The 55139-nt window shown below is 71.6% G+C and carries 61 protein-coding genes (2 of these 61 cut by a window edge); 36 read left to right on the top strand and 25 right to left on the bottom strand.

Features of this window, described 5'->3' with window-relative positions; translation table 11 throughout:
* A protein-coding gene (locus tag EXE59_RS12730) for an NAD(P)/FAD-dependent oxidoreductase (protein WP_135839232.1) crosses the window boundary here: on the top strand, nucleotides 1–223 show its final stretch. Its footprint begins 1130 nt before the window's first position; only the last 223 of its 1353 coding nucleotides appear in the window; the start codon falls outside the window, past its left edge; its stop codon occupies nucleotides 221–223.
* A gap of 56 nt (nucleotides 224–279) precedes the next feature.
* A complete protein-coding gene (locus EXE59_RS23790) occupies nucleotides 280–417 on the top strand; it encodes a hypothetical protein (RefSeq protein WP_168218502.1) in 138 nt (45 codons plus the stop codon).
* A 205-nt stretch (nucleotides 418–622) separates the two neighbouring features.
* On the opposite strand, the gene EXE59_RS12735 is transcribed toward EXE59_RS23790, so the two are convergent.
* Together EXE59_RS12735 and EXE59_RS12740 are read right to left on the bottom strand one after the other, a co-directional pair.
* On the bottom strand, nucleotides 623–1972 hold the full coding sequence (locus EXE59_RS12735; protein ID WP_135839233.1) for an ATP-binding protein: 1350 nt from the start codon (nucleotides 1970–1972) through the stop codon (nucleotides 623–625).
* The gene (locus EXE59_RS12740) at nucleotides 1969–2646 is read right to left on the bottom strand and encodes a response regulator transcription factor (RefSeq protein WP_135839234.1); all 678 of its coding nucleotides are present in this window, start codon (nucleotides 2644–2646) and stop codon (nucleotides 1969–1971) included. Before EXE59_RS12740 ends, EXE59_RS12735 begins: the two co-directional genes overlap by 4 nt.
* A gap of 78 nt (nucleotides 2647–2724) precedes the next feature.
* Here EXE59_RS12740 and EXE59_RS12745 point away from each other — a divergent pair, with 78 nt between their 5' ends.
* The 3 genes from EXE59_RS12745 (at nucleotide 2725) to EXE59_RS23795 (ending at nucleotide 4539) form a co-directional block, all read left to right on the top strand.
* Nucleotides 2725–3084 (top strand): PepSY domain-containing protein, encoded by a 360-nt coding sequence (locus tag EXE59_RS12745; RefSeq protein WP_135839235.1) that lies wholly within the window; start codon nucleotides 2725–2727, stop codon nucleotides 3082–3084.
* A 15-nt stretch (nucleotides 3085–3099) separates the two neighbouring features.
* Nucleotides 3100–3927 carry a hypothetical protein gene (locus EXE59_RS12750; RefSeq protein WP_135839236.1) on the top strand — a complete coding sequence of 276 codons (828 nt, stop codon included), beginning with the start codon at nucleotides 3100–3102 and terminating at the stop codon, nucleotides 3925–3927.
* 471 nt (nucleotides 3928–4398) lie between these two features.
* The gene (locus EXE59_RS23795; RefSeq protein ID WP_168218503.1) at nucleotides 4399–4539 is read left to right on the top strand and encodes an SRPBCC family protein; all 141 of its coding nucleotides are present in this window, start codon (nucleotides 4399–4401) and stop codon (nucleotides 4537–4539) included.
* Nucleotides 4540–4720: 181 nt separating this feature from the next.
* Here the strand turns inward: EXE59_RS23795 and EXE59_RS12755 are convergent, their stop codons facing one another.
* On the bottom strand, nucleotides 4721–5083 hold the full coding sequence (locus tag EXE59_RS12755) for a DUF1801 domain-containing protein (RefSeq protein ID WP_168218504.1): 363 nt from the start codon (nucleotides 5081–5083) through the stop codon (nucleotides 4721–4723).
* Between EXE59_RS12755 and EXE59_RS24840 the strand changes: the two genes are divergently transcribed.
* The 5 genes from EXE59_RS24840 (at nucleotide 5072) to EXE59_RS12775 (ending at nucleotide 9817) form a co-directional block, all read left to right on the top strand.
* On the top strand, nucleotides 5072–5206 hold the full coding sequence (locus EXE59_RS24840) for a hypothetical protein (protein ID WP_281280311.1): 135 nt from the start codon (nucleotides 5072–5074) through the stop codon (nucleotides 5204–5206). The genes EXE59_RS12755 and EXE59_RS24840 overlap by 12 nt on opposite strands.
* Nucleotides 5207–5252: 46 nt before the next feature.
* Complete coding sequence (locus EXE59_RS12760) at nucleotides 5253–6140, top strand: LLM class F420-dependent oxidoreductase (protein ID WP_135839238.1); 888 nt, start codon at nucleotides 5253–5255, stop codon at nucleotides 6138–6140.
* Between the two features lie 171 nt (nucleotides 6141–6311).
* Nucleotides 6312–7793 (top strand): sensor histidine kinase, encoded by a 1482-nt coding sequence (locus tag EXE59_RS12765; RefSeq protein WP_135839239.1) that lies wholly within the window; start codon nucleotides 6312–6314, stop codon nucleotides 7791–7793.
* A gap of 169 nt (nucleotides 7794–7962) precedes the next feature.
* Nucleotides 7963–9342, top strand: coding sequence for an L-serine ammonia-lyase (locus EXE59_RS12770; RefSeq protein WP_135839240.1), 1380 nt, complete (start codon nucleotides 7963–7965; stop codon nucleotides 9340–9342).
* A gap of 37 nt (nucleotides 9343–9379) precedes the next feature.
* The gene (locus EXE59_RS12775) at nucleotides 9380–9817 is read left to right on the top strand and encodes an SRPBCC family protein (protein ID WP_135839241.1); all 438 of its coding nucleotides are present in this window, start codon (nucleotides 9380–9382) and stop codon (nucleotides 9815–9817) included.
* 31 nt (nucleotides 9818–9848) lie between these two features.
* Here the strand turns inward: EXE59_RS12775 and EXE59_RS12780 are convergent, their stop codons facing one another.
* Together EXE59_RS12780 and EXE59_RS12785 are read right to left on the bottom strand one after the other, a co-directional pair.
* Nucleotides 9849–10091 (bottom strand): hypothetical protein, encoded by a 243-nt coding sequence (locus tag EXE59_RS12780; protein ID WP_135839242.1) that lies wholly within the window; start codon nucleotides 10089–10091, stop codon nucleotides 9849–9851.
* Between the two features lie 27 nt (nucleotides 10092–10118).
* A complete protein-coding gene (locus EXE59_RS12785; protein WP_135839243.1) occupies nucleotides 10119–10919 on the bottom strand; it encodes an IclR family transcriptional regulator in 801 nt (266 codons plus the stop codon).
* A 268-nt stretch (nucleotides 10920–11187) separates the two neighbouring features.
* Between EXE59_RS12785 and EXE59_RS12790 the strand changes: the two genes are divergently transcribed.
* Entirely contained in the window at nucleotides 11188–12093 is a 906-nt protein-coding gene (locus EXE59_RS12790) for a helix-turn-helix domain-containing protein (RefSeq protein ID WP_135839244.1), read from the top strand.
* 8 nt (nucleotides 12094–12101) lie between these two features.
* Here EXE59_RS12790 and EXE59_RS12795 read toward each other — a convergent pair whose 3' ends face one another.
* Nucleotides 12102–12443 (bottom strand): DUF2200 domain-containing protein, encoded by a 342-nt coding sequence (locus tag EXE59_RS12795; protein WP_135839245.1) that lies wholly within the window; start codon nucleotides 12441–12443, stop codon nucleotides 12102–12104.
* A gap of 23 nt (nucleotides 12444–12466) precedes the next feature.
* Nucleotides 12467–12997, bottom strand: a complete 531-nt coding sequence (locus tag EXE59_RS23800) for a hypothetical protein (protein WP_168218505.1) — start codon at nucleotides 12995–12997, stop codon at nucleotides 12467–12469.
* 66 nt (nucleotides 12998–13063) lie between these two features.
* On the opposite strand from EXE59_RS23800, the gene EXE59_RS12810 reads away from it, so the two are divergent.
* From EXE59_RS12810 to EXE59_RS12820, 3 genes are all read left to right on the top strand, one after another.
* The gene (locus EXE59_RS12810; protein ID WP_246056768.1) at nucleotides 13064–13438 is read left to right on the top strand and encodes a DUF4383 domain-containing protein; all 375 of its coding nucleotides are present in this window, start codon (nucleotides 13064–13066) and stop codon (nucleotides 13436–13438) included.
* Between the two features lie 72 nt (nucleotides 13439–13510).
* Entirely contained in the window at nucleotides 13511–14644 is a 1134-nt protein-coding gene (locus EXE59_RS12815; RefSeq protein WP_135839248.1) for a fatty acid desaturase family protein, read from the top strand.
* A 120-nt stretch (nucleotides 14645–14764) separates the two neighbouring features.
* Nucleotides 14765–15004, top strand: a complete 240-nt coding sequence (locus EXE59_RS12820) for a hypothetical protein (RefSeq protein WP_135839249.1) — start codon at nucleotides 14765–14767, stop codon at nucleotides 15002–15004.
* Between the two features lie 19 nt (nucleotides 15005–15023).
* Here the strand turns inward: EXE59_RS12820 and EXE59_RS12825 are convergent, their stop codons facing one another.
* From EXE59_RS12825 to EXE59_RS12840, 4 genes are all read right to left on the bottom strand, one after another.
* A complete protein-coding gene (locus tag EXE59_RS12825; protein WP_135839250.1) occupies nucleotides 15024–15662 on the bottom strand; it encodes a DUF305 domain-containing protein in 639 nt (212 codons plus the stop codon).
* A 76-nt stretch (nucleotides 15663–15738) separates the two neighbouring features.
* Nucleotides 15739–16191 (bottom strand): hypothetical protein, encoded by a 453-nt coding sequence (locus EXE59_RS12830; protein WP_135839251.1) that lies wholly within the window; start codon nucleotides 16189–16191, stop codon nucleotides 15739–15741.
* A gap of 80 nt (nucleotides 16192–16271) precedes the next feature.
* A complete protein-coding gene (locus tag EXE59_RS12835; protein WP_135839252.1) occupies nucleotides 16272–17501 on the bottom strand; it encodes an MFS transporter in 1230 nt (409 codons plus the stop codon).
* 131 nt (nucleotides 17502–17632) lie between these two features.
* Complete coding sequence (locus EXE59_RS12840; RefSeq protein WP_246056770.1) at nucleotides 17633–18571, bottom strand: LysR family transcriptional regulator; 939 nt, start codon at nucleotides 18569–18571, stop codon at nucleotides 17633–17635.
* 130 nt (nucleotides 18572–18701) lie between these two features.
* Between EXE59_RS12840 and EXE59_RS12845 the strand changes: the two genes are divergently transcribed.
* The 12 genes from EXE59_RS12845 (at nucleotide 18702) to EXE59_RS12900 (ending at nucleotide 31436) form a co-directional block, all read left to right on the top strand.
* Nucleotides 18702–19832, top strand: a complete 1131-nt coding sequence (locus tag EXE59_RS12845; RefSeq protein ID WP_135839254.1) for an FAD-dependent monooxygenase — start codon at nucleotides 18702–18704, stop codon at nucleotides 19830–19832.
* Between the two features lie 28 nt (nucleotides 19833–19860).
* A complete protein-coding gene (locus EXE59_RS12850) occupies nucleotides 19861–20838 on the top strand; it encodes a VOC family protein (RefSeq protein WP_135839255.1) in 978 nt (325 codons plus the stop codon).
* A 7-nt stretch (nucleotides 20839–20845) separates the two neighbouring features.
* Nucleotides 20846–21829 (top strand): fumarylacetoacetate hydrolase family protein, encoded by a 984-nt coding sequence (locus EXE59_RS12855; protein ID WP_135839256.1) that lies wholly within the window; start codon nucleotides 20846–20848, stop codon nucleotides 21827–21829.
* A complete protein-coding gene (locus tag EXE59_RS12860) occupies nucleotides 21826–22581 on the top strand; it encodes an SDR family NAD(P)-dependent oxidoreductase (RefSeq protein ID WP_135839257.1) in 756 nt (251 codons plus the stop codon). Before EXE59_RS12855 ends, EXE59_RS12860 begins: the two co-directional genes overlap by 4 nt.
* A 28-nt stretch (nucleotides 22582–22609) precedes the next feature.
* Nucleotides 22610–23791 (top strand): alpha/beta hydrolase family protein, encoded by a 1182-nt coding sequence (locus tag EXE59_RS12865; RefSeq protein WP_135839258.1) that lies wholly within the window; start codon nucleotides 22610–22612, stop codon nucleotides 23789–23791.
* Nucleotides 23788–24765 carry a cyclase family protein gene (locus EXE59_RS12870; RefSeq protein ID WP_135839259.1) on the top strand — a complete coding sequence of 326 codons (978 nt, stop codon included), beginning with the start codon at nucleotides 23788–23790 and terminating at the stop codon, nucleotides 24763–24765. The genes EXE59_RS12865 and EXE59_RS12870 overlap by 4 nt, the downstream gene beginning before the upstream one ends.
* A 122-nt stretch (nucleotides 24766–24887) precedes the next feature.
* Nucleotides 24888–25232 carry a hypothetical protein gene (locus tag EXE59_RS12875; protein ID WP_135839260.1) on the top strand — a complete coding sequence of 115 codons (345 nt, stop codon included), beginning with the start codon at nucleotides 24888–24890 and terminating at the stop codon, nucleotides 25230–25232.
* A gap of 81 nt (nucleotides 25233–25313) precedes the next feature.
* On the top strand, nucleotides 25314–26375 hold the full coding sequence (locus EXE59_RS12880; RefSeq protein ID WP_135839261.1) for an AraC family transcriptional regulator: 1062 nt from the start codon (nucleotides 25314–25316) through the stop codon (nucleotides 26373–26375).
* 121 nt (nucleotides 26376–26496) lie between these two features.
* A complete protein-coding gene (locus tag EXE59_RS12885) occupies nucleotides 26497–27891 on the top strand; it encodes a flavin-containing monooxygenase (protein WP_210428982.1) in 1395 nt (464 codons plus the stop codon).
* Nucleotides 27888–28766: an SDR family NAD(P)-dependent oxidoreductase gene (locus tag EXE59_RS12890; RefSeq protein ID WP_135839262.1), complete on the top strand. Its 879-nt coding sequence runs from the start codon at nucleotides 27888–27890 to the stop codon at nucleotides 28764–28766. The genes EXE59_RS12885 and EXE59_RS12890 overlap by 4 nt, the downstream gene beginning before the upstream one ends.
* A 4-nt stretch (nucleotides 28767–28770) precedes the next feature.
* Nucleotides 28771–30225 (top strand): aldehyde dehydrogenase family protein, encoded by a 1455-nt coding sequence (locus EXE59_RS12895; protein WP_135841285.1) that lies wholly within the window; start codon nucleotides 28771–28773, stop codon nucleotides 30223–30225.
* A gap of 29 nt (nucleotides 30226–30254) precedes the next feature.
* Nucleotides 30255–31436 (top strand): MFS transporter, encoded by a 1182-nt coding sequence (locus tag EXE59_RS12900; RefSeq protein WP_425464538.1) that lies wholly within the window; start codon nucleotides 30255–30257, stop codon nucleotides 31434–31436.
* 358 nt (nucleotides 31437–31794) lie between these two features.
* Here the strand turns inward: EXE59_RS12900 and EXE59_RS12905 are convergent, their stop codons facing one another.
* The 10 genes from EXE59_RS12905 to EXE59_RS12950 are packed head-to-tail and all read right to left on the bottom strand — an operon-like array spanning nucleotide 31795 to nucleotide 42352.
* The gene (locus EXE59_RS12905; protein WP_135839264.1) at nucleotides 31795–32709 is read right to left on the bottom strand and encodes an alpha/beta hydrolase fold domain-containing protein; all 915 of its coding nucleotides are present in this window, start codon (nucleotides 32707–32709) and stop codon (nucleotides 31795–31797) included.
* Nucleotides 32710–32721: 12 nt separating this feature from the next.
* Entirely contained in the window at nucleotides 32722–33729 is a 1008-nt protein-coding gene (locus EXE59_RS12910) for a PDR/VanB family oxidoreductase (protein ID WP_135839265.1), read from the bottom strand.
* Nucleotides 33726–34856, bottom strand: a complete 1131-nt coding sequence (locus EXE59_RS12915) for an aromatic ring-hydroxylating dioxygenase subunit alpha (protein ID WP_135839266.1) — start codon at nucleotides 34854–34856, stop codon at nucleotides 33726–33728. The genes EXE59_RS12910 and EXE59_RS12915 overlap by 4 nt, the downstream gene beginning before the upstream one ends.
* A gap of 4 nt (nucleotides 34857–34860) precedes the next feature.
* Entirely contained in the window at nucleotides 34861–35844 is a 984-nt protein-coding gene (locus tag EXE59_RS12920; protein WP_210428984.1) for an alpha/beta hydrolase, read from the bottom strand.
* Between the two features lie 4 nt (nucleotides 35845–35848).
* Nucleotides 35849–36307 carry a MaoC family dehydratase gene (locus tag EXE59_RS12925; protein ID WP_135839267.1) on the bottom strand — a complete coding sequence of 153 codons (459 nt, stop codon included), beginning with the start codon at nucleotides 36305–36307 and terminating at the stop codon, nucleotides 35849–35851.
* 50 nt (nucleotides 36308–36357) lie between these two features.
* A complete protein-coding gene (locus EXE59_RS12930) occupies nucleotides 36358–37890 on the bottom strand; it encodes an acyl-CoA synthetase (RefSeq protein ID WP_210428985.1) in 1533 nt (510 codons plus the stop codon).
* Nucleotides 37887–38786, bottom strand: a complete 900-nt coding sequence (locus EXE59_RS12935) for an amidohydrolase family protein (protein WP_281280312.1) — start codon at nucleotides 38784–38786, stop codon at nucleotides 37887–37889. The genes EXE59_RS12930 and EXE59_RS12935 overlap by 4 nt, the downstream gene beginning before the upstream one ends.
* Before the next feature lie 8 nt (nucleotides 38787–38794).
* Nucleotides 38795–39718, bottom strand: a complete 924-nt coding sequence (locus EXE59_RS12940; RefSeq protein WP_135839268.1) for an SDR family oxidoreductase — start codon at nucleotides 39716–39718, stop codon at nucleotides 38795–38797.
* A gap of 46 nt (nucleotides 39719–39764) precedes the next feature.
* A complete protein-coding gene (locus EXE59_RS12945) occupies nucleotides 39765–40874 on the bottom strand; it encodes an NAD(P)-dependent alcohol dehydrogenase (protein ID WP_135839269.1) in 1110 nt (369 codons plus the stop codon).
* A complete protein-coding gene (locus EXE59_RS12950; protein ID WP_135839270.1) occupies nucleotides 40871–42352 on the bottom strand; it encodes an aldehyde dehydrogenase family protein in 1482 nt (493 codons plus the stop codon). Before EXE59_RS12950 ends, EXE59_RS12945 begins: the two co-directional genes overlap by 4 nt.
* Nucleotides 42353–42609: 257 nt before the next feature.
* Here EXE59_RS12950 and EXE59_RS12955 point away from each other — a divergent pair, with 257 nt between their 5' ends.
* The 7 genes from EXE59_RS12955 to EXE59_RS12985 all read left to right on the top strand — a co-directional run bounded on the left by EXE59_RS12955 (nucleotide 42610) and on the right by EXE59_RS12985 (nucleotide 48262).
* On the top strand, nucleotides 42610–43812 hold the full coding sequence (locus tag EXE59_RS12955) for an ABC transporter substrate-binding protein (RefSeq protein WP_135839271.1): 1203 nt from the start codon (nucleotides 42610–42612) through the stop codon (nucleotides 43810–43812).
* A gap of 116 nt (nucleotides 43813–43928) precedes the next feature.
* Complete coding sequence (locus EXE59_RS12960) at nucleotides 43929–44702, top strand: ABC transporter ATP-binding protein (RefSeq protein ID WP_135839272.1); 774 nt, start codon at nucleotides 43929–43931, stop codon at nucleotides 44700–44702.
* Nucleotides 44686–45369, top strand: coding sequence for an ABC transporter ATP-binding protein (locus EXE59_RS12965; protein ID WP_135839273.1), 684 nt, complete (start codon nucleotides 44686–44688; stop codon nucleotides 45367–45369). The genes EXE59_RS12960 and EXE59_RS12965 overlap by 17 nt, the downstream gene beginning before the upstream one ends.
* The gene (locus EXE59_RS12970; protein WP_135839274.1) at nucleotides 45366–46220 is read left to right on the top strand and encodes a branched-chain amino acid ABC transporter permease; all 855 of its coding nucleotides are present in this window, start codon (nucleotides 45366–45368) and stop codon (nucleotides 46218–46220) included. The genes EXE59_RS12965 and EXE59_RS12970 overlap by 4 nt, the downstream gene beginning before the upstream one ends.
* The gene (locus tag EXE59_RS12975) at nucleotides 46220–47233 is read left to right on the top strand and encodes a branched-chain amino acid ABC transporter permease (protein WP_210428986.1); all 1014 of its coding nucleotides are present in this window, start codon (nucleotides 46220–46222) and stop codon (nucleotides 47231–47233) included. Before EXE59_RS12970 ends, EXE59_RS12975 begins: the two co-directional genes overlap by 1 nt.
* The gene (locus EXE59_RS12980) at nucleotides 47230–47703 is read left to right on the top strand and encodes a MarR family winged helix-turn-helix transcriptional regulator (RefSeq protein WP_135839275.1); all 474 of its coding nucleotides are present in this window, start codon (nucleotides 47230–47232) and stop codon (nucleotides 47701–47703) included. The genes EXE59_RS12975 and EXE59_RS12980 overlap by 4 nt, the downstream gene beginning before the upstream one ends.
* Nucleotides 47704–47794: 91 nt before the next feature.
* Nucleotides 47795–48262 (top strand): MarR family winged helix-turn-helix transcriptional regulator, encoded by a 468-nt coding sequence (locus EXE59_RS12985; RefSeq protein WP_135839276.1) that lies wholly within the window; start codon nucleotides 47795–47797, stop codon nucleotides 48260–48262.
* Here the strand turns inward: EXE59_RS12985 and EXE59_RS12990 are convergent.
* Nucleotides 48259–48870: a GNAT family N-acetyltransferase gene (locus tag EXE59_RS12990; protein WP_135839277.1), complete on the bottom strand. Its 612-nt coding sequence runs from the start codon at nucleotides 48868–48870 to the stop codon at nucleotides 48259–48261. The two genes, EXE59_RS12985 and EXE59_RS12990, sit on opposite strands and share 4 nt — an antisense overlap.
* On the opposite strand from EXE59_RS12990, the gene EXE59_RS12995 reads away from it, so the two are divergent.
* Nucleotides 48869–49546, top strand: coding sequence for an aspartate/glutamate racemase family protein (locus tag EXE59_RS12995; RefSeq protein ID WP_135839278.1), 678 nt, complete (start codon nucleotides 48869–48871; stop codon nucleotides 49544–49546). The two genes, EXE59_RS12990 and EXE59_RS12995, sit on opposite strands and share 2 nt — an antisense overlap.
* A gap of 15 nt (nucleotides 49547–49561) precedes the next feature.
* Here the strand turns inward: EXE59_RS12995 and EXE59_RS13000 are convergent, their stop codons facing one another.
* The gene (locus tag EXE59_RS13000; protein ID WP_168218506.1) at nucleotides 49562–51268 is read right to left on the bottom strand and encodes an NAD(P)/FAD-dependent oxidoreductase; all 1707 of its coding nucleotides are present in this window, start codon (nucleotides 51266–51268) and stop codon (nucleotides 49562–49564) included.
* A gap of 99 nt (nucleotides 51269–51367) precedes the next feature.
* Between EXE59_RS13000 and EXE59_RS13005 the strand changes: the two genes are divergently transcribed.
* Complete coding sequence (locus EXE59_RS13005) at nucleotides 51368–52801, top strand: tetratricopeptide repeat protein (protein ID WP_135839280.1); 1434 nt, start codon at nucleotides 51368–51370, stop codon at nucleotides 52799–52801.
* 124 nt (nucleotides 52802–52925) lie between these two features.
* Here EXE59_RS13005 and EXE59_RS13010 read toward each other — a convergent pair whose 3' ends face one another.
* Nucleotides 52926–53966: a 1-aminocyclopropane-1-carboxylate deaminase gene (locus EXE59_RS13010; protein WP_135839281.1), complete on the bottom strand. Its 1041-nt coding sequence runs from the start codon at nucleotides 53964–53966 to the stop codon at nucleotides 52926–52928.
* On the bottom strand, nucleotides 53963–54703 hold the full coding sequence (locus tag EXE59_RS13015; RefSeq protein WP_135839282.1) for a GntR family transcriptional regulator: 741 nt from the start codon (nucleotides 54701–54703) through the stop codon (nucleotides 53963–53965). Before EXE59_RS13015 ends, EXE59_RS13010 begins: the two co-directional genes overlap by 4 nt.
* Nucleotides 54704–54854: 151 nt before the next feature.
* Between EXE59_RS13015 and EXE59_RS13020 the strand changes: the two genes are divergently transcribed.
* Nucleotides 54855–55139 carry the 5' end (the start) of an LLM class flavin-dependent oxidoreductase gene (locus EXE59_RS13020; RefSeq protein ID WP_135839283.1) on the top strand. The gene runs 738 nt beyond the window's last position, so the window shows 285 of its 1023 coding nt (coding positions 1–285); its start codon is at nucleotides 54855–54857; its stop codon lies beyond the right edge, outside the window.

A 55139-nucleotide genomic window follows, 5' to 3' on the forward strand; every position in this document is an offset into this window, starting at 1 on the left:
CCAGGCGCCGTACGTCGGGACGCTGATCGCCGACGCCATCGTCGACGGCGAGCGCCACGAAGACCTGCAGACCTTGTGGCAGGAGAAGCCCAGTTTCCCGCGACCAGTCATGATGAGCCGGTCCGGGCTCCGCACGATCTGGGCCTACGACCGGCTGCTCGACATGGTCAACGGCAGCCGCCGCAACGCCCGGCGCGGTGCTGTGCTGACATCCGACCGCTGATCACTTCCGAGCGAATCCGGCGCTGCGGTGTCTCGCCCGTGTGGGTCGATCCGGTCATGAGCAACGGGTGGCAGATGCCGTGGCAGGTGCCGAGCGCCGTGATCCTGCTCGGCTTCGCCTCCGCGATGCGCCCTCCGAGCTGGCCGCGCTCACCCTGGCCGACGTCGAGCACACGCCGGTCGGCGTGCTGCTGACACCCCATCACTGCCCACTCGCTGCGAGCCGGCCACCCCACCAGCGCAGCCCACGCCGGTGTCGCCCTCCGGATCGCCACGCAAACCCGCGACAAACGCCTGACGACTCTCATCGACCGCTACGTCCGCCCCGCCCATGCACTGGAGTACACCTCCAGCCGCGACCTCGGTCTCTGACCGAATGCCTGGGTGGGGCTCCCGGCTCTCAATCTCCTGGTGAGGCGAGTGCCACCCGGACACGAGTGCCTTCCTCGGCACGTCGTACGTCGACTGTGCCGCCGTGTGCGCGGACGATCTCCCTGACGATGGTCAGCCCGAGGCCGTCGCCGTCCGCCGGGGAGGTGTCGTGTGCTGCGAACCCGGCGCCCTGGTCGGTGACGGTCAGTTCGGCGCCGCCACGGGTGGCGCGGATCTCGATTGCGATGTCGCCGGAGCCGTGGCGCAGCGCGTTGTCGATGAGATTCGACAGCGCTCGGTCCAGGCGCGTGACGTCACCCTGGATCTGCACTGGTCGTGGCGCGGTCACGTGGATGCCGCGGCCTCCGGCGGCCGCCTGGAACCGGTTGGCGACGCGGGTGGCCAGGGCGACGAGATCGACGGGTCCGGCCTGGATCGGCAAGCGGCCATCCTCGGCGCTGGCGCGATCCAGGAGCTCCTCGGCCAGGGCGATTAGGCGGCGCACTTCGTCATGGATGGAGTGCAGTGCCCGTGTCAGCTCTTCGGGCGTCCGCTGCTGCGCCAACGCCAGCTCGACCTCGGTGAGCATCAGGGCGAGCGGCGTGCGCAGGTCGTGACTGGCCTCGGCCACGAACGTGCGTTCGCGTTGCAGGCCGTCGTCGAGACGTTCGAGCATGGCGTTGAGGGTGAGAGCAAGACGACGCAGCTCGTCGTCCGCCGCAGGAACCGGGAGCCGCTCGCCAGCGCTGCGCGCGGAAATCGTGGCCGCGCGAGCTCGCATCCGTTCCATCGGGCGCAGCCCGGCCCCCGCGACCAGATAGCCGAGTCCACCCGCCACGGCCAGCGCGAGTGGACCGGCGATCAGCAGCTGGTTGCGCAGCGCGGCCAGAGCCTCGTCCACGTCCTCCCGCGACGCCCCGACCACCAGGATGCCCTCGTCGGTGGGCCGGACCAGCAGCACCAACGTCTCGCGTTCCTGCTCTCGCTCCCCCACCGCTGCGGCGTCGTCATCGAACACGGTCACCGTGACCTCGCGCCACATTGCCCCGGTCGTCCCGGCGGCGGGGATTTCCGCGTGCCCAAGTAGTGGGTCCGCGACGAGGCTCGACGACGCGCTGACGTTGGCATGAGTCGTGAGCAGCTGGGCATGGACCTCCCCGCCGAGGGTCTGGACGGCCTCCAAACGGCGCGGGCCCTGCACTGCTTCAAGTCGGTCGGCCTCGGCGGTGACCGTGTCCCGGAGCCGGTCGTCGAGCGCGTTGCTCACGCGCACCTGGACGAAGAGGCCAAGCACCGTGAGCGCCACGCCAGTCGCGGCCAAGAAAGCGAGCACTACCCGGGTTCGCAGCGGCCAGTGGGCGGGGTGCCAGCGATTCATGGCGTCTCCGCCGTGAGTCGGTAGCCCATGCCTCGCACGGTGTGCAGGGTGTCCCTACCGAAGGGTCGGTCGATCTTCGCGCGCAGATAGCGCACGTAGACGTCGACGACGTTGGAGGCGACGTCGTGGTTGTCGCCCCAGGCCAGGTCGAGCAGCTGCTCCCGGGTGAGGACCTGGTCGGGCCGGCGCATGAGGGTCTCCAGGAGCGTGAACTCCCGGGTCGAGAGCGACACCTCGGTGGCTCCCCGCCAGACCCGCCGCCCCGCCGGGTCCAAACGCAGGTCGCCGACCTCGAGCTCGGTCGGTCTCGGCACCGGGCCACGTCGGGCGAGGGCGCGCATGCGGGCCAGCAGCTCCTGGAAGGCGAATGGCTTGGACAGGTAGTCGTCGGCACCGCTGTCCAGGCCGGCGATGCGATCCGCGACTGACGTTCGGGCGGTCAGCATCAGGACCGGGGTCCACACCCGTTCGGCACGCAGCCGACGGCAGACCGCGAACCCGTCATGGTCGGGCAGCATGACGTCCAACAAGATCACGTCGTACTCACCGCGGCGCGCCGACCTGAGCGTCTCCGCCCCGGTTCCGACGACGTCGACCACGTCGCCGCGCTCGGTGAGGCCACGGGCCACCAGCGCGGCGAGCTTCTCCTCGTCCTCGACCAGTAGCACTCGCACACCCTCATGCTAGGGAGGCTGATGAGTGTTGGATGAGAGGCTCATGGACACCTCATCTGGCCGACGTAGCGTGGCGGAATGAACCCGAAGCTGATCCGCAAGCGCATCGCCCTGATCGCCGCGAGCGCGGCCGTGGTCGCCGCGGGCACCGTGGGCGCCGCCGCAGCGGTGTCCGGTGACGACGACGCCCACGACCGCCCGATCCCTGCCTCAGAACTCGAGAAGGCCGAGAAGGCGGCACTCGCCGAGACCGGCGAGGGCACCGTCACCGAGACCGAGATCGACGACGAGGAGAGCAAGTACGAGGTCGAGGTCACCCTCGACGACGGCAGCCAGATCGACGTGCAGCTCGACGAGGAGTTCCAGGTCGTCGGCACCGAAGACGAGGGCACCGAAGACGAGGGCACCGACGACGAGTCCGGCGCGGACGACGACTGACGGGAGGTGATCTCGGTGCGCGCCGTGGCCGTCCTGGCCGTCACCTGTTGCCTTGCCGTGCTCGGCGGCTGTGGCAACGGGGACCAGACGGCGGAGCCGACCGATGAGCCATCCACGCAGCCCACGAGTGCCACGCCTGAGACGGCGCTGCCGCAGTCGGACGAACCGGTTGAGCTCGACCCCGCCGACTTCACCGCTGATGTGGCCAACCCGTGGTTCCCGCTCGAACCGGGAACCCGCTGGACCTACCGAGAGACCACTGAGGACGGCGAGGTCGTCGAGGTGGTCGTCACCGCCACCTCGGTGACCCGCAAGATCGCCAACGGCGTCACCGCCCGCGTGGTTCGTGACACCGTCACCCTCGACGGGAAGGTCATCGAGGACACCCTGGACTGGTACGCCCAGGACAAGGCCGGCACCGTCTGGTACCTCGGCGAGGACACTGCCGAGTTCGAGAACGGCAAGATCACCACCCGCGAGGGATCGTTCGAGGCCGGTGTCGACGGCGCCCAGGCCGGAGTGATCATGCCTGCCTCGCCCGAGGTGGGCATGACCTACCGGCAGGAGTACTACGAAGGCGAGGCCGAGGACAACGGAGAGGTCCTCGCGCTCGGTCAGCAGGCCAGCGTGCCTGCCGGACGGTACGACGGACTGCTGAAGACCGCCGACACCACTCCGCTCGAACCCGACGTGTTGGAGCACAAGTACTACGCCGAGGGTCTCGGGTTGGTCCTCACCATCGACAAGGAGGCGGGTGGCCGCGAGGAGCTGCTGTCCGTCACCGACATCCCTCTCGCCCAGGCGCGCCGCGCCGGGCAGGCGCTGCTCGGGCAGAACTACTGAACGAGCCGCTGGGGTCGCGCCGTTAGGTGGTGGTGGGACGCAAGTCCGCAGATGGGACCGTTGGCCATCTAGTACAGATTCGTGGACAGCTTCCCGGCCGTCCTACACGTCCACTCCTGCTACGGCGCAGAACGACGACGGGCAGGCCGCGCCACGCTCCGAGAACAAGGCTGCGGGCACCGTCGCGATCTACGCCGCCGGCGGCACCACCGCTACCTGCGCTGGTGCACGGATCGTCACCTGCCGGCCCGCCGCCTGCGGCTCCGAGTCGGGCCTGATTGCCACCCCCGGCTGGACCCGTACCGACGTGCTCGTACGTTGCACCCGCGCTCGCGCGTCGGCTCGCCCACATCTACGAGATCGCGCTGCACACGCCAGGCCAGCGGTTGGTGACGCGCACCCAGGAGGGCCCGTTCCCGATGATGGAGACGATGTACACCTGGGCCGAGCAGTCACCAAACCTCGACCCGGATGACGCTGCGCAACGCCGGCGAACCTGCCGGGTTCTCCACCGTGGCCGCGCCGGTCGTGTCGATGGCGATGCGGCGTGAGAACCGCAAGGACCTGGCCAACCTCGACGCGATCCTCGAACGGGCCCAGCCCTCGCCCTGACGTCGACCGCCACTGTGCGCACTCGTTCCGCGGTGAGTTGGCCCGCTGGGTACGGACAGGCCCCTGGGTCTTTGGCCCTGCCGCCACGATCGGCTGACGTCAGGACCGGCGAACCGTGTGACATCTGGGCCGCCGAACCAGGGGATGGGCAGGCACGCCTGAGGGTGGTCGGCCTGGTTCGTCAGTCGGAGCGTTGCTCGATCCAGGCTCGGACCAGTCCGTGGATCGCGGGAGTCTTCTCGATGAGGTCCTCGTGATCGAACACCTTGAGTGATCGTGAGGTGGCCCCGTCACCGTCGAGGATCCCCGATGGGTCGGGCAACGCGGCCCCCGTGTGGAACATCAGCGAAACGTGCTTCTTGGCCTTGGGGAAGAACGACGCGATGTTGCCCCGATAGGTGAAGGTGGGCGCCTGCCACTTGATGCACTCACCCACACGAGGGTCCGCCGCCAGCATGACGTCGCGGACGGAGAGCACCAGCTCTTTCTGGGGGTTGTCGTAGCGGTCGAACCACGCATCGACGTCTGGGTCGTGCTGCACCATACGGCCAGCCTCATGCTGCGCCGGGCTCTGCACAAGAGCCGCGTCAAGATGGTGTTGCCGGTCTGGCTGCGAATCATGAATTCGCCCGGCACCGGCCATTTCAACTTCAAGGTCGTCCGCTGACCATGGTCGCAAGCGCGGCGCCACCCCTTGACCTGGAGGAGCAACCATGAAGCTCGGCGTGCACCTGGTGAACTTCAGCCTCCCCGGCGGCCCGGAGACGATCGGACCCACCCTTGCCGCGACCGGGAGGGCGGCTGAGGAGGCCGGGGTGGACAACCTCTCGTTCATGGACCACTACCTCCAGCTCGCGTTCCTCTCGGCCGCCGAGGACCCGATGCTGGAGGGCTACACCGCGCTCGGCTTCCTGGCGGGGCACACGACATCGGTGGAGCTCCAGCTGCTGATGACGGGTGTGACGTACCGCCACCCGGGCCTGCTCGCCAAGATCGTGTCGACCCTCGACGTGCTCTCGGGCGGGCGGGCCGCGCTGGGCATCGGAGCGGCCTGGTACGAGCGGGAGCACCGTGCCCTGGGCGTGCCGTTCCCACCGCTCGCCGAGCGCTTCGAGCGGCTCGAGGAGACCCTCCAGGTGGTGCGCCAGATGTGGAGCGACGACAACGGCCCCTTCCGCGGGAAGCACTACCAGCTGGCCGAGACGCTCAACTCGCCGCAGCCGCTGCAGCAGCCGCGCCCGCCGATCATGGTCGGCGGAGGTGGTGAGAGGAAGACGCTCCGACTCGTCGCGAAGTACGCCGACGCCTGCAACGTGTTCGCCGGGGCGGGGGCCGGACCCGACGAGGTCGCGCACAAGCTCGCCGTGCTGCGGGACTGGTGCGAGCGGGAGGGCCGGGCGTACGACGACATCCGGAAGACCGTGCTCTACAACGGTCAGGTCGGGAAGGAGCCTGCCGGCGCCGCCACGTTCGTCGACGAGATGCGCGCCCTCGCCGACGTCGGCGTCGACGAGGTGCACGTGATGCCCTTGCGTGGCGACCCGGTCGCCTTGGTCAGGTCCATGGGGGACCACGTCGTACCCGCTCTCTCCCGGCTCTGACCCGACCTCCACCTCTCACGGACAGCGCCCCGTGTCTGGCCGTCCGGTGCGTCGTCGGGGCTTGCCGACCTGCAGCGATTTTGCCGAGCATTCCTGACTTGTCCGGACGCCGACCCTCGCCTCTCGTACCGTGATTTCCGGGGATGCGACCGGAAGGGGGTGGTCGAGGTGGTGACATCGCAGTTCCGCGAGCCTGACTACGACGACCTCTGGCGTGTCACGATGGAGCACTCGCCGGTCGGCATGGCGATCGTGTCCATCAGCGGCAACGTCGTCACGGCCAACGCCGCGCTCTGCGAGATGCTCAGGTACGGCGCGGAGGTGCTGTCGCGGATGAACGTCCGGGACCTGACCCACCCCGACGACCTCGCAGCCGATCTGAGGCTCGTCGCCCAGTGCCTGGCCGGCCACACCAGCTCCTATCGCGTCACCCGGCGATACGTGCGTGCGGACGGCAGCACGCTCGTGGCCGAGGTCTCGGTCGCCCTCATGCGAGCGCCGAGCGGCAGGCCGGTCCGCTTCGTGCTGCAGCTCCTCGACCTGACCGACCGGCAGACCTTCGTCGAGCGCCTCGGCGCAGCTCAGGCCGTCGTCGAGTCGCAGCAGCGCAAGGCGGACGCTGTCTTCGGCACCGTCGCCGTGGGCCTGCTGCTGCTCGATGCCGACGGCTCCTACGCGGGGTACAACTCCCGACACCAGGACTTCATGGACCTCGCCTACCCCGACGGGCATGTCGGCCGCGTGGGACAGACGGGGCACCTGTACGACTCCGACCAGTCACGGGCCCTCACCGCCGAGGAGATGCCGACGGTCCGCGCGGTTGCGGGGGAGGAGTTCGACGACGTCCTGATCTGGGTCGGGGCCGACCCGCGCACCCGCCGCGCACTGTCGGTCTCCGCGCGGTCGATCCGCGACGGCAGCGGGGTCCTCACCGGTGCCGCGATGGCCTTCCAGGACGTCACCGAGCTGATGAGCGCCATCCGGGCCAAGGACGAGTTCGTAGGAACCGTGTCGCACGAGCTGCGCACGCCGTTGACGTCAGCGATGGCCCACCTCGAGCTCATCAGCGAGTCCTCCGAGGTCAGCCCACGCCTGCACCAGCAGGTCACGGCAGTACGCCGCAACGTGACGCGGCTCTCGCGCCTGATCGCCGACCTGCTGCTCGCCACTCGCGTGGGCGCCGGGTCCTCGCTGGTGGATCCGTACCCGCTCGATGCGGTCACGGTGGTCGCCGAGGCGCTCGACGCGGCGCGGGTGGAGGCCGCCGTCGCCGACGTCATCCTCGAGATCGAGCTTCCGGACCGACTCGACGCCCGGGTCGACGGCCTGCGCCTGCGCCAGGTGGTGGACAACCTCGTGGCGAACGCCATCGGCTACACGCCGCGCCGAGGCCGTGTCACGGTCACGCTGGCCGCCGAGGACGACCACCTGGTCCTCCGCGTCGCCGACGACGGCGCCGGCATCGACGCCGCGGACCTCGACAGCGTCTTCGAGCGCTTCTACCGCGGGGAGAACGCCCGCATGCTCGGAATCCCCGGCACGGGGCTCGGACTCACCATCGTCCGCGCCATCGTGGACGCCCACGGGGGCGAGGTCGGCCTCACCAGCGCTCCCGGCCGCGGCACCACCGTCCGCGTCGCGCTGCCACGCTGAGCTCGTCGTGTCGCCCCAGCGGCTGGGTCGGCGCCTGCGACAGCACACCGGCATGTTGCGTCATGCGAAATACGACGCGTCGTACGCAACTGGGGTCTTGTCGCGCGCGTTCCGCCGCGTCATCATCGATGTGCCCCCGACAACGGTGACGGGCGGCGGAGGGATCGCGATGACCATCAGCGCGTTCGACCTGTTCAAGGTGGGGATCGGTCCGTCGAGCTCGCACACGGTCGGGCCGATGCGGGCGGCGTACCTGTTCGTCGACGGGCTGCGGACCGACGGCCTGCTGGCGGACGTGGCACGCGTCCACGTCGAGCTCTTCGGTTCGCTCGGTGCGACCGGGCACGGCCACGGCAGCGTGAAGGCCGTCGTCCTCGGCCTCGCCGGCGAGCAGCCGCACCTCGTCGACCCAGTGGCGGTCGACCCCCTGGTGCAGGAGGTCCGCGACGGTGGGTTCCTGGACCTGGCCGGCAACCACCGGATCGCCTTCGACGTCGACGAGGACGTCGTCATGCACCGGCGCAAGCGGCTGGAGTTCCACACCAACGGCATGGTCTTCCAGGCGCACGACGCCGCGGGTGTCGAGCTGCGCCGGCGCGAGTACTACTCCGTCGGCGGCGGCTTCGTGCTCGGCGAGGACGACCTCGGCAACCCGGCGGTCGTGCCCGACGAGACGCCCGTCCCCTACCCGTTCACCACGGCCGACCAGCTGCTGGCCATCACGCGCGGGACCGGCCTGCGGATCAGCGACGTGATGCTCGCCAACGAGCTCGTCCGCCGGTCCGAGGGCGAGGTGCGCCGCGAGCTGCTGGCGATCTGGCAGGTGATGCAGGAGTGCGTCGAGCGCGGCAGCCGGACGACGGGGGTGCTGCCCGGCGGGCTGAAGGTACGCCGGCGCGCGGCCGAGCTGAAGGCCAAGCTGGACGTCGAGTGGGCCTCCGGGGTCGCCGACCCGCTGGGTGCGATGGAGTGGGTGACGCTCTACGCGCTGGCGGTCAACGAGGAGAACGCCGCGGGTGGTCGCATCGTGACCGCGCCGACCAACGGCGCCGCCGGGATCGTGCCGGCGGTGCTGCTCTACTACCACCACTTCGTGGCGGGGGCGGACGACGACGGCGTCGTCCGCTTCCTGCTGACGGCCGCCGCGATCGGCCTGCTCTTCAAGGAGAACGCGTCGATCTCGGGGGCGGAGGTCGGCTGCCAGGGCGAGGTCGGATCGGCGTGCTCGATGGCGGCCGGCGGGCTCGCCGAGCTCCTCGGCGGCACCCCGGAGCAGGTGGAGAACGCTGCCGAGATCGGCATCGAGCACAACCTGGGACTCACCTGCGACCCGGTCGGTGGTCTCGTCCAGATCCCCTGCATCGAGCGCAACGCCGTGGCGTCGATCAAGGCCATCACCGCGGCACGGATGGCCGTGCGAGGGGACGGCTCGCACCACGTCTCGCTCGACAAGGCGATCAAGACGATGCGGGAGACCGGGCGTGACATGAAGGACAAGTACAAGGAGACGGCACGCGGCGGGCTCGCGCTCAACGTCGTGGAGTGCTGACGACCGGTGCGGCGGGGGAGCGCGTGATACTGGGGTCGTGGACGTCGACGTCGAGGTGCGAGCCGTGCTGCCCTTCCCGCGCGAGGTGGTCTCGGCCTACGCGGGCGATCCGACCAACGCGCCCGACTGGTACGCCAACATCGACTCGGTGCGCTGGCAGACGCCGCCTCCGGTGGCGGTGGGGTCGCGGATGGACTTCGAGGCCAGGTTCCTCGGCCGGCGGCTCGCCTACACGTACGAGGTGGTCGAGCTCGTGCCCGGTGAGCGGCTGGTGATGCGCACCGCTGACGGTCCCTTCCCGATGGAGACGACCTACACCTGGAGCGAGGACCCGGTCGGCACCGAGATGAGGCTCCGCAACCGCGGCACCCCGAGCGGCTTCGCCAGGGTCGCCGCGCCGGTGATGCGGAGGGCGATGAAGGGCGCGATGACGAAGGACCTGGCTCGTCTCGCCGAGCGCCTGGCGCAGGGCTGAGACCTCACGCCGGTCGGGGTGGCAGGGGCTGTCAGGAGGACCTGCGGGTGACCTCCCCGACGATCCAGGCGAGCATCACGGTCCCGGCGACGATGCTGGTGAGCTGCCAGCCGTCACTGCGCTCGGCGAGCGCCGCCGCGGCCACCAGGGCGCTGCCACCGACGACGGCCATCAGGATCACGCCGGGGAAGTAGTTGCACGCTAGGCAGCACGCCGACGCCCGGGCAGAGCCGAACGTCCCGTGGAGCAGTGCCGTGGTGCCCTCGTTCGGCACCGCCGTGGGGTCAGGCAGGCGCCGTGCTCAGCGGACCAGACTGTTGCCTTTGGCGGCGGCCAGTCGGGCGCGGACGCTGAGCAGCGTCTCGATGATGAGGTCCTCGCGGCCGTTGTCGAGCCTGCTGATCGGCACCGCGACGCTCAGCGCGTCGACGGCCTGCGGGCCGAAGGGGAGCGCCACGCCGAAGCAGCGCACGCCCATGCAGGACTCCTCGCTCTCGGTGGCGTAGCCCTGCACGACGGCGCGCTCGATGATCTCGAGGACGGCGTCCTTGTCGGTGGTGGTGTTGGGCGTGATCGCGGCGATCGACTCCGGCACCATGTCGCGACGCTGCTCGAGCGGCAGCTCGGCGAGGAGGGCCCGCCCCAGCGACGTGGCGTACGCCGGCAGCCGACGGCCGACGGCCGAGTGCATCCGCAGCGGGTGCACCGACTCGCGCTTGGCGGTGTAGATGACGTCGGCGCCGTCGAGCCGGCCGAGGTGGACGGTCTCGCCGGTGGTGGCGTTGACCTCGTCGAGGACCGACGCGGCGCGGGCGAGCACCGGGTCGCCGTCGAGGTAGGCCGAGCTGACCACGAGGGAGTGGATGCCGAGCTGGTAGACGCTGCCCGTCGGGTCGGTCTGGAGCCAGCCGCGATCGACCATGGTGCGCAGCAGCGCGTGAAGGCTGCTCTTGGGGATGCTCAGCCGGGTGGACAGCTGGAGCTGGGTGCCCGGTCCGTTGGCGGCGATCTCGTCGAGGAGGTCGAGCGCGCGTGCGGCGGACTTGACGGGCCCCGCCGCCGTCGGTGCGGCGACCTCCGTGGGCTGGGTGGTCGTGCTCATGGCTTGGACTCCTCGTGTGAATGGAGGCCCCCGCCTCGCTCGACATGATCGTAGCGAAGTTCGCATACATGGACAGTGGTTCAAACCCTTGACCAGTGACGTGGACTCGGGGGTCGTCGACCTGGGCGAGGTGGAGCTGCGCAACCTCGGGTGGACGACCGAGTGCGACAACCCGGTGAAGACCGTCAGCCTCGAGGTGCCCTGACCGCGAGGTGACAGGGCAATTCCGGTCGGGCGCGCGGAGCGCCCGGTGTCCCAGACTGGGGACATGAGCGAGTCAGGACGCGACCGGCTCCGCGAGCTCCTCGACGCCGTGCTCGACGAGGACCACGCGACCCTGGCAGACATGGCCGGCGGGGCGCACTCCTCGCCGTTCCACTTCAACCGGCGCCTGCGCAGGGACGCGGGTGAGCCGCCGGTGGCGATGCGCCGACGGGTGATGCTGGAGCGGGCGGCGTGGCGGATCGCAGGCGGGTCGACCGTCACCGACGCCGCCTTCGAGGCCGGCTACGAGTCGGTCGAGGGCTTCGGCCGCGCCTACGCCCGGGCGTTCGGGCACCCACCGAGCACGCCGGCGGCGGGCCACTGGCTCCCGGCGCCCAACGGCATCCACTTCCACCCGCCCACGTCGCTGTGGGTCCAGTCCACGGAGCAGGCCATGAACCCGATCACCGAGCACCTCGTCCGCCACGACCTCGACGACACGAGGGCCCTCCTCGACCTCGCGAAGGGCGTGCCGGGGGAGGCGTACGAGTCCCCGCAGCTGCCCGGCCTGCAGGTCCTCTGCTTCGACGGGCCCGACGAGTCGCTCGCGCAGCTGCTCGAGCACCTGGTGGCGACGAAGGAGATCTGGCTCGCCGCCATCCACGGGGACGACTTCCCGGCCGCCGGCGACCGCGACCCCGCCAGCCTGCTGGCGCGCCACGACGAGGTGGCGCCTCGCTGGCTCGGCACCGTCCGTGACCTCGACGCCCGCGGGGCGTGGGAGGACCGGCTGGTCGACGCGCTGTGCGACCCGCCGGAGAGCTTCGTGATGGGCAGCGTGTTCGCCCACGTCGTGACGTATGCCGCCGCGCGTCGTCAGGTGGCCCGGCACCTGCTGCGGCTCCACGGCGTCGAGGTCGACGACGGCGACCCGATCACGTGGCTGCGCCGCCAGCGTGGCGAGGAGTGAGATCGCGCTCAGCTGCGCAGCACCTTCTCCATCGGGCGGCCCTTGGCGAGCTCGTCGACGAGCTTGTCGAGGTAGCGGATCTGCCGCATCAGCGGGTCCTCGACCTCCTGCACCTTGACCCCGCACACCGAGCCCGTGATCTGGTCGACGCGCGGGTTGAGGGTGGCGGCACCGAAGAAGTCCTCGAACGTCGTCTCCTCGGCGAGGTGCCGGCGCAGGGTGGCGTCGTCGAAGCCCGTCAGCCACTCGATGACCTGGTCGACCTCGGCCTGCGTCCGGCCCTTGCGCTCGGCCTTCGTCACGTAGTGCGGGTAGACCGACGCGACGCTCGTGGTGAAGATCCGGTGCATGCTCCGATGGTAGGCCGCGCGGGTCAGCCCTTGTGGTGATCGGCGGCCCGACGCAGCACCTCGGCCTCGCTCGCGACGGCCTTCACCGTGGCCGGGTCCATGAGCGGCTCGGTGCCGGGCTGGTGGAGGTCGGTCTCGGTGGTGTCCGGGTTGATGCCGTCTCCGGCCGCGGGGATCCCGGAAGGTGTGCGCAGGACGTCCTCGGCCTCGGCCTCGGTGAGCCCGAGGGCGGGGGCCATGACAGCGGCCTTCTTGGACGGGGCCTTCCTGGCGGCCTTCTTCGCCGGAGCCTTCTTCGCGGCGGGCTTCGTCGTCGGCGCCTGTGCGCCGGTCGCGGGAGCTGGCTCCGGCACGACCGAGGACGGCGCCTGGCTCACCCACTGGGCCGGGGGCTGCTCGGGCGTCGGGCCGCCGACACGCTCGACCGCCCGGCCGACGACGCGGGCAGTCGTACGCACGCCGGTCGCGGCGACGCCCACCGCGGTGCCGGCGACGGCGGCCGCGGCGTGGGCGGGTAGCTGGACAAGTCCTGAGGCGATGCGGATGGGCTTCACGAGGGGTCCTCTCGTCGTTCTCGTCGGGTCGCGTGCTCCGGTACCCGATCCGGGCGCCCCCAGACCGTGACCTGTGCCACGCGCGAGCGACCACGTCTGTCGGGGTGGGAAGGCGCGTCCCGGCCGGGCGGTGGTACGGAGGGTGCCCACACGCCGACCCCGGTCGGCGCCGTCCTCCTGCTCGGCGTCCTGGGCTTCATCCCCGGGACCACGACGAGCTACGACGGGCTCGAGGCCGCGGGTCACCGGTCGCACGCCGAGCTGCTCGGCATCTTCCAGGTCTCGGTCCTGCACGACATCGTGCACCTGCTGCTCGGTGCGGCCGGCCTCGCCCTGGCGCGTACGGCGCCGTCCGCGCGCGGGTTCCTCGTCGGCGGCGGCGCTACCTGCCTCGTGCCCTGGCTCTACGGGCTGCGCAGCGGGCGCCCCGTGACCCATTGACGGCGGTGCGGGACCCCGAGCCTGCGGGCACGGGTGGCGCATGCCGATCGCCCGTACGGGGCACTGTTGGCGATGGCCGCCCTGCTCCAGCACGCCCCCGCCCACCCCCGCTCCCGCTCGTACGCCGACCTCACCGACGACGAGTTCGAGGAGATCGGACGGACCCTGGACGCCCTCCGCGAGGAGGTCATCGCCAGCCGCGGCGCGCGTGACGCGGCGTACATCAGGCGGCTCATCGCCGTGCAGCGGTGCCTCGAGGTCGGCGGTCGGGTGGTGCTCCTGGGCAGCCGGAGCCGCGTCGCGTGGTGGCTCGGCACCACCTCCCTGGCGCTGTCGAAGGTGCTGGACAACATGGAGATCGGCCACAACGTGCTGCACGGCCAGTGGGACTGGATGCGCGACCCCCGGATCCATTCGTCGACCTGGGACTGGGACCACGCGTCGGCGCCGGAGCACTGGCGCCGCGCCCACAACGACCGGCACCACGTGAACACCAACGTGATCGGCAAGGACGACGACCTCGGCTACGGCATCATGCGCGTCGACGAAGCCCAGGAGTGGGAGCCGCGCCACCTCGCGCAGCCGCTGTGGAACCTCGTCAACGCCTGCATCTTCGAGTACGGCATCGCGATGTTCGACCTCGACCTCGGCGACGCGCTGCGGAAGGGGGAGGGCCTCTCGCCCGAGCTGCGCGCCGAGCTGCGCACCACCGGGCGTCGTGCCGCCCGCAACGCGTTCCGCGACTACGTGCTGCACCCGTTGCTCTCCGCGCCGACCGGGTCCGCCCGCACGACGGTGAGCGCCAACCTCGTGGCCAACGTGGCCCGCAACCTGTGGAGCCACTCGGTGATCATGTGCGGCCACTTCCCCGAGGGCGTGGCGACGTTCGAGGTCGCCGAGCTCGACGAGCACGAGACGCGCGGCCGGTGGTACGTGCGGCAGATGCTAGGCTCGGCCGACGTCTCGGGACCGTGGCTGCTCCACGTGCTGTGCGGCAACCTGTCCCACCAGGTCGAGCACCACCTGTTCCCCGACCTGCCGTCCAAGCGCTACCGCGAGATCGCGCGCCCCGTGCAGGAGCTCTTCGAGCGCCACGGGCTGGCCTACCAGAGCGCACCCCTTCTCCGACAGGTCGCCAGCGCGTGGCACAAGGTCCTGCGTCTCTCCCTCCCCCCGGCGCGCGGTGCGCATGCGCGGGGCCGGTGAGGGCGTGGGGGAGGAGCCCGTGCTCGTCGCTGCCCTGCGCGCATGGCGAGCCGGGCAGACGGGTACGGCGTCGTGACGTCCAGCAGCGGCGTCGACCGACGTGACCCCGAAGGCACTCCCATGGCAACCACTGAGCGCGACGAGACCAGACGCTTCGCCCGGCCCGTCACGGACGAGGACCACCGCCTGGTCCACCAGTTCATCCGGGCCAGCGGACGGCGGCCGACGGCAGCCGAGCTCGACGTGCTGCGCGACCACGGGGCGGTCGTGCGGGGTGTCCGGCCCCGGCACGCAGCTGCGGCACCCGGCCTCGCCGCCGCGCTACGCCGTGAGGTCGCCAGGCTCGTCAGCCGGCTCTGACCCGCGCTGCGCGGGGTCGTCACTGACCGAGCAGCTCCTCCATCAGCTCGATCTCCGCGGCCTGGCTGGACTCGATCGACTCGGCGAGCGCGACGGCATCGGCGAACAGGCCGTCCTCCTGCTCGGCCTCGGCCATCTCGATGGCGCCCTCGTGGTGCTCGATCATCATCTCCAGCCACATCGACTCGAACGCGCCGCCTTCAGCGTCCTCGAGCTCGGTCAGGTCGTCGGGATCCATCCCCATCCCATCCATCTCCTCGCCCTCGTCCTCGCCGTGCGAGCCCCCGTGGCTGTTGACGTGGTCGCGGGAGGTCTCGGGGACGTCCTCGCCCCAGGCGGTGAGCCAGTCGACCATCGACTCGATCTCGGGTGCCTGGGCGGCGCGGATGTCCTCGGTGAGCGCGGCGAGCTCGGGGGACAGGTCGCGCCCCTGGGTCATGTCGACCATGACGAGGGCGTCGGCGTGGTGCGGGATCATCTCGGTCGCGAACTCGACGTCGGCGTCGTTGTGCACGTCTCCGTTCGCGGCGGTGCGTTCGGCGGCGGGGGCGTCGCCCGCGGTGTCGTCGCCGCAGGCCGCGAGGGTGGCCGTGGCGAGCGTGAGGACGAGCGCGGCCGCGGTGGTGCGGCGCGCGCGTGCAGCAGTGCGTGCGGACATGGGTGTCTCCTTGTCGGTGTCCGTGCTGGTGTGGTGTGCGGCGCGTGGCCCGGGCGGTGCCGGGCGCAGGCGCGCCTCAGCAGCGGAGGATCGACAGGAAGTGCAGGTCGGGTGGTCCGAGGTCGTGGGTCGCGGCCGTGGGTGGCGTACGCGAGCCTGCCGCGCGCGGGAGGAGTGCGACCAGCCCGGGCCGGGTGCGCACGAGCATGAGCAGCGCGATCGCGGCAGTGGCCAGGACGGTCAGGCAGAGGCCGAGCACCTGCATCGCGCCGTGGTCACCGGCATGGCTCGTGGGCGACCACGGCGCGGCGTCGGCGAGCACGTCGTCGCCGACGGGCGCCGACTGCGCTGGGTCCGCTGGGTGCGCCGGGTGCGCGCGGTGCGCCGCGTGGCTGGTGTGGCTCGCCGCGGTCGCCTCCACGGCCGGCGCGGGAAGCGCCGCGGGTCCGGCGGCGCCGGCGTGCGTGGCCAGCCCGTGCATGGCGAAGATCGCCAGCAGGGCGGCGGCAGCCCACCAGGTCCTGGTCACGTGCCCGAGCCTAGGTCGTCCGGACACGGCGGTCACCCCGGGTGGACGTCGCGAGGACGCCCACCCGGGGTGACCAGCCGTCAGGCCGGCACCGCCGCGGGGCGGGTCAGGCCGACGCGGCACGCGGCCGCGGTGACCAGCGCAGAGGTCCCGAGGAGGACGAGTGCCACCCCGAGCCCGCCGAGGGCCGCGGAGAGGCCGAGCACCAGCAGCGGGCAGACGAACTCGCCGAGGAAGAGCGCGGCCGTCCAGAGACCGGTGCCGCGACCGCGCTGCTCGAAGGAGAGGCCGGCCAGCGCCCACACCAGGAGGGTCGGCAGCAGCAGGCCGGTGCCGGCGGAGGCGATGACGGCACCGACGACGATGACGGGGACGGTGTCCCCGAGGCCCACGACCACCAGGCCCACGCCGGCGAGGGCGAACGCGACGGGCAGGAGCGTCGCCGTGCCCTTGCGCGAGACCCGGCCGAAGGTGAAGGCACCCGCCGCGGTCGCGGCGGAGGCGACGGCGGTGACGGCGCCGATGACCGGCACGGCCTCGATCCCCACCTGGTCGAGGACGAAGGGCAGCTCCACGATCGGCGCGAAGAACACGACGCCGCCGAAGAGGGAGACCAGGCAGGGCGCGAGCAGGGCGCGCACCGGCACGGGCGGCAGGGCCGTACGCGTGGTCCCGCCGGCGTCCTCCCCCGAGGAGCGGGGCTGCCAGAGGAGCGCTGCGGCGAGCACCGCGAAGACCAGGCTCGAGGCGTACAGCCAGAACGGCGTACGCCAGCTGTGCGCCCCCAGGCCGCCGCCGAGGGCGAAGAAGAGGGTCGCGGACAGTGAGGCGAAGACGGTCTGGAGGCCGAGCCACCGGTCCCTCTCGGGGCCGGAGAAGTAGTCGGCGACCAGGGTGGTGCAGCAGGTCATGATCGCCGCCTCGGCCACACCGAGACCGACGCGGCTGAGCACGATCGCAGGCAGCCCGTCGAGCCACAGGGGAGCGGTGCCGAACGCTGCGTAGACGACCAGGGCGACCACGAGCAACCGCTTGCGGCCGAACCGGTCGACGACGCTGCCCGCGAACGGCGCCAGCAGGGCGATCATCAGGGCAGGGACCGTGAGCGAGAGCGGCACGAGCGCCCTCGCCTGGGCGGTGTCGCCGAAGTGGCCCTGCATGGAGGGAAGGACCGGCGCGAGGAGCACTGCGCCGAGGACGGGCAGGCAGCTCATGAACATGAGCAGCACTCCCTGCGGGCGGCCCGCTCGACGGGGCCCGCCGTCGGCGGCGCGGGTGGGGGCGGGTGCGGTGGTCGGGCTGGTGGACATGGCCACTCCAGGGCTCGTCGGGGGAGTGCGAGGGCGTGACGGGCGTCACGGCGTCAGGGTGGGGTGCGCGAACGCCCTCGCGGAAGTCGACGATGTTGAGCGGTGTCATCCACGCCGTCGATAACCGCAGGTCACAGCGGGGGCGGGGGGTCCTCGGCGAGCTCGCGACCCAGCTCTTCGAGAGTGCGTCGGAGCCACTCGTGGGCCGGGTCGCGGCGGTGGGAGGGGTGCCACCAGAACCCCTCCTTGACCGGGACCGCATCCCATGGGCACGGCAGCAGGCGGACGCCGGCCGTAGGGGCGAGGCGGTGCGCCAGCCGGGCCTGGAGCACCGTGATGCGCTGCGTGCCGGCCACGAGGAACGGCAGCGCGAGGAAGCTGTCGGCCGTGACCTCGACCCGCGGCTCGATCCCGAGCATGCTGAGCTGCCGGGCCGCGGGCGCGAACGCCGTCGGCAGGTCCCACATCACCACCCACGGCAGTGCGGCGACGTCGGCCATGGTCAGCTCGTCGCCGACCCGGTCGTTGTCCCGGCTGACGACGCACACCCACGTGTCGTCGAACAGGTCGGTGAAGGGGATGTCGGTCAGGAACCCGTGCGGGAGGACCACGCCGTCCACGGTCCGGAGGTTCTCGGCCGCGTTGTCCACGAACTCCGGTTCGGCCTGGCGCAGGGCCAGCCGGACGTGGGGAGCGATCTCTGCGAACCGTCGCACGACTCGTTCGCCGAAGACCGCGGTGGCGTAGTCGGACATCATCAGGCGGAACGTGCGCTCGGACGTGGCGGCCTCGAACAGCGGCGAGGCGTCGAAGACCCGGTGCACGCCGGCCAGTGCCAGCTCGATCGGCGCCCGGAGCTGCTGGGCCAGCGTGGTCAGCTCGTACTGGTTGCCGGTGCGGTGCAACAGCTCGTCGCCGAAGTGCCGGCGCAGCCGTCCGAGGGCGGCCGACACCGCCGGCTGGCTGAGTCCGAGCCGCTCGGCCGCGCGGGTGACGTTGCGCTCGCGGAGGAGCGCGTCGAGCGTCGGCAGAAGGTTGAGGTCCAGGTTGCGGAGGGTGGGCCCGGTCACCCCATCACCATAAGGCCGATGGATGGCCGGGATCATCGATCGGCTCTTCCCTGATGGTGGTGCGGCTTCCACAGTGGTGTACGTCACTTCCGTCCACGGACGGTCCGCCCGCCAGTCACCGGGAGCTCTCGTGCCCGCAGTTCGATCCGTGCTCGTCGTCGGCGCCGGTGCCGCCGGCTGCGCCACCGCCACCCTGCTCGCCGAGGCCGGTGTCTCGGTCGACCTGATCGACATCAAGCCTGACGTCAGTGCGCTCGGCTCCGGGATCACGCTCCAGGGCAACGCCCTCCGGGTGCTCCGCCAGCTCGGCGTCTGGGGCCGGGTCACCGAGCGCGGCTACGCCTTCGACACCCTCGGCCTGCGCGCGCCGGACCCGGACGGAACCCTGATCGTCGAGCTCACCGACGTCCGGACGGGGGGAGACGACCTGCCGGCGACGGTCGGCATGTACCGCCCGGACCTGGCTGGGATCCTCGTCGACCGGGCGACCGGTGCCGGTGCCAAGGTCCGGTTCGGCACGACCTGCACCGCGATGACCCAGGACGACACGGGCGTGGACGTGACGTTCGCCGATGGCTCCTCCGGGCGGTACGACCTCGTGGTCGGTGCCGACGGCATCCGGTCCCGGACCCGCCGGCAGCTGGGCATCGACCTCGAGACGCGGAGCACGGGCATGGGGATCTGGCGGGTGTTCGCGCCGCGGCCGGCCTCGGTGACGCGCACCGACCTCTACTACGGCGGGCCCTGCTACATCGCCGGCTACTGCCCCACCGGCGAGGACTCGGTGTACGCCTACCTCGTCGAGGACGCGCAGGACCGGAGCCGGCTCTCCCCGGAGGAGTCCCTGGACGTGATGCGCTCCCTGGCGGCGGCCTACCACGGTCCGTGGGACGAGATCCGCGAGTCGATGACCGACCCGGCACGCGTGAACCACACCCTGTTCGAGACCCACCTCCTCGATGCGCCGTGGCACCGCGGCCGCGTCGTGCTGATCGGCGACGCCGCCCACACGTGCCCGCCGACCCTCGCCCAGGGTGCCGCGCAGGCGCTCGAGGACGCGGCCGTGCTCGCCGAGCTCCTCCTCGCCCACGACGCGGTCGGCGACGAGCTCTGGACCGCGTTCACCGACCGGCGCCTGCCGCGTTCCACGGAGGTCGTGGACGCCTCGGTCCAGCTCGGCCAGTGGCTGCTCGACCGCGAGGAGGGTGACGTACCTGCCCTGATGGCCCGGATCGCTCACCTCCTCGCCGAACCCGCCTGACCCACCGATCCACCGCCCAGGAGCTCCCATGACCACCTCCGACCTGTCCGCACTGCCCACCAACGCCCGCGGCGAACGGCTCATCACCCACCTGCGCCACGTCGACCTCGCAGTGCCCGACTACGACAAGCAGCTGCGCTTCTACACCGAGATGTGGGGCCTCTCGCCCGAGACCACCGACGACGGGATCGCCTTCCTCGCCGCGGAGGGGTCCCCGGAGCAGTACTCGGTCCGGCTGCGCAGGGCCGAGGAGAAGCGGCTCGACCTGATCTCCTTCGGTGCCGCCACCACCGGCGACGTGGACGCGATGGCGCAGCGCCTCGCGACGGCGGGCGTGCCGCTGGTCGCCGAGCCGGACAAGCTCCAGACGCCCGGAGGCGGCTACGGCTTCCGCTTCTTCGACAACGACGGCCGCACCGTGGAGATCTCCTCCGACGTCGCGGTGCGCCGGCACCGCCGGATCGAGGAGGGCGAGTCGATCCCGGTCAAGCTCTCGCACGTCGTCATCAACTCGCCGAACCCCGAGGCCACGGTCGCGTTCTACGACGAGCACCTCAGCTTCGCGCTGTCCGACACCCTGCACTCGCCGCACATGGGCGAGGTCATGTGGTTCATGCGGACCAACCCCGCGCACCACAGCCTCGCGATCGCCCGGTGCCCGCACGTGTCGCTGCACCACGCGTCGTTCGAGATGCGCGGCGTCGACGAGTACATGCGCGGCAGCGGCCGCCTGATGCGGGCAGGGGTCGAGAAGGTCTGGGGTCCCGGGCGCCACCTGGCGGGCAACAACACCTTCACCTACTTCCTCGACCCGCACGGCAACACCATCGAGTACACGACCGAGCTCGAGGAGCTCGACGAGGACAGCTGGCACCCGCACCTGTACGACTTCTCCGACCCCGAGGTCACCGACCAGTGGGGCACGGCGAACCCGATGAGCGAGTTCGTCGCCAAGCAGTCGTTCAACGACCCGGACCGCGGCGTCTTCGTCGCGCCGCCGGTGTGAGCCACGGATGCGACTCGCCACGTTCACCGCTCCGGACCTGCTGACCCCCTGCGTCGGCGTGGTCGAGGACGAGACGGTGCTCGCGTTCCCCGAGGACCTCACCATGCGCGACGTGGCGGCGGCGGGGGTCGACGCCGCCGTCCGTCTCGCGGAGGCGGCGCGCGGACGGGAGCCCGCCCGACCGCTGTCGTCGGTCCGTCTGCTCGCTCCGCTGGAGCCGGCGTCGGTGCGCGACTTCGTCACCTTCGAGGAGCACGTGGACGGCGTACGCCGCAGTGTTGACGGCAGCGCCGGCGTCCCGGACGCGTGGTACGACGCCCCGACGTTCTACTTCACCAATCCGCACACGATCCTCGGCCCGGACGAGGACGTCCCCTTCCCGGCCGCGTGCCGGGCACGGGACTTCGAGCTGGAGGTCGCGGTCGTCGTCGGCGCTCCCGGCACGTCGCTGGGCGTCGACGAGGCCCGCGACCACGTCTTCGGCTACACGATCATGAACGACTGGTCCGCACGGGACCTGCAGTCGCGCGAGATGCAGGTCCGGCTGGGCCCGGCGAAGGGCAAGGACTTCGCCACCACGCTCGGCCCGTGGATCGTGACCGCCGACGAGCTCGACCACCGCAGGGACGCAGACGGCTTCCTCGACCTCTGGTGCTCCGTCGAGGTCAATGGCGTGGAGCTCGGCCGCGACCTGCTCGCCAACGCGGGGTGGACGTTCGAGGCGATGATCGCGTACGCGTCCAGGGACGGCCGCGTCGAGTGCGGCGACGTGCTCGGCTCGGGCACCGTCGGCAACGGCGGCTGCCTCGCCGAGCTCTGGGGCCGGCACGGTTCGCAGGCTCCGCCGCCGCTCCAGCCCGGCGACCTCGTGACCCTCACCGTCGAGGGCATCGGCTCCGTCAGCAACCGGGTCGCGGTCGCGGACCCCCCGCCGCCGGTCGCCCCCGTACGACGCCGTGACCCCGCCGCTGCCCGGCAGGTCCTGCGATGAGCACCCTGACGGGGCGGACGGTGGTCGTGACCGGGGCAGCGTCGGGGATCGGCGCCGCAGTCGCCGACGCCGCCCGGGCATCCGGTGCGCGAGTCGTGCCGGTCGACCGGACGGCCGCGGACGACGTACGCCGGCTCGACGTGCGGGAGGCGTGCCAGTGGGCGGCACTGGCCGGGACGCTGGCAGGCGGGCCGGTCCACGGCCTCGTCAACTGTGCCGGCACGACGTGGCGAGCACGCCTCGGCGACGTCGATCCGCAGGCCTTCGCCGACACGCACGCGGTCAACGTGCTCGGACCCCTGCTGGGCATCCAGGCCCTCGCACCACTGATGCCGAGCGGTGCGTCGATCGTCAACATCGGCTCGCTCGCCGCCTTCCAGGGCCACTACCCGGTGGCCTACACGACGAGCAAGTGGTCGCTGCGCGGACTGACGCGCGCCGCCGCCCTCGAGCTCGGAGCACAGGGCATCCGGGTCAATGCGGTGCACCCGGGCTTCGTGGAGACCTCGATGACCGCAGGCGCCCCGACCGACTTCCGAGAGGCGTCCGTCGCCGGCACCCTGCTCGGTCGGGCAGGCCGACCGGAGGAGGTCGCCGCGGTCGTCTGCTTCCTGCTGGGCGACGCCGCGTCCTTCGTCACCGGTGTCGACCTGCCCGTCGACGGCGGCGCCGCCTCGCACGGCGGCGCGAAGACCGTCTCGGACGCGCTCCGTCCGCACTACCGCAGTCCGGCACCCGTTGCCGCTCCCTGACCGCGACCGCTACGACCGAAGGATCACGATGTTCGAGTACTTCCCGGGCAACTACGTCTGGAACCTGGGGGTCGTCGCGACCCTCAACAGCGGCGGGACGATCGACGAGGTCGACCGAGCCTGCCGCCCCCTCCTCGAGCTCGCCGGCCGGGGTTCCGACCTCGGCACCGGCGAGTTCATGGCGGCCTGGCGGCGCGTCGCCGACCAGCTCGAGGAGCAGGCCGTCGACGCGGAGAAGGCGGGCCATCCCCGCACTGCCGGGCAGAAGTACTTCCGCGCATCGGTGTACGTGTCGCAGGCGGAGCGGATGCAGAGCGCCAAGGACGAGGGTCGCAACGCGGAGTACCTGCGCAGCGTCGACCTGCTCGTGCGATCGCTCGAGCTGGTCGACCCGGCGACGACGAGGGTGGAGGTGCCCTACACCGAGGACGGCGTCGACACGAGCCTGCCGGCGTACTTCTGCAACGCCTCTGCCGACGTTACGCCGGTCCCGGTGATGATCCTGTGGAACGGGCTGGACTCGACCAAGGAGATGATGGTCGGCTCAGGCTTCCACCACGAGATGGCGGCGCGCGGCATCTCGACGCTGATGGTCGACTGCCCGGGGAGCGGAGAGGCACTGAGGCTGCGCGGGCTCACCGCCCGCGTCGACACCGAGGCATGGGCAGCGGCGTGCGTCGACTGGCTCGAGACCCGTGCCGACGTACGCCACGACCGGATCGGGCTCGCGGGCTGGTCGCTGGGCGGCTACTACGCACCGCGGGCGGCGGCGTTCGAGGAGCGCCTGGCGCTCTGCGTGGCGTGGGGCGCCAACCACGACTGGGGAGAGGTGCAGAAGCGCCGGCTCGCCCGCGAGGGCGAGAACCCGGTGCCGCACTACTGGGACCACGTCCTGTGGGTCTGGGGGGAGGACGACGTCGACAGCTTCATCGCCAGGGCCGAGGACGTCCACCTGGACGGGGTGGTGGAGCAGATCACCGTGCCGTTCCTCATCGTGCACGGTGAGAACGACCGCCAGATCCCGGTCGGGCTCGCGCACCGCTCCTTCGAGCAGGCGGTGAACAGCCCGAAGCGGGACCTGCGCGTCTTCACCGCAGAGGAGGGCGCTGCCGAGCACATCGGGCTGGACCACCTGCCGCTCGTGATCGACCACATCGCCGACTGGGTCTCCGACACCTTCGCCGAGCTCGACGGAGCAGCCCCACGATGAGGCCCGACCAGCTCGACCGGACCGACCCCGAGGGCGCGATCGCCGCGACGGCCGCCCGGGTCTCGAACTGGGGGCGCTGGGGCGACGACGACGTCCTCGGCACGATGAACTTCCTCACCGACACCAAGCGGCGCGAGGCCGCCGCCCTGGTGCGGACCGGACGCTCGTACTCGCTGTCGCAGTCCTTCGACATGGACGGTCCGCAGAAGGGCTGGCGACGACGTACGAACCCGGTGCACACGATGCTCGACACCGGGGTCGACGCCGCCGCGGGCGTCCAGGGCTTCCCGCACGGCATCGGGGGCGCCGACGACGTCATCGCGATGCCGCTGCAGTGCTCCACGCAGTGGGACGGGCTGGGCCACATCTTCGACCACGGGCGGGCGTGGAACGGGAGGCCGGCCGAGCAGGTCGTCACCAGCCTCGGCGACCGGGTCACCGGCATCGAGACGGTGGCTGACCTCGTCGCCGGCCGGGGCGTGCTGCTCGACGTCGGCCGCGCGCTGGGGTCCGATGGTGAGCTCCCGGACGGGTTCGCGATCACCGAGGAGCACCTCGAGGCCACGATCGCGGCGCAGGGTCCCACCACGGCCGTCGGGCGCGGCGACATCGTCCTCGTCCGGACCGGACAGCTCACCCGCGCGCGTCGTGAGGGATGGGGCGACTACGCCGGAGGACCTGCGCCCGGAATGTCCTTCACCACCGCCGACTGGCTGCACGCGACCGAGATCGCGGCGATCGCCACCGACACCTGGGGATTCGAGGTCCGTCCGAACGAGTTCGACCACGCCTTCCAGCCGCTCCACCAGATCGCCATTCCGCACATCGGGCTCTTCATCGGGGAGATGTGGGACCTCGATGCCCTCGCCGAGGCCTGCGCCGCCGACGGCCACCACGACTTCTTCCTCACCGCCTCCCCACTCAGGATCACGGGGGCCGTGGGCGCACCGGCCAACCCGGTGGCGGTGCGGTGAGGGTCGGGTCCATCTCCAGCCGTCGACCTGGGAGGAGACCACGATTGGCTGACGACGTACCGCCGGGCCGGGACGCCGTCGGTCGAGGTCGGCCTGGACACGCACTGGTGGGCGTACGGCACGTGATCCACCGAGACCCCGACCCGCGGTTGCTGCTGCATGGGGAGGTCGACGACACCATCGCCCTCCTTGCCGAGGGCGGGCTCGCGTTCGACGCCTGTGCAGAGTCCCTCCCGCTGCTGGAGCTGGTGCCGCGCCTGGCGCAGAGGCATCCGCGGCTGGCGGTGGTCGTCGACCGCCTGGTCGCTGCCCAGGAGGTGGCGGGCGCCGTCGCCTACCTGGCGAGCCCCTCCTCCGGCTCGACCACGGGTGTCTGCCTGACCGTCGTCGGCGGCATGAACGACCTGCGGCTGGGAAGCCCGGGCGCCCTCAGTCGGTTGCGGCTCAGAGGACCAGGCGGCCCGTGAGACCGGTCCGCCACGAGACAGGCGACCAGTGGGACGCTTCGAGATGAGCCCCGAGTGTCGACAGCAAGAGAGGTCGTGGCGATGCCTGACGTTCCCGGCCCCACACGTGCGGGCACCAGCCGCAGCACCTCGGCGACCATCCAGCCGAACATCCTGCGCTACCTCGTCCTGGTCCTCGACGAGCGTGGGGTCGATCTCAGGCCCGCCCTCGAGCAGGTGGGTCTGGACGAGGTGGTGATGCGCTCCGCCGACCTCCGCGTCTCCTACCGGCAGGGCAGCGCGGTCATTCGCCGGGCCCTGGAGCTGTCGGGGGAGGAGCATCTCGGGATGTCCGTGGGAGCCGCTCAGCACCTGACCGCCTGGGGGCTCCTCGGCTTTGCGGTGATGGCCAGTGACACCCTCGCGGACGCCATCGAGACCGGAGTCAGGTACCAGAACCTCACGGGCGCGATGGTCGTCTGGTCGTGCGGTCCGGAGGACGGCGCGTTCGTGCTGCGTGCCCAGCTGCCCGACCCGGCCCTGGACCCAGCGGTCGGCATGTTCCTGGTCGAGGAGGCGCTGACCTCCGTGATCACCGTCGGCAGGCTCGCCGTCGGCCCGTCGCTCGCGCCGCCTCGGCTGGTGGAGCTCGCCCTGCCGAAACCGGTCGGCGCCAACCCCTACCCGGGGTTCTTCGGGTGCCCGGTCCGCTTCGAGCGCCCGGTCAGCCAGGTGATCCTCGATGAGCGATGGGCCAGGACTCCGATGCCGGGCCGGGACCCGGTCACTCTCGCCTCCTCGCTCGAGCTCCTGGAGGCGTTGATGGCGTCACGACGCGACCAGCAGGAGCTGCTGGAGGTGCTCGAGGTGTCCGTCGCGCAGCGGCTTCCCGACGTCCCCACCTTCGCCGAGCAGGCGCACCGGTTGGCGCTCAGCGAGCGGACGCTCCGCCGCCGGCTGCACGAGTGCGGCACGACCTACCAGGCGCTGGTCGAAGGCGTACGCCGGGAGCGGGTGGAGCAGCTTCTGCGCCGACCCGAGCTGACCGCGCGCGACATCGCGCGTCGGGCCGGATTCTCCGACGAGCGAGCGCTCCGTCGTGCGGTGCGCCGCTGGCACGGGAGCTCTCCTCAGGAGCTGCGCAGGGCGATGAGTGCCGGATAGGGCAACCCGGACCACGTCGACTGGCCGCTGAGGTCCCCCCGTTGGCCTGGTGGGTCAGTTCCGCAGGCTGCCCCGATGCCGAGCATGGACGCCACCCACATCCCCTGACGGAGGAGCTGTCATGAGCAGCATGACCGAACAGCCGGCATCGAGCGCACCGCTGGACACCTGTGTCATCGGAGCCGGCCCCGCCGGCCTCGCCGTGGCCCGTGCCCTGGCCGAGAAGGACCTTCCCTACACCCACCTGGAGCGGCACACGGCCGTCGGCGGAATCTGGGACATCGACAACCCCGGCACCCCGATGTACGACTCCGCGCACTTCATCTCCAGCCGGACGCTGTCCGGGTTCGCTGGATATCCGATGCCGGAGTCGTACGCGGACTACCCGCCGCGCGAGGACATCCTGGCCTACCTGCGCAGCTTCGCCGACGCCTACGGCCTCACCGACCGGATCGAGTTCGGACAGGAGGTCGTCGCCGTCGAACGGAACCCGGACGGCACGTGGTCGGTGACGCGCGCCTCCGGGGTGCGCACCGAGCACCGGGATGTCGTGGTCTGCTCGGGCGCACAGTGGCACCCCCACCAACCGGAGCTGCCCGGCACGTTCACCGGCGAGGTCCGGCACTCCATCACCTACCGCTCGGCGGAGGAGCTGAGCGGCAAGCGGGTGCTGATCGTCGGCGCGGGCAACTCGGGCGTGGACATCGCCTGCGACGCTGCCACCACCGCGCGGTCTGCCGCGATCAGCATGCGCCGCGGCTACTGGATCATCCCCAAGCACCTGTTCGGCAAGCCGGTCGACGTGATCGGCGAGAGCGGACCGCACCTGCCGGCGTGGCTCGAGTCGAGGATCTTCGGCCAGCTCCTGCGGCTGCTCGAGGGCGACCTGACGGCGGCGGGCCTGCAGAAGCCCGACCACAGGCTGCTCGAGTCGCACCCCATCGTGAACTCGCAGATGCTGCACCACCTGCGCCACGGCGACCTCGTGCCCAAGCCCGACATCGTCGACACCGACGGCTCCACGGTCCGGTTCGCGGACGGCAGCGAGGCGGACTACGACCTGATCATCCTGGCCACCGGATACGAGCAGCGGATCCCGTTCGCGCCGGGACTGTTCGGCGACAGCCACCACCCGGAGCTGTACCTCTGGGCCTTCTCCCGACAGCACCCAGGGCTCTATGCCGTCGGTTTCATCGAGACCAACTCCGGGGCCTACCAGATGTTCGACCTGCAGTCGCAGCTGATCGCGAGCTACATCGCCGACAGCGGACGGAACACCGCGAGCGCGCGGCGGTTCTCGCTGATGATCGCGCACGACCGGCCGGATCTCACCGGCGGCTTGCGGTTCGTCGCCTCGCCGCGCCATGAGGGATACGTCCACGCCCCGGCGTTCAGGCGCTACGCGGTCAAGCTCGCCAAGCAGCTCGGTTGGCGAAGCGAGGGGGTCCCGCCCCGTCCCGTCACCAGGCAGCAGGCGGAGGCGGTCACCCCGACGTTGGAGGGGGTGGCGTCGTGAGCTTCGACTTCCGCGACAAGGTGGTGGTGGTCACCGGGGGCGCGGGCGACATCGGCACGGCGTTCGCCACCCTTGCCGTCGGCCGTGGAGCCGATGTCGTCGTGGTGGACATCGACCCCCGCCGGGCGTCGCGGACCGCCGAGGGGTTGTCGCGTCCGGGCACCCCGATCGCCGGCGACCTGACCGACCGGGCATTCGTCGACGCGCTCGTCGAGACCGTCGAAGAACGCTTCGGGCGCATCGACGTCCTCGTGAACAACGTCGGCATGACCAGCACGGCGCGGTTCGACGTACGTTCGGTGGAGAGCATCGAGCACGAGCTCGCGGTCAACCTCGTCTCGCCCCTGGTGCTGACCCGCCTCGCGATCCCACTGCTGCGACGGTCGCAGGACCCGCGGGTGGTCACGACCGTCTCCCTGGCAGGGATCTTCCCGCAGGGGGAGACGCCGATCTACGCCGCCTCCAAGTTCGGCCTGCGGGGCGCGATGCTGTCGATCGGCCTGGACCTCCGGGCGAAGGGGATCAGGGCAGGATCCGTCCTGCCGTCGGCCGTGGACACCCGGATGCTGCAGCAGGAGGCGATCGACGGCGGCAACAGCCTGCAGTTCCAGAACCCCCCGCAGCAGCCCGCAGACGTGGTTCGGGCGATGGTCTCGCTGCTCGATCGCCCACGGCTGGAGGTCTACCCCCGGCGTGGGGAGTCCGTGCTCACGCGCGTGACGATGCTCGCCCCCAACCTGCTGCCGAGGTTGCTGCCGTTGTTCCGGGGCAAGGGCGAACGCGGACAGGACCGCTACCTGCACACCCTCGAGCGCCGGGGACTGGTGCGCCGGGACGGCGGCCGGTGGGACTGGGTGGAGGCAGAGCGTGTCTGAGGCGATGTCGGCAGCGTCCGAGCTCATCACGGTGCGGCGCCCCGCGGACGGGACCCCCATCTTCACCTACCGCGCGGTCGACGAGCAGGGCGTACGCGAGGCGGTCGCCGTGGCTGGGCAAGCAGCCCCAGCATGGGCCGCCCTGCACCCCCGGACCCGGGGCGAGTCGATGACCGAGCTGGCCCGGCTGATGGAGCGCGACGCGGACCTGCTCGCCGGGCTCGACTCCGAGGACGGCGGCAAGCCGATCACCGACTGCGTCACCGGCGACGTCCCGGCCGCCATCGAGTCGATCCGCTGGTTCGCCGAATCCGCGGACAAGGTGACCGGGTCGGTCGCGCCGACCGACGACACCGCGCTGGGCATCACCACCCGACACCCGGTCGGTGTGGCCGCTGCGCTCCTGCCCTGGAACTACCCGCTGGCGATGGCCGCGTGGAAGATCGGGCCCGCCCTGGCGGCCGGGAACTGCCTCCTCCTCAAGCCGGCCGAGGCCACCCCTCGATCGGTGCAGCACCTGGCCGCGCTCGCGGCCGAGGCCGGCCTGCCGACCGGTGTGCTCACCGTGCTGCCCGGCCATGGAGCGGTGACGGGGCGCGCGCTGGCCGAGGACCCCCGGGTCCGCGCGATCTCGTTCACCGGGTCGCAGGCGACGGGAAGGCAGGTCCTGGCGGGTGCCGCGGTCTCGAACTTCAAGCGCGTGTCGCTGGAGATGGGCGGCAAGAGCCCGCAGATCCTGATGCGCGACGCACTCTCGTTCGGCGAGGAGCTGTTCGAGGAGATGGCGGTCGCTGCCTTCCTCAGCAGCGGCCAGAACTGCACCGCTGGTTCGCGCATCCACGTCGACGCGTCGATCTTCGACGAGGTCGTCGCCGGTCTCGTCGCCGTCGCCGACAAGCTGGTCCTCGGAGACCCGTCCGACGCCCGTACGCAGATGGGGCCGCTGATCAACCACGCCGCACTCGAGCGCGCCGAGTCCGCGGTGAGCGATGCCGTCGCGGGCGGAGCCGAGGTGGTCACCGGCGGGTCGGCGGTGCCGATCGTGCCCGGAGGAAGCTATCTGCCCGCCACTGTCGTGGTGAACGCGCCTCGTGATGGCGCCTTGTCGAACGAGGAGGTCTTCGCACCCGTCGTCACGGTGTCACCCTTCCGTGACGAGGACGAGGTGATCGCTCTGGCCAACGAGTCCGAGTACGGGCTCGCGGCCTCGGTGTGGTCCCGCGACGTCGACACCGCGCTTCGGGTCGCCCGGCGAGTGGAGGCGGGCGTCGTGTCGGTCAACTGCTACAGCGAGGGAGACATCACCACGCCGTTCGGCGGCTGGAAGCAGTCCGGCTTCGGGGGAGCGGAGAAGTCGGTCGCGGCCCTCGACCAGTGGACGGTGCCCAAGGTGACCTGGCTGCGCACTCGCACGGCACCCAGCACGGCACCCGGCACGGCTCAGGCTTCCCGGCCATGACGGCCACAGTGCCGAGGGGAAGGTGGCTGGTGCTGGCCGCCTTCGCGTCCCTGGTCAGTGCCACCCAGGTCCTCTGGCTGACCTTCGCCCCGATCACGGAGCAGGCCCACGAGGCCCTGGGTGTCTCCGAAGGTGCGATCGGTGACCTCGCCGCCGCCAACCCGCTCGTCTACGTGCTCCTCGCCATCCCGGCGGGCCGTTGGCTGGACCGACGTTTCGGCACCGCGATGCTCGCCGGGGCCTTGTGCACCGGAGGTGGCGCGCTCCTGCGCCTCGTCGACCCGTCGTCGTACGCCATGGTCCTGGCCGGCCAGCTGGTCGTGTGCGTCGGCCAGCCACTCGTCCTCAACGCGAGCACGAAGATCGCCGCCCGCTACTTCCCGCCGGGCGAGCGGACCGTCGCCATCTCCGTGGCCAGCGCGGCGCAGTTCGCAGGCATCCTCGTCGCGGCTCTCACCGGACGGGCGCTGGTCGACGCCGGCGGCATCGAGCTCGTTGTCGGCGTGCATGCAGGCTTCGCGGCGGCCGCCGCGCTCGCCGTCGTGCTCGCTCTGCGGGTTCCTGCCGCCGTGGTGGCCGAGGCCCCGAGGCTGGAGTCCTCCAGCTGGTTGCGCCACGACCGGCTGATGTGGCTGCTCGCCGGTCTCCTCTTCGTCGGAGTCGGCGTCTTCAACGCCGTGGCGACGTGGCTCGACGCGATCCTCACCGACCTCGACCGGCCCGGCGTGGGGGGAGCGCTCCTCGCGGTCATGACCGTCGCCGGGATCGGCGGCGCCGTCCTGCTCCCGGGCCTCGCAGCCAGGCTCAACCGCCGTCGGGAGGTACTTGTGGCGACGTCGGTGACCACGGTGCTCGCCTTCGTCGCGATCGCCCTGGTGCAGGACGTGTTGTTCGTCGGGGCAGTCCTGGCCGTCGAGGGCTTCGTGCTCCTCGCCGGGCTGCCGATCGCGCTCGAGTGGTCCGAGCTCGAGTCCGGGCCCGGCCGGGACGGGACCTCGACCGGGTTCCTGCTGCTGGCGGGAAATCTCGGTGGCGTCGTGTTCGTGCTGGCGGTGCAGGTGCTGATCGGCAACCCCTACCTCGCCCTCGCCGCGATGGCTGCGCTGGCTCTGCCGGGAGTGATCCTCGCGGCCCGCCTGCCCGACCACGCGCGCTCCCACCTCCAGGACGAGGACGTGACTGACGAGGGGGCCCGACGGGCGACGTGGTGACCTGCGCAGACCGGATTCGAGACATGGTGGTCGCTGGCGATGGCCTCACCCAGGAGCCGGGCCCCCCGCGGGGCTGGGCCGCTGCCGGACCCCCGAGGCCGTAGGCCGCCGAGTCGCCGAGGGCGACGAAGCGAAGGTGACGGCGTCCGGTGTCCATGCGCAGCGCTCAGGTTGCCTCGGTCGGGGGCTACTTGTCGGCGTCGGCGTCGGCGGTGTCGTTGCCGTGCTTGTCGGTGTCCCCGGAGCCGTGGGACGCCTGGTGGACGTTGCCGCCCCAGGTGGCTGATCCCCACTCGATCATCGTGAACACTTCCCAACTTGGTTGAGCTCTCGTTGACAGCACCAAGGTGCGCGCCCGCTACGCCGCGACGGCGTCACGCACCCGCGCGGCGATCAGGTCGTAGACCCGGCGAGCCAGGTCGTCGTCGTTGCCGTCGTAGGCGTGATCGGCACCCTGGACCACGTGGTGGTGGACGAGCGCGCCGGCCCGTCGGAGCCGCTCGGCGTACCGGTCGCCCTCGTCCCGGAGCAGGTCGAGCTCGGCCGTGATCACGACCGCGGGGGCGATGCCGGTGAGGTCGGCGGTGTCGGCCGGGTTGGCGGGGGAGACCAGGCGGTCCGCGCGTTGCCGGGCATCGGGGACGTAGGAGCCGTCGAAGACCTCCGCCATCCACGGTCGCAGCATCGGTCGCTCGGCGACTGCCGACTTGTCCTTGGCGCTCGTCGCGAGGTCGAGCGGCGGGTAGTGCAGGACCTGCAGCGCGAGCCGGGGCCCGCCGCGCTCGAGGGCCAGGCGGGCCACGGCCGCAGCGAGGCCACCTCCGGCGCTCTGCCCGCCGATCGTGAGGCGCGCCCCGTCCCAGCCCTGGTCGCCGCCGTGCTCGGCGACCCATCGGACGACCTCGTAGGCCTGGTGGGGCGCGGCAGGGAACGGGTGCTGGGGTGCGACGACGTAGTCGACGTTGACCACGGTCACCCCCGCCTCGGCCGCCAGGAAGCGGCACAGCGGGTCGTCGAGCTCGGTCGACGGCAGGACGTAGCCGCCTCCGTGGAAGTTGACGTGCACGGGCGAGGGTCCGTCGGTCGCGGGCAGGTAGACCACGGCGGCCGCCGAGCCGACGGAAGTGGGGATCCTGAGCTCGCGGGTCGTCCGCGGCAGCTCGGGCCACCGGTCGTGGGCGACGGCGGTGGCGCGACGTGCGCCGAGCCCCACGGCGCCCTGCATCGCCCTGGCCGCCAGCGCCGCCATGCGTGGGTTCGTGAGGAGCGACATGTGGCCTCCGATCTAGGGCAGGGTCAGCGACAGCGTCGGGGTCGAGCTGCCGGTCCGGGCGACCCGCGAGACGCAGGTCGAGATCGATCGTCCGGCTGCCTTCTGGGCCCCGCTGAGGAAGACGTCGCGGTGGTCGAGGGTGCCGTCCACCCGCTCGACGTCGAGCAGGCACAGCCCGCACTCGCCCTTTCGGCAGTCGTACATCAGGTCGACACCGGCGCGGGTCAGCGCCTCGAGGATCGTCTCGTTGCTGCGTACGGTCGCCTCCACCGCTCGCTGGGGGATGGTGACCACGAACTCCTCGGGCAGGAACCAGCCGCTGTTGCCGAAGGTCTCGAAGCGCAGGTGGGCCGGCGGCAGGCCGGCGGTGTCCCACTCCCGTCGTACGGCGTCCATCAGCCGGATCGGCCCGCACATGTAGAGCTCGGTCGCCGTGCCCAGCCGATGGCTGCCGATCGAGGCCACCAGCCCGGCGACGTCGAGGGGCGTCCGTTCGGCGTCGACGTGGAGCTGGAGCCGGTCACCGTGCAGCCGGGCCAGCTCGTCGACGTACGCCATCCGCTCCCGGCTGCGACCGACGTAGACGAGCGTGTAGTCGGCGTCCACGCGACGCAGCACGGCGGCCATCGCGGCGAGGGCGGTGATGCCGATGCCGCCGGCGAGCAGCACGTGTCGCGGGGCGGTGACGTTGAGGGGGAAGTTCTGCAGCGGCTGGGTGACCTGGAGCTCGTCGCCCGGGGCGAGGGTGTGCATGAAGGCTGAGCCGCCGCGCGACTGCGGCATCCTCAGCACGCTGATCGTCAGGGTTGATCCCTCGTCGTCGGACTCGACGATGGAGTAGGATCGGAGGTCGGTCCCCTCACCGATCGGGACCCGTACGTCGAGGTGGCTGCCCGGCGCCGCCCGACCGTGGGCGGGGCGGGCGGGCCGGTGGATGGTGATCCGCTGGACGCCTGCCGCGACCGGGGTGGTGGCGAGGACCCGGCCGGTGGCCCAGTCGGGGTGGGCGCTGGTGGTCATCGCGCCGACCCGACCGGCGACCCGGCAGCCGATCCGACTGGGGCGCGGCCCTCGGTCTGGAGCATCCGGTCGAGGATCCTGCGTACCCACATGCCGCCGGCGTCGATGTTGAGGCTGTAGAACTCGTGGTCGGGGTTGGCGTCGATCGCGGCCTGCTGGGCGGCGAGCATCGCCTCGTCCTCGGCGAAGACGCCCTTCACGCCCTCGCGGAGCTGGGTGGTGATCAGCTGGCTGTCGAGGCGGTAGTTGCGCATGAACGCCCAGAAGTAGTGGGACGTGCGGTCGGTCTCGGGGGTGATCGTGTTCATCACGTAGCCGTTGACGCCCTGGCTGCGGTCGCCCTGCGGCGCGCCGGTGCCGGCCCGGGCGACGCCGACGTCGATGCAGATCGTCGAGGGCGCGTAGTAGTGGATGATCTGCCAGCGGTCGACGCGGCCGGTGAAGTCGGGGAACCGGTCGCGGATGTTCTTGCGCCAGAACGGCGGGGGCTCGACGTCGAGCATCCACCGCTCGACGGTCACGGAGCCGTCGTCCTCGAGCCGGGTGCGGAACTCCGACTCGCTGAGCTCCTCCTGCCCGATGCTGCTGCCGTGCACGAACTCCTCGTGGGTGAGGTCCATCAGGTTGTCGAGGATCAGCTGGTAGTTGCACGGCGCCTCGATCATCAGGCCGTCGCCGGCCCACTCGGGGTCGTCCATCTGGTGCATGTCCGGGATCAGGTCGGGGTCGGCCAGCGTCATGTCGCCGGGCCACACCCACAGGTAGCGGTGGCGCTCCACGACGGGGTAGGACGGCACCATCGCGGACGGGTTGATGGTCTCCTGCGCCGGCATCGCGGTGCAGCGACCGGCCGAGTTGAACCGCAGGCCGTGGTAGGGGCACTGCACCTCGTCGTCGCCGACCAGCTTGCCCATCGAGAGCGGGGCGAGCCGGTGCCAGCAGGCGTCGGCGAGCGCGACCGGGCGACCGTCCCGGGTGCGGTAGAGCGCCATCGGCTTGCCCGCCACGGTGCGCGACATCAGAGCCTTGGCGGTGACCTCGTGGTCCCACGCGACGGCGTACCAGGCGTTCAGCGGGTGCGGGAAGATCTTCGCCGCCACCCTCCCGCCCGCCATCAGCTCGGCCATCGCCTCACACCGCCTCGGCGACCGGCGAGTGCAGTCGGCGGCGCAGCCCGTCGACCACGTCGCCGAGGATCTTCTGGGAGAGCACGGCCTGCGAGAGCCAGGTGCACGCGTGGAACGCCCCGGAGTACACGTGCAGCTCGGTCGGCACCCCTGCCGACATCAGCTGCTGGGCGTAGGCGATGTCCTCGTCGCGGAGCGCGTCGAGCTCGTATGCCGTGACCAGGGCGGGCGGCAGGCCGGCCAGGTCGGTGGCGCGTGCCGGTGCGGCGTACGGCGACACGTCGTCGGTCCCGCGCACGCCCGGTCCCAGGTAGGCGTCCCAGCTGATCTCCATGTTCGCGAGCGTCGTGACGGGGATGCTCTCCGCCCCGAGCGTGCGCATCGACCTGGTGGCGAGGCGGTCGTCCAGCTCGGAGATCCCGAGGAACTGCACGCACAGGCGCGGACCGCCGCGGTCGCGGGCGAGCAGCGCGACGCCGGCCGAGATGCCGCCTCCGGCGCTCTCGCCGCCGATCCCGATCCGGTCGGGGTCCACCCCGAGCTCGGCTGCGTTGTCCGCCACCCAGGTCAGGGCCGCGAAGCAGTCCTCGAGCACTGCCGGGAAGGGATTCTCCGGGGCGAGGCGGTAGTCGACGGAGAACACCACGGCACCGACCTCGGCAGCGTACCGGCGGCAGTCGGCGTCGTAGAGATCCAGGCTGCCGACGACGAACCCGCCTCCGTGGACGTAGAGGAGTGCCGGCAGGGGACCGTCCTGGCTCGTCGGAGCGTAGCGACGCACCCGCACCTCCGGCGCCGTGTCGGGACCGGGGAGGAGGAGCTCGTCGACTGCGAGCGGGACGGCCGACTCGTACGGCGGCAGCGCCGCCAGCAGCTCTGCCTCGCCTGCGCGGGCTGCGGGGATGTCCGCGAAGGACAGCTGGGCGAAGGCCGGGGCCCAGGGGGCGAGCTCGGGGTCGTAGTCGAAGGTCATCGGTGGAGTGCTCACGTCATCACGCCTTGTAGTAGCGGTGGACCATCTGCGCGATGCAGATCGGCTTGTCGATGCCCTCGGCGCGCATGACGGCGTCGATGGTGGCCTGGATCCCGCCACCGGCGACCTCCTCGGCGTCCGCGAGCGAGGTGCTCAGCCGGACGCGGGAGCCCGCAGGCACCGGCGCGGGGAAACGCACCTTGTTGAGGCCGTAGTTGACGGCCATGTCGATCTCCTCGATGACGAGGATCTCGGTCCAGAGCGGGATCAGCAGCGACAGCGTGAGGTAGCCGTGGGCGATCGGTCCGCCGAAGGGGCCGTCCGTGGCCCGCTCGACGTCGACGTGGATCCATTGGTGGTCGTCGGTGGCGTCGGCGAACAGGTTGATCCGATCCTGGGACACGTCGCACCAGGCGCTGGTGCCGAGGTCCTCGCCGATCATCGTCAGCAGGTCCTTGGGATGGGCGATCGTGGTCATGGGGCCTCCATGGGTCGTGGTGGTGCGGTGGACGGGGACGGTGGGGTGGGTCATGGGGCCGCGGGGTGGTCCAGGAGGGCCCGCTCGCGCAGCACGGAGCGCAGGACCTTCCCGGTGGCGTTGCGCGGCAGCTCGTCGCACAGCTCGACGTAGCGCGGGATCTTGTAGCGCGCGAGCCGCTGCTCGAGGTGGGCGCGCAACGCGATCTCATCGAGGTCGGCGCCCGTCCGGAGCACGACGTAGGCACAGCCGACCTCCCCCCACGTCGCGTCCGGCACTGCCACGACGGCCGCAGCCGTGACGTCGCTGAGCTCGGCGATCGCCATCTCGACCTCGGCGGGATAGATGTTCTCGCCGCCGGAGATGATCATGTCCTTGACCCGGTCGACGACGTAGGCCCAGCCGTCGTCCTCGATCCGCACGACGTCACCGGAGCGGTACCAGCCGTCCTCGACGACCTGCGCCGTCTCCTCCGGCCGGCCCCAGTAGCCGGCGAAGACGTGGGGACCACGCACCAGCAGCTCACCACGCCCGGCTCCGACGACCGGCTCGCCCTCGGCGTCCAGCCGGACGTCGGTGAAGAAGTGCGGCACGCCGGCCGAGACGGGCCGTGACGCAGCGCCGTCGGGAAGAGCCATGAACACGCCGGGCGAGGCCTCGGTCATGCCGTAGCCCTGCTGGACGACGACGCCGCGGTCGAGCCAGGCCTGCGCGACCTGCGCGGCGATCGGCGAGCCGCCGTAGATCACGTAGCGCAGCGAGGACAGGTCGGCAGACACCCAGTCGGGGTGCTCGCACATCATCTGCAGCATGGTCGGGACGGCCGAGAAGCCGGTGGCACGTCGACGGGCGATCAACGCGAGGAAGGCGCCCGCGTCGAACTTGGGCACGACCACGACGGTGCCCCCCTTGAGCAGGGTCGGCATCGAGACCTGGCCGAGGCCGGTGACGTGGAAGAGCGGCGCCACGCACAGCGCGACGTCGGTGCTCAGCACGTCGACGTGGGCGAGCTGGTTGACCGTGTTCCAGGTGAGGTTGCCGTGGGTGAGGACGGCGCCCTTGGGACGGCCGGTGGTCCCGGAGGTGTAGAGGATCAGGACCGGGTCGTCGAGCTCGACCGGCTCGCCCTCGACGATCGCGTACGGCGACCCGGCCGCGGCCCCCGGCGGGCCCGAGGGCCGGAGGTCGGCGGCGGGCACCACCCGGGCGACGCCGTGCTCGACCGGCTCGGCGGCTGCCGCGAGCTCCGCGCACTCCGGGCCGTGGACGAGCAGGTGGCTGCCGCTGTCGGCGAGCATGTAGCCGATCTCGGGCGCGGCCAGGCGGATGTTGAGCGAGACGAAGATGCCCCCGGCGCGGGCGGTGGCGAAGAAGCAGACCCAGGTGTCGATGCTGTTGGGGCCGAGGTAGGCGACCCTGGTGCCGTGCGACACGCCGAGCTCGCGCAGGCGCGCCGCAGTGTGCTCGACCCGGCCGGCGAGCTCGGTGTAGGTGAGCTCCTCGGTGTCGGTGCAGAGGGCCACCGTGGACGGGTTCATCCTCGCCCGGCGAGCGGGCCAGCTGCCGATGCCGGGGCCGATCACGACGGTGCTCCGAGGCCCAGCGCCGCGACCGCGTTGTCCTTGAGGACCAGGGGCCGCACCTCGTCCTTGATCTCGAGCTCGTCGAAGTCGGCCAGCCACCGGTCGGGCGAGATCAGCGGGAAGTCCGAGCCGAACAGCACCTTGTGCTTGAGCAGGCTGTTGGCGTAGCGCACGAGCTGCGGGGGGAAGTACTTCGGCGACCACCCGGACAGGTCGATGTAGACCTTCGGCTTGTGCGACGCGACCGCGAGCGCCTCGTCCTGCCAGGGGAACGACGGGTGCGCGATGACGATGGTCAGGTCGGGGAAGTCGACGGCGACGTCGTCGAGGTGGAGAGGGTTGGAGTACTTCAGCCGGATCCCTCCTCCGCCCGGGAGCCCGGACCCGATGCCGGTCTGCCCGCTGTGGAAGAGGGCCGGCACGCCGAGCTCCTCGAGCACCTCGTAGAGGGGGTAGGCCGCGCGGTCGTCGGGGTAGAACGCCTGCACGCTGGGGTGGAACTTGAAGCCGCGCACCCCGAGCTCCTCGACGAGCCGCCGCGCCTCCCGCACACCTGCGCGGCCCTTGGCCGGGTCGATGCTGGCGAACGGGATCAGCACGTCGGCGTTGCGGCTGGCACCCTCGACCACGGCCTCGTTGGCGATCCGGGTGTGGCCGAGAGCGGACTCGGCGTCGACCGTGAAGACCACCGCCGCCATCCGGCGCTCGCGGTAGTAGGCGGCGAGCTGGTCGAGGTCGGGCGGCCCGCCGCCGTCGACCCCGAAGTAGCGGTCGGCGCCCGCGCGGAGGTTCTCCGGGAGCGAGTAGTGTCCGCACCCGTCGGTCTCGGCGTGCGTGTGCACGTCGATCGCCGTCAGGACCGAGACGTCGATCCGGGAGGTGTAGGGCTCGGGCACGTCGACCCCTATGCCTCGTGGGGCTGCAGGGTGGGCAGGTCGGGCGCGGGGATGCCGTAGGTCTCCTGCACCTCGCCCACGGTCGACCCGAACGCCTCGGCGATCACGTCGGCGGTCCAGCCGCCGTCGCGGAAGGCGCTGCGGATCTCGGTCGGGTGGGACCACAGGGACAGCCGGTCACCGCCGATCCCGATCGCCTGGCCCGTGACACCGGCGGACGCGTCCGAGGCGAGGTAGACGATCAGCCCGGCGACGTCGTCGGCGGTGCCGAACGAGGCGGCCCGGCGGACCACGGACGGGACCGGCAGGCCCTGCTCCATCAGCTCGACGTACGGCGCCAGGAACGGGATCGTCTCGGTCATCGCCGTGGCGGCGTTGGGGATCACCGCGTTGACGGTGACGTCGGCCCGCGCCAGCTCCATCGCCCACGTGCGGGCCATCGCGACGATGCCGGCCTTGGCGGCGGCGTAGTTGGTCTGGCCGAAGTTGCCGCGCTGGCCCGCCGGTGACCCGGCGAGGATGACGCGCCCCCCTTCACCTTGGGCGCGGAAGTGCCTGGCCGCCTCGCGGACGCACGTGAACGTGCCGCGGAGGTGGACCTGGGTGACGGTGTCGAAGTCCTCGTCGCTCATGTTCCACAGCACGCGGTCGCGGAGCACACCGGCGTTGGTGACCATGATGTCGAGCCGGCCGAAGGTGTCGACGGCGCGGGCGACGAGCCGCTCGGCGGCCTCGGTGGTGCCGACGGGTACGACCTCCGCCACCGCCCGGCCACCAGCGGCCGTGATCGCGTCGACGACGCCGGCCGCCTTCTCGTCGTTGACGTCGTTGACGACGACCGCTGCTCCGGCGTCGGCGAGCGCGACGGCGTAGGCGCGCCCGAGGCCCTGCCCGGCGCCCGTGACGACGGCGACTCTTCCGGTGATGTCCATCTGGTGTCTGCTCCTGGTGGTGGGGGGTGCGTGGATGGTGTGCGAGTCAGTCGAAGGTCAGGACCGGCTTGATGGTCACGCCGCTCCTGACGTCCTCGACCGCCTGCTGGATGTCGGCGAAGTCGTAGGTCGTGACCAGCTCGGGGACCGGCAGCCGTCCGTCACCGACCATCTCCGCCAGCACCGGGATGAACGTCTGGGTCTCGCTGTCGCCGAGGGTGATGCCGACGACGTGCTTGCCGCCGAGGAGGCCATTGACCTCGAGCCCGACCTCGGTGCCGAACGGCGGCGCACCGACGACGACCGCGGTGCCACGCGCGGCCAGCGAGTCGACCGCCTGGCGCAGGACGGTGACGTTCCCGGTGGTCTCGATGACCCCGTCGCAGCCGGCACCGCCGGTGAGCTCGGCGATCCGCTCCGCGTAGTCCTCCAGCGAGGCGTCGACGACGTGGGTGGCACCCAGCTTGCGGGCCAGGTCGAGCCGGTGGGGCTTGACGTCGACTGCCACGATCCGCTGGGCGGGGGTGAGCGCGGCAGCCATCACCGCCGAGAGGCCGACCGCCCCCGCGCCGGCCACGACGACGGTGCTGCCGGGTCCTGGTCGGAGCACGTTCCACACCGCGCCGACGCCGGTCTGCACGCCGCAGCCGAGCGGCGCGAGGGTCTCCAGCGGCGAGCGGGAGTCGACCTTGACCACGCTGCGCTCGTCGGCCACCGCGTGCCGGGCGAAGGACGACTGGCCGAAGAAGTGGCCGCCGATCGGCTCGCCGGAGCGACTGATGGTGGCCGATCCGTCGCGACGAGCGCCACCGATCAGGTTGTCGGGGAGCCAGGTGGCGCAGTAGGCCGGGTGCCCTCCGCGACAGTTGCGGCAGGACCCGCACGAGGTGAACGACAGCAGGACGTGGTCGCCCGGCACCACCGACGTGACGGCCGGACCGACCCGCTCGACGATGCCGGCCCCCTCGTGCCCGAGCACGCCGGGCAGGGGGAACGGCAGTCCGCCCGAGGCCACGCCGAGGTCGGTGTGGCAGAGGCCGGCCGCGGTCATCCGCACCAGCACCTCGTCGGCACGGGGCTCGTCGAGCTCGACGTCGACCAGGGTGAAGGGGGCGCCCCCGGACTCGACGACGGCGGCCTGGGTGGTGATCGTCATGCCTGCTCCCGGGGCAGTGGCGGAAGGGAGACGACGACGGACTTCACCTTGGTGTAGGCCTCCAGTGCCTCGGGACCGTACTCGCGGCCGAAGCCGGAGTCCTTGACACCGCCGAAGGGCACTGCCGGATCGAGCATCGCCCAGTCGTTGACCCACACGATCCCGGCGTCGAGGCGCGCCGCGACCCGGTGGGCCCGGGTCACGTCGCGGGTCTGGAGACCGGCGGCGAGGCCGTAGGGCGTGCCGTTGGCGAGTGCCACGGCCTCGTCCTCGTCGTCGAAAGGCTGCACGGTGAGGACCGGTCCGAAGACCTCCTCGGCGATCACGCGGGAGTCGGCGGGCAGGTCCGCGATCACGGTCGGCCGGTAGTAGTAGCCGCCGTCGAGGTCGAGCCGCTCGCCGCCGCAGACGATCCGGCCGCCCTCCTTGCGGGCCAGCTCGACGTAGTCCTCGACCTTGGTCAGCTGACGCTCGCCGGCCAGCGGGCCGATGACCGTCGCCGAGTCACGCGGGTCGCCGATCGGGACCGTGGGCACCGCCTGCTCGAGGATCCCCAGGACCGTGTCGTGCAGCGGCCGGGCGACGAGCAGCCGCGGGCCCGCCATGCAGAACTGACCGGAGTTGAAGACGAACGCCTTGATCACCGCACCGATCGCCACGTCGAGGTCGGCGTCGTCGAAGACGATGTGGGCCGCGTTGCCGCCGAGCTCCATGGTGACCGGCTTGAGGTGCTCGCCGGCCACGCTGGCGGCGTGGCGGCCGATCGCCGTCGACCCGGTGAAGGCGATCTTGTCGACGCCGGGATGGCGCAGCAGCGCCTCGCCGACGACCTGGCCGCTGCCGGTGACGACGTTGAGCACCCCGTCCGGGACGCCGGCGTCCTTGAGCAGCTCGGCCATGAAGAGCGCGCTGAGCGGGGTGTCGTCGGCGGGCTTGTGGACCACGACGTTGCCGGCGGCCAGGGCCGCGGCGATCTTGGTGCTCGACAGGATCAGCGGGAAGTTGAAGGGGGTGATGGCGCCCACGACACCCACCGGCAGCCGGGTCGTGTAGGCGAGGGACGGGATCGGCGTGGAGCGGGTGGCGCCCTCGAGGCCCTGGGCCAACGCCGCGCAGTACTCGTACTGCTGGGCTGCGGTCTCGACGTCCACGGCGCGACACAGGGACACCGGCTTGCCGACGTCGTGGCTCTCGAGGGAGACGAGCTCATCGGCTCGCTCGCGGATCAGCTGGGCGGCCCTGTTCAGGATGCGCGCCCGGTCACGCGCCGGCATCCGTGGCCACGGGCCGTCGTCGAATGCCTCGCGCGCATGGCGTACGGCGACGTCGACGTCCGTGGCGTCGGCCTCCACGACCGTGGTGAGGATCTCCCCGGTCGCGGGATCGACCACGTCGCGGCGCAGGCCGGCGTTCCCCTCGCGCCATGCGCCGCCGACGAACAGCTGTCGTGGCGCGAGCTGCTGTGCCTCTTGACTCATCATTGCCATCCCAAGTTATCAGGGTTCCTGTCGAAACGACAGTCTGATGTGGCGGTGCTCACCTTGTCAATGGGCGAATCCGCGCCATTCCACCAATGGCCGCCAGGGGTCCTGGGTCGCTCCGCTGGGCGTTCTCGGGCCGCGTGAAGTGAACTATTGACAGTCGATGTGACGCCGGTCATACTCCACCTTCAGGATTCCTGACTAACAGGAAACCTGACATTCCGGTTCTCGGACCCATCTACTCGAGGTGACCCATGCTCCGCACCAGACTCACCGTCCCCACCGTCGCCGGAGCGCTCGCTCTGGCACTCGGTCTGGCCGCGTGCGGCTCCGCCGAAGGCGGGACCGCCAGCTCGTCCGGCCCGATCAAGATCGGGGTCGTCGTGCCACTCACCGGGCCGTTCGCGCCACTCGGCATCGGCGACAAGGCCGCGATCGAGCAGGAGGTCGCCCGGATCAACGCCGACGGCGGTGTCCTCGGCCGTGACCTCGAGGTGACCATCAAGGACGACAAGACCGAGGTCCCCCAGTCGGTGACCGAGTACAACCAGATGGCCGGGGACCGCAGCTACACGGCGATCCTGTCCTCCTCCAACGTCTCGGCCTCCACCGCGATCGGTCCCAGCGCCGAGAGCAACAAGATCCCGACCATCGCCCTCGGGCCGGTCAGCGCCTTCAAGGACGGCTCGAACGCCTACGCCTTCACGTGCGTGGCGATCCCGGAGCTCTACGCCGAGGCGGTGGTCGACTACCTCGAGTCGGAGGGCGTCGAGTCCCTGGCGATCGCCTACACGTCGGAGGATCCCTACGGCAAGAACGGCAACGACGCGACCGTCGCGGCCGCCGAGGCGGCGGGCATCGAGGTGGTGGTCGACGAGGCGATCGACGTCGCGGCGACCGACTTCACCGCGGCGATCTCGAAGGTGAAGGCCGCCGAGCCCGATGCCTTCCTGGTCTGGGTCGCCGGTCCTGCATCGGTCATCATCACCAAGCAGTTCGCCGGGTCCGGCATCCCACTCGTCATGACCGGCGCGCAGGCCTCGAACCTGTACGTCGAGCCCGCGGGCGCGGAGGCCGAGGGAGTCGTGATGACCAGCAGCATCGCCGTCCCGGGCCGTGAGCTGCCGGCAGGCCCGCTCAAGGACGCCGTCGACGCGTTCGCGAACCCGTGGCTGGAGCAGAACGACGTCTACCCGCCCCAGTTCGCGTTCGACGGCGCGGCCGGCATCCAGCTGCTGGTGGCCGCGATCGAGAAGGCGGAGTCCAGCGACCGGGAGAAGGTGCGCGACGCCCTGGAGTCCCTCGACGTGCTCACGCCCATCGGGAGGTTCGAGTTCTCCGAGGACGACCACGGCGGCATCGGCAAGGACGCCATCGCGATCGTCCGGGTCGAGGACGGCGACCTGAAGGCGACGCCGTACTCCCTCGAGGCGTTCGGGACGAGCCTGCCCGAGTAGTCGGGCCGCGAGGTCCGACGTCACGAGACGGGTGCGGGCCGGGCTGGACAGGTAGCCGTCCGGCCCGCACCTCGCCATCACGCCAGCCAGTCCACCCACCACCAGCGGAGGCCAGCATGCTCGAGGTCCAACGCGTGTCGAAGCACTTCGGCGGTGTCTACGCCAACAAGGACGTCAGCCTCGAGGTCGCCGAGGGCGAGCTGCGCGGGGTGATCGGTCCCAACGGCGCCGGCAAGTCGACGCTCTTCAACCTGATCGCCGGGCACCTGCGCCCGGACGCCGGATCGATCAGCCTGGCCGGGGCGCACATCGACCGGTTGCCACCCCACGTCCGGGCGCGCCGCGGAGTGGCGATCGTGTTCCAGGGTGCCCGCCTGTTCGCGGGCATGTCGCTGCTGCAGAACGTGATGGTGGGGGCGCACGCCCATTCGCGGGCGGGCCTGGTGTCCGCCGCGTTCCGGCCGCCGGCCCAGCGCCGCGAGGAGCGGGAGATCCGCGGCCGGGCCGAGCAGTGCCTGGACCGCGTCGGGCTGCTCGAGCTGGCGGACCGGCCGGCCGAGGGCCTGCCGCTGGGCCAGCAGCGCCGCCTCCAGGTGGCGCGGGCGCTGGCCGGCCAGCCACGGCTGCTCCTTCTCGACGAGCCGGCCTCCGGGCTGCGGGCGGCCGAGCGCACGCAGCTCGCCGGCCTCATCCGCGAGCTGAACGAAGCGGGCACCACCATCCTGCTCGTGGAGCACGACGTCGGCATGGTCACCTCGTTGGCCCACCGCATCACGGTGCTGGACCTCGGAACGGTGATCGCCGACGGCTCTCCGGCGGAGGTCACCTCCGACCCCGCCGTCGTCAAGGCCTACCTCGGAACGGGAGCAGACCATGCTGCACATCAGTGACCTCGTCGTGCGCTACGGCTCGGCGGTGGCCCTCGACGGAGTGTCCCTCGAGGTCGGCCGCGGTGAGATGGTCGCCCTGGTCGGACCCAACGGGGCCGGCAAGTCCACGCTGATCAACACCGTCAGCGGGCAGCTCAAGGCGGCTTCGGGATCGGTCGTCGTCGAGGGCACCGTCGCCCAGGTCCCCGAGGGCCGCCAGATGTTCCCCGACATGAGCGTCGAGGACAACCTGCTCCTCGGGGGCTGGTCGATCCGGAACCGACAGCTGGACGAGGTGTTCGACCTGCTCCCGGACCTGGCCGGGATGCGCCGGCGCAAGGCGGGTCGGCTCTCCGGCGGACAGCAGCAGATGGTGGCGATCGGCCGCGCACTGATGGCGCGACCCGACCTGCTGGCGATCGACGAGCTGTCGCTCGGCCTCGCGCCCATCGTGGTCGACGAGCTCGCCGAGCACCTTCGCTACCTCAACGCCGAACGTGGCACCGCCGTCCTCCTGGTCGAGCAGGAGGTCACACTCGCCTTCAACCTGTGCGCCCGCGCCTGCGTCCTGGAGGCGGGCCGGGTCGTGGTGACCGGGGACAGCGCCGAGCTCGCCGAGAGCGACGCCGTGCGCAAGGCCTACTTCGGCGACCTCGCCGAGCTTGCGGACGTGGAGGTGTCGCCGTGAGTGAGCTCGTCACCTACCTGGTCACGGGGATCGCGCTGGGCTCCTCGTTCGCCCTGATCGGCAGCGGCTTCGTCGTCGTGCACCGGGTCACCCGCGTCGTCAACTTCGCGCAAGGCTCCCTCGCCGTGCTCGGCGCGATGCTGTCCGCCTCGTTGCTGGCGGGACGCCTGCCGCACGTGGTGGGGGAGGCGGTGACCGTCGTGGTGTGCGGGGCGGTCGGCGTGCTGGTCGGCATCATCGCCATCGGCAAGCGTGGCACCCCGCCCCTGATCTCGCTGATCATCACCCTCGGCGTCTCGATGCTGTTCTCCGCCGCCATCATCTGGCTGTGGGGCCAGGACCCCGTGTCGCCACCCGGGCTCGACGGGTTCGCGACGATCCTCGGTGCCGAGGTGGAGCGGCAGCGGCTGCTGGTGCTCGTCGTGACGCTCGTGGCCTTCGCGGCACTCTCGCTGTTCTTCTCCCGCACCTACCTCGGCAAGGCGCTCACCGCCAGCGCGTCGAACCCCTTCGCCGCGCGCCTCGTCGGCATCGACGTGCGTCGCATGGGGCTGGTCGCCTTCGGACTCTCGGGTGCCCTGGGCGGTCTGGCGGGCGCGCTGGTCGCGCCCAGCAACGCCCTCTCGTTCTACTCCGACCTGCCCATGGCCCTCGGCGGTTTCGCCGCCGCCGTCTTCGGCGGGCTGGTCAGCCCGCTCCGGACCCTGGTCGGCGGCCTCGGGCTCGGGGTGGCCGGCCAGCTCACGGCGGGCTACCTCAACGGGTCCTACCAGACCGAGGTGGCCCTGCTGCTGATGATGGTGATCATGATCGCGCGGAGCAGCAGCTTCGCCCACGAGGAGGCAAAGTGATGACGGACATGATGCGACGAGTGGTGTCGCGTCCCCAGCCCCGGAGCATCCTCGTGGTCCTGGCCTGCGGGGCCGCGTGCGTGGCCCCGCTCGTGCTGTCCGACCTGACCTTCTTCATGCGCATGGTGCTGGCCGCGATCGTGGTCACCGGCCTGTCGATCCTGATGGGCTACTCCGGCCAGGCGTCCCTCGGCCAGGGCGCCTTCGTGGCCGCCGGCGCGCTCACCGTGGCGGTCGGCACCACGAGGTTCGAGCTCCCACCCCTCGTCGCGCTGCTCGCCGCGCCGCTCGTGGCGGCCGGGTTCGCCGCGCTGGTCGGCGTACCGCTGCTCCGCCTGCACGGGCACTACCTCGCCTTCGGGACGCTCGCGCTGCTGCTGATGGTGCAGACCGCCATGAGCACCTTCGACGTGCTCGGAGGCGCTCTCGGGGTCAGCGGCATCCCACCGCTGGGCGTCGGCGACCGGGTCGTCGTCGGGCAGCTTCCCTACGTCTACCTGGCGCTGGGCTGCCTGGGGCTGGTGCTGCTGGTAAGCCACCGGACGGTGCACAGCCGCTTCGGCCGGGGCATCCAGGCACTGGCCGGAAGCCAGACCGCAGCCGAGTCGGCGGGGGTGCCGGTGAACCGCAGCAAGGTCGCCATCTTCGCGCTGTCGGCGGGGTGTGCCGGACTCGCCGGTGGACTCTCGGCGTTCCTCACGCCCTACGTGAGCCCGGACTCGTTCCCGGCCGTGGAGTCGTTCACCTACGTGATCATGGCCGTCGTCGGCGGCCTCGGGACCATCTGGGGAGGAGTGGTGGGAGCAGTGGTCGTCTCGGTGCTCCTCCAGGTCCTCAACACGATCAGCAGCCAGCCCGGACTGCCACCCACGGCGGCCCCGATCATGCAGTACGCCACGTACGGCACCCTGCTCGTGCTCGCGCTCCTCTTCATGCCCCGAGGTGTGGTCCCGAGCGTCGACGCGGGGGTCGGTCGGCTGGTGGAGCGGGCGCGGGTCGGAGTGCGCGGATGAGCGTGCCGCAGCCCAGCACCGCAGAGGAGGCGGCCAGGGACCGCGACGTCACCCTGCTCTACCTCATCAAGCAGGTGGAGCTCGCGGTCCGCCAGGAGCTCGACGAGGTGGTGGCGACCGCCGACCTGACCACGTTGCAGTACACCGCACTGACCGTCCTCCAGCGGCACCCGGGTATCACCTCCGCCGAGCTGGCACGCAACTCGTTCGTCCGCGCGCAGACCATGGCCGAGATGATCACCTACCTGCTCGGTCGGGGGCTGGTGGCGCGGGAGCGCGACGAGAACAACCGCAAGCAGTACCTGCTGACCCTGACCACAGTGGGACAGCGCGTGCTCGACGAGCTGCTGGACGCGGTCGCCGACATCGAGGCCCGGATGCTCGAGGAGTTCGACGGCGGCCAGACCGAGATCCTGCGCACCTACCTGCTGCGCTGCCGGCACTCGCTGAGCGGGGGACCGCCTCGGTAGCATCCGGGTCCGGAGGGCAGGGCCCGTTAGAGTCGTCCACCGACGTCGTCATGGCCGCGGTCGGAGGACTCGGCACCGTAGGGGAGGGCCCATGAGCAGCACATCTCCGTCGTTCACGCCCGGTCGTGAGCGCGACGTCACCCTCCTCTACCTGATCAAGCAGGTGGAGCTGGCGGTCCGGCAGGCGCTGGACGACGTGGTCGCCACCGCCGACCTGACCACGCTGCAGTACACCGCGCTGACCGTGCTGGAGCGCCATCCCGGCATCACCTCCGCCGAGCTGGCCCGCAACTCGTTCGTGCGCGCCCAGTCGATGGCCGAGATGGTGACCGTCCTCCTCGGCCGCGGCCTGATCACCCGCGAGCGCGACGAGCGCAATCGCAAGCAGTACCTGTTGGCGCTGAGCGCGGACGGGCAGCGCACGCTCGACGGCCTGTACGAGTCCGTTGCCGACATCGAGGCCCGGATGCTCCAGGGGTTCGACGTCGGGCAGACCGAGATCCTGCGCACCTACCTGGTGCGCTGCCGGCACGCGCTGAGCGGCACCACGCCGCGCTAGCCGGGTCGTGCCGCGGCACGCATGACCACACGGGGGAACCCCGCCGAGGTCGCGTCGGTCCGCGCGGCGAGCTCGAAGCCGGCGTCCTCGAAGAGCTTGCGGGTGCCGACGTAGGCCATCGTCAGGTCGACCTTCGCGCCCTGGTTGTCGACCGGGTAGCCCTCGACGACCGGGGCGCCGCGCTGCACGGCGTACGTCACGGCACCGTCGAGGAGCACGTGGGAGATGCCACGCCCCCTGTGGCCCGGTCGCACCCGGATGCACCACACCGACCAGGCGCGCTGGTCGTCGACGTGCGGGATCTTCGTCGAGCGCGCGAACGGCAGGTCGGCGCGCGGGGCGACCGCCGCCCAGCCGACCACCTCGTCGCCGTCGTAGGCGAGCACGCCGGGCTTGGTGCGCCTGCGTGTCAGCGCCTCGACGTAGGCCCCGCGATCCGGCCCGGCGAGCTCCCGGTTCTCCTTGGCGGGGATCCGGTGGCTCAGGCACCAGCACACGCTCGAGGTCGGGTTCTTCGGGCCGACCATCGTGCGTACGTCGTCGAAGCGCGCGTGGGTCGCGGGGAACACGCGGAACCCGTCGGAGGCGGCGAGGGGCGTCGTGGCCATGAGGCCCACGCTAGACCGGACCGCCGACGACCGGGCCTGTTCCCGGGCCTGTTCCCGGGCCTGTTCAATGGCCACCATGGCGCACGCGATGCGGAAGATCGGCCTGTCGTCGGTGGACTTCGCCGAGGTCGAGGCGATGCAGGCGGCGGGGGAGTGGGACGCCGCTGGTGAGCTGCTCGCCGGGGAGGCAGCCGCGCTCGAGGCCGCCGGCGCCGAGTGCCTCGTGCTGTGCACCAACACGATGCACAAGGTCGCCGACGCCCTCGAGGCGGCGACCACGGTGCCGCTCGTGCACATCGTCGACGTGACCGCGGCCGCCGTCCGCGCGGCCGGGCTCACCCGGGTCGCGCTGCTCGGCACCCGGTTCACGATGGAGCAGTCCTTCGTGCGCGAGCGCCTGGCGGCGGGCGGCGTCGAGGCGCTCGTGCCGTCGGGCGAGGACCTCGAGACGGTGCACCGGGTGATCTACGACGAGCTGGTCCACGGCGTGGTCAGCAAGTCCTCGCGCACGGCGTACGTCGGGGTGATCGGCCGGCTCGTGGCCGCCGGGGCCGAGGGCGTCGTGCTCGGCTGCACGGAGATCGAGCTGCTGGTCGGCCCGGACGACGTCGACGTCCCGGTCTTCGCCACCACGGCTCTGCATGCGAGGGCGGCCGTGGACTTCGCGCTCGCCTGACCCGGAGGTCGGACCTCACCCTCCGACCTCGATCATCTGCAGGTACTGGTGGACCTGCTGGATCGCGACCGACCCCTCTCCGGCCGCCGAGGCGACCCGTTTGACCGATCCGGAGCGCACGTCGCCGACGGCGAAGACGCCCGGCATCGAGGACTCGAACATGAACGGTGGACGCTGTGCCCGCCAGTGCTCGCCCGGCCCGGTCACCACGAAGCCGAACCGGTCGCGGACGACCTCGTCCGGGAGCCATTCGGTGAAGGGGCGGGCGCCGATGAGGATGAAGGCGGCGTCGGCCGGGACCGTCTCGGTCTCGTCCTTGCCTGCCTCGCGCAGGCTGAGGGTGGCCAGCGACCCGCTGCCCGAGCCGTCGACGATCTCGGTCCGGAAGCGCACGTCGATGTTGGCCCGCCCCTCGATCTCGTCGATGAGGTAGGTCGACATCGTCTCGGCGAGGGTGTCTCGGCGGACGAGGATGGTCACCGACGCGGCGTGGGAGGCGAGGTGGACCGCGGCCTGGCCGGCGGAGTTGCCCGCGCCCACGACGTAGACGGAGCGTCCGCTGAAGCGCTCGGCCTCCGAGGCGGTGGCGCCGTAGAAGACGCCCTGCCCCACCAGTGGGTCGAGGGCCGGGACGCCGAGGCTGCGGTAGCTGACGCCCATGGCGAGGACGACGACGCCGGTGGAGATCTCGTTGCTGGTCGTCGTGGTGAGGTAGAGCCGGTCACCGCTGCTGCGGAGACCCTGCGCCTCGCACACCTGGAGGAACGTCGTCCCGAACACCCAGGCCTGCTGCTGTGCTCGGGTGGCCAGGTCCGCGCCGGTGACCCCGCGGGGGAAGCCGAGGTAGTTGCGGATGCGGGAGCTCGAGCCTGCCTGCCCCCCGATGGTCTCGCGCTCGACCACCAGGGTGCGCAGTCCCTCCGAGGACGCGTACACGGCGGCGGCGAGGCCGCTCGGCCCCGCGCCGATCACCGTGACGTCGTACTCGAGTGAGCCGGAGAGCCGGGTGCGGGCTCCATAGGCCTCGGCGATCTCGGCGTTGCTCGGGTCGACCAGCACGCGGCCGTTGCGCTGGATGACCACCGGTACGCCCGGGTCCGGCTGGCGGTACTCCTGCAGGAGGCGAAGCCCGTCCGGGGATCCGGTCGCGTGGAAGACGAACGGCACCCGGTTGCGGTCCAGGAGGCTGCGCAGCTGTGAGGCTCGGGGACTTCCGGCGTCGGCGACGATCGCGAGCTCGCGGGACAGCGAGGCGTCGGACCCCACCCACCCGTGCAGGCTCTCGGTGACGACGTGGTGGAAGAGCTCGTCCGCCCGGCGCCACGGCTTGAGTGCGTAGTAGTCCACCTGGCCCAGCGCGATGGCGCGCCTCAGCGGCTGTGCGGTGGCGTCGACCTCCCACTCTCCCCAGGAGATGAGCAGCAGGCGTCGCGAGTGGGGGAACAGCTCGCCGGCGCGGGCGAGGAGCTCGCAACCGGTGCCGTCGGGCAGCCACTGGTCGGAGAGGATCAGCGCCAGCCGCTCCCCGGCCGCGCAGAGGTCGGCCAGCTGCCGCTGCGCCGTCGCGACAGCGCGGGCGGTGACCACGGAGTACGCCCGGCCATAGCGGTCCTCCAGCTCGTTGCCCAGCAGGGCGATCGCGTCCGGATCGTCATCGACGGCGAGGATGATGGGTCGGCGTTCCGGTGCTGGCCGGTCGCCCCGCGGCGGTGGGGAGTCCACCCGACGATTGTGGCCCGGTCGGGGCTCGGGCGACACCCGTGCACCAGCACCCCCAATTTTGCCGAGTGACAACGCTGCGAGGGGTGCCAGACTGAGCAGATGGCGGAGCAGTCCATCCTGGGGGATGCGCGCGACGCGGCGTCGCGCTACGCCTGGAGAGAGGCGTTCGAGCTCTTCGCGTCAGCTGACGCCGTTGCGCCCCTCGAGCCGGAGCACCTCGACGAGATGGCCGAGTGTGCGTGGTGGATCGGCAAGATGCACCACTGCATGGCACTGCGCGAGCGTGCCTACAGGGAGTACCTGAAGAAGGACGACCCACGGCACGCCGCCCGCGTCGCCATCGACCTCGCCCAGCACCACGGCGACCTCGGCGAGCAGGGTGACGCCGCAGCCTGGCTGCAGAACGCGACGCGCCTGCTGGAACCCGAGCCCGAGGGAGCCGAGCACGGGTGGCTGCACCTGGCCCTGGCGATCATGGCACACAGCGAGGGCGAGGACGAGGTGGTCGTCGAGCACACCGAGCTGGCCTCCGAGATCGGTGGGCGCCACGGCGACAAGGACCTCTTCGCGCTCGGGCACGCGTTCCACGGCATCAGCCTGGTCGCGGGAGGCGCGGATGCCGAGCGCGGGCTGGCGATGGTGGAGGAGGCGACCGAGGGAGCGGTCTCCGGCGAGCTCGGCGCCCGGGCCACCGGGATGATCTACTGCCTGATGATCTCGGTCAACGCCCAGCTGGCCGACTGGCAGGGCGCCGGGCACTGGACCGAGGCCGCGACGCGCTGGTGCGATCGCCAGGCCATCAACGGCTTCCCCGGGATCTGCCGCGTGCACCGCGCCGAGATCCTCCGCCTGCGCGGCTCCCTCGTCGACGCCGAGGAGGAGGCGCGCGCGGCGACGGTCGAGCTGGGCTCGTTCAACCTCATGTTCTCGGCGTTGGCCTTCCGTGAGCTGGGCGAGGTGCGACTGAAGATGGGCGACCTCGACGCTGCCGAAGAGGCGTTCCGGCAGGCCGCCGAGATGGGGGTGACGCCGCATCCTGGTCTGGCGCAGGCGATGGTCCAGCGCGGCCACCCGGAGCAGGCCGCGACCGGTCTCCGACGGATACTCGCCAGCACCGGGATCGGGCCCCTCGAGCGGGCCAAGATGCTGCCGACGCAGCTCGAGGTGGCCCTGTCCCTCGACGACCTCGACACGGCGCGCGCCGCTGCCGACGAGCTGGCCGTGATCGCCGGCCAGCACCCCACGCCGGCGCTGCGCGCGACGGCGGACGCGGGAGCCGCGGCAGTCCTGCTGGCGGAGGGGAGGCTCGACGAGGCCGCCACCGCCGCCGATCGGGCCCACACACTGTTCGCGGGCATCGACCTCTCCTACGAGGCGGCCAGGGCTTCGGAGCTCCTCGGCCGGATCCACCACGCGCAGGGGAACGTGAGCGGGGCGCGCGTCGAGGAGGCCGACGCCCTGGCGGCGTACGAGCAGATCGGGGCCGTGGTCGACGCCGAGCGCGCCCGGGGCCTGCTCGCGACCCACGCCTGACGACGCCCGGTCTCCGCCGGAGGCCACGCACCACACGTGTGCGAGATGTTGCCCCTCGCGGAGCCGAGCGAGGGCATCGTCCGGGACACGTGTCCGCGTTGCCATCGCGCCGGTCGACACGACCTCAGGCCTGCGCGGGCCAGAGGGAGTGGTAGGCGTTGATCGCCGGCTGGCCGCCGAGGTGGGAGTAGAGCACGTGGGAGTCGGCCGGGATCTCGCGCGACTCGACGAGGTCGACGAGCCCGGCGAGCGACTTCCCCTCGTAGACCGGGTCGGTGATCATCGCCTCGAGCTGCGCGCCGAGGGCCATCGCCTCCATCGTGGAGTCGACCGGGAGCCCGTACAGCTCGCCGGCCCAGCCCTCGAGCACCGTGATCTCGTCGTCGCGCAGGTCCCGGCCGAGCTCGATCAGCTCGGCGGTGTGGCGCGCGATGCGGGCCACCTGGTCGCGGGTCTTCTCGATCGTCGCGCTGGCGTCGATGCCGAGCACGCGGCGGCGTACGCCGGTGAGGTCCTCGAGCGCGGCGAACCCGGCGATCATCCCGGCGTGGGTGGAGCCGGTGACGGTGCAGACGACGATGGTGTCGAAGGTGAGACCGACCGCCTTCTCCTGCTCGGCGACCTCGAAGGCCCAGCTCGCGAACCCGAGGCCGCCGAGCCGGTGCTCGCTCGCGCCGGCCGGGATGGCGTACGGCGTGCCGCCCGCCTCCTCCACCTCACGGATCGCGTCCTTCCACGAGTCGCGGATGCCGATGTCGAAGCCGTGCGGGTCCAGGCGCGAGTCGGCGCCCATCATCCGGCTGAGCAGGATGTTGCCGACCTGGGTGTTGGTCGGGTCGTCCCACGGCACCCACTTCTCCTGGACGAGGCGGCACTTCAGCCCGAGGTGCGCGGCGACGGCCGCGACCTGCCGCGTGTGGTTGGACTGGTAGCCGCCGATCGAGACGAGCGTGTCGGCCCCGCTGGCGAGCACGTCGGGGACGATGTACTCGAGCTTGCGGACCTTGTTGCCGCCGAAGGCGAGACCACTGTTGACGTCCTCGCGCTTGGCCCACACCTGCGCGCCGCCGCCGCGGGCGGCGAGGTGGTCGCTGAGCCGCCGCAGGTGGTGGACGGGGGAGGGCCCGAAGGTGAGCGGGTGGCGGGGGAACTGCTCGAGGATCACGGGGTCTCCTGCTGGTCGGGCCGGGGGTCGGGCCGGGGGTCGGGCCGGGGGTCGGGCCGGGGGTCGGGCTGGGGGTCGGGCTGGGGGTCGGGGATCAGGTCGGCGAGGTTCTGCCAGGTGCGGAAGGCGACCTCGGCCGCGGCGTCGGCGTCGCGTGCGGCGCAGGCCTCGACGAGCCGGTCGTGGAGCGTGACGGACTCGGCTGCCGCGTGCGAGGCGAACCGGCGTCGCTCGAGCCGGCGTACGACAGGGGTGAGCTGGGTGAGCACCGTCGCGACCGCGCGGTTGTCCGCCACGTCGACCGCGACGGCGTGGAAGTCGTCGTCGGCGGACAACGCCGCGGCGGTGTCGCGAGCCTCGACCGCGTCGGCGAACCGGACGTTGGCCGCGCGCATCCGGTCGAGGTCGTCCTCGGTGAGCCGCGCGACCGCCTCCGACACCGCGAGCCGGTGCATGGCGACCACGACGGCGTGCGCCTGGCGGACCTCGTCGAGGTCGATCTCGGCGACCACGGTGGAGCGGCCGGGGGCCGCCCTGACCAACCCGGTCTCCCCGAGCCGGAGCAGCGCCTCGCGCACAGGCGTACGGCTCACGCCGAGCCACGCCGCGAGCTCGGTGTCGCGGACGACCTCGCCCGGCGCCAGGGTGCCGTCGACGATCGCGTCGCGCAGCCGGTCGTGGACCGTGTCGCGCAGCAGCGACGTGCGGAGCGGGGTGGGGGAGGCGGGCACCGGCATGCAATATATTGCACATCGCAAGCGCCGACCCGTCAAGTGGTAGTTCACCGGGATGTGGTGGTGAACCGAGGCCGTGGGCGACCGTTTCCCGGTGGACTACCTCGGGGTCGGGCCCCGGGAACAACCCGAGTGGTTGAGCGTTGAACCAGTCATGAAGAAGATCGGGTTCCTGAACTTCGGCCACTGGACCGACTCGCCGCACTCCCAGGTGCGCTCGGCGTCGGACACCCTGCTCCAGTCGATCGACCTCGCGGTCGCGGCGGAGGAGCTCGGCGCCGACGGGGCGTACTTCCGGGTGCACCACTTCGCCCGCCAGCTCGCCTCGCCGTTCCCGCTGCTCGCCGCCGTCGGCGCGCGCACCAGCCGGATCGAGATCGGCACCGGTGTGATCGACATGCGCTACGAGAACCCGCTGTACATGGCCGAGGACGCCGGC

The sequence above is a fragment of the Nocardioides eburneiflavus genome (assembly GCF_004785795.1).
In the GTDB taxonomy this organism is placed as follows: Bacteria; Actinomycetota; Actinomycetes; order Propionibacteriales; family Nocardioidaceae; genus Nocardioides; species Nocardioides eburneiflavus.

Coding starts and splice junctions, on each gene's coding strand:
- EXE59_RS23790 (WP_168218502.1), top strand. CDS start 280: ATGAGCAACGGGTGGCAGATGCCGTGGCAGGTGCCGAGCGCCGTGATC.
- EXE59_RS12735 (WP_135839233.1), bottom strand. CDS start 1,972: ATGAATCGCTGGCACCCCGCCCACTGGCCGCTGCGAACCCGGGTAGTG.
- EXE59_RS12745 (WP_135839235.1), top strand. CDS start 2,725: ATGAACCCGAAGCTGATCCGCAAGCGCATCGCCCTGATCGCCGCGAGC.
- EXE59_RS23795 (WP_168218503.1), top strand. CDS start 4,399: ATGACGCTGCGCAACGCCGGCGAACCTGCCGGGTTCTCCACCGTGGCC.
- EXE59_RS12755 (WP_168218504.1), bottom strand. CDS start 5,083: ATGGTGCAGCACGACCCAGACGTCGATGCGTGGTTCGACCGCTACGAC.
- EXE59_RS12760 (WP_135839238.1), top strand. CDS start 5,253: ATGAAGCTCGGCGTGCACCTGGTGAACTTCAGCCTCCCCGGCGGCCCG.
- EXE59_RS12770 (WP_135839240.1), top strand. CDS start 7,963: ATGACCATCAGCGCGTTCGACCTGTTCAAGGTGGGGATCGGTCCGTCG.
- EXE59_RS12785 (WP_135839243.1), bottom strand. CDS start 10,919: ATGAGCACGACCACCCAGCCCACGGAGGTCGCCGCACCGACGGCGGCG.
- EXE59_RS12790 (WP_135839244.1), top strand. CDS start 11,188: ATGAGCGAGTCAGGACGCGACCGGCTCCGCGAGCTCCTCGACGCCGTG.
- EXE59_RS12795 (WP_135839245.1), bottom strand. CDS start 12,443: ATGCACCGGATCTTCACCACGAGCGTCGCGTCGGTCTACCCGCACTAC.
- EXE59_RS12815 (WP_135839248.1), top strand. CDS start 13,511: ATGGCCGCCCTGCTCCAGCACGCCCCCGCCCACCCCCGCTCCCGCTCG.
- EXE59_RS12820 (WP_135839249.1), top strand. CDS start 14,765: ATGGCAACCACTGAGCGCGACGAGACCAGACGCTTCGCCCGGCCCGTC.
- EXE59_RS12825 (WP_135839250.1), bottom strand. CDS start 15,662: ATGTCCGCACGCACTGCTGCACGCGCGCGCCGCACCACCGCGGCCGCG.
- EXE59_RS12835 (WP_135839252.1), bottom strand. CDS start 17,501: ATGTCCACCAGCCCGACCACCGCACCCGCCCCCACCCGCGCCGCCGAC.
- EXE59_RS12850 (WP_135839255.1), top strand. CDS start 19,861: ATGACCACCTCCGACCTGTCCGCACTGCCCACCAACGCCCGCGGCGAA.
- EXE59_RS12855 (WP_135839256.1), top strand. CDS start 20,846: ATGCGACTCGCCACGTTCACCGCTCCGGACCTGCTGACCCCCTGCGTC.
- EXE59_RS12860 (WP_135839257.1), top strand. CDS start 21,826: ATGAGCACCCTGACGGGGCGGACGGTGGTCGTGACCGGGGCAGCGTCG.
- EXE59_RS12865 (WP_135839258.1), top strand. CDS start 22,610: ATGTTCGAGTACTTCCCGGGCAACTACGTCTGGAACCTGGGGGTCGTC.
- EXE59_RS12870 (WP_135839259.1), top strand. CDS start 23,788: ATGAGGCCCGACCAGCTCGACCGGACCGACCCCGAGGGCGCGATCGCC.
- EXE59_RS12880 (WP_135839261.1), top strand. CDS start 25,314: ATGCCTGACGTTCCCGGCCCCACACGTGCGGGCACCAGCCGCAGCACC.
- EXE59_RS12885 (WP_210428982.1), top strand. CDS start 26,497: ATGAGCAGCATGACCGAACAGCCGGCATCGAGCGCACCGCTGGACACC.
- EXE59_RS12895 (WP_135841285.1), top strand. CDS start 28,771: ATGTCGGCAGCGTCCGAGCTCATCACGGTGCGGCGCCCCGCGGACGGG.
- EXE59_RS12905 (WP_135839264.1), bottom strand. CDS start 32,709: ATGTCGCTCCTCACGAACCCACGCATGGCGGCGCTGGCGGCCAGGGCG.
- EXE59_RS12910 (WP_135839265.1), bottom strand. CDS start 33,729: ATGACCACCAGCGCCCACCCCGACTGGGCCACCGGCCGGGTCCTCGCC.
- EXE59_RS12915 (WP_135839266.1), bottom strand. CDS start 34,856: ATGGCCGAGCTGATGGCGGGCGGGAGGGTGGCGGCGAAGATCTTCCCG.
- EXE59_RS12925 (WP_135839267.1), bottom strand. CDS start 36,307: ATGACCACGATCGCCCATCCCAAGGACCTGCTGACGATGATCGGCGAG.
- EXE59_RS12940 (WP_135839268.1), bottom strand. CDS start 39,718: ATGGACATCACCGGAAGAGTCGCCGTCGTCACGGGCGCCGGGCAGGGC.
- EXE59_RS12945 (WP_135839269.1), bottom strand. CDS start 40,874: ATGACGATCACCACCCAGGCCGCCGTCGTCGAGTCCGGGGGCGCCCCC.
- EXE59_RS12950 (WP_135839270.1), bottom strand. CDS start 42,352: ATGAGTCAAGAGGCACAGCAGCTCGCGCCACGACAGCTGTTCGTCGGC.
- EXE59_RS12955 (WP_135839271.1), top strand. CDS start 42,610: ATGCTCCGCACCAGACTCACCGTCCCCACCGTCGCCGGAGCGCTCGCT.
- EXE59_RS12960 (WP_135839272.1), top strand. CDS start 43,929: ATGCTCGAGGTCCAACGCGTGTCGAAGCACTTCGGCGGTGTCTACGCC.
- EXE59_RS12965 (WP_135839273.1), top strand. CDS start 44,686: ATGCTGCACATCAGTGACCTCGTCGTGCGCTACGGCTCGGCGGTGGCC.
- EXE59_RS12975 (WP_210428986.1), top strand. CDS start 46,220: ATGACGGACATGATGCGACGAGTGGTGTCGCGTCCCCAGCCCCGGAGC.
- EXE59_RS12980 (WP_135839275.1), top strand. CDS start 47,230: ATGAGCGTGCCGCAGCCCAGCACCGCAGAGGAGGCGGCCAGGGACCGC.
- EXE59_RS12985 (WP_135839276.1), top strand. CDS start 47,795: ATGAGCAGCACATCTCCGTCGTTCACGCCCGGTCGTGAGCGCGACGTC.
- EXE59_RS12995 (WP_135839278.1), top strand. CDS start 48,869: ATGAGGCCCACGCTAGACCGGACCGCCGACGACCGGGCCTGTTCCCGG.
- EXE59_RS12990 (WP_135839277.1), bottom strand. CDS start 48,870: ATGGCCACGACGCCCCTCGCCGCCTCCGACGGGTTCCGCGTGTTCCCC.
- EXE59_RS13005 (WP_135839280.1), top strand. CDS start 51,368: ATGGCGGAGCAGTCCATCCTGGGGGATGCGCGCGACGCGGCGTCGCGC.
- EXE59_RS13015 (WP_135839282.1), bottom strand. CDS start 54,703: ATGCCGGTGCCCGCCTCCCCCACCCCGCTCCGCACGTCGCTGCTGCGC.